Source organism: Prevotella sp. KH2C16, assembly GCF_900113305.1.
Lineage (GTDB): Bacteria > Bacteroidota > Bacteroidia > Bacteroidales > Bacteroidaceae > Prevotella.
Genome location: NZ_FOOW01000004.1, coordinates 115,343 through 173,013 on the forward strand (window position 1 = coordinate 115,343; position 57,671 = coordinate 173,013).

48 protein-coding genes and 2 tRNA genes (2 of these 50 running past the window's edge) are annotated in these 57,671 nt (G+C 52.4%); 27 read left to right on the top strand and 23 right to left on the bottom strand.

Annotated features, from left to right (window positions below; all coding sequences use genetic code 11):
• The 11 genes from murC to BM114_RS14065 form a co-directional block, all read right to left on the bottom strand.
• Positions 1 to 674, bottom strand: partial view of a UDP-N-acetylmuramate--L-alanine ligase gene (gene murC, locus BM114_RS04380; RefSeq protein WP_092110800.1) — the start only. It extends 703 nt beyond the left edge of the window; only the first 674 of its 1,377 coding nucleotides appear in the window; it begins with the start codon at positions 672 to 674; the stop codon falls past the left edge of the window.
• A 3-nt stretch (positions 675 to 677) separates the two neighbouring features.
• Positions 678 to 1,784, bottom strand: a complete 1,107-nt coding sequence (murG, locus tag BM114_RS04385) for an undecaprenyldiphospho-muramoylpentapeptide beta-N-acetylglucosaminyltransferase (protein WP_092110937.1) — start codon at positions 1,782 to 1,784, stop codon at positions 678 to 680.
• A 72-nt stretch (positions 1,785 to 1,856) separates the two neighbouring features.
• On the bottom strand, positions 1,857 to 3,134 hold the full coding sequence (locus tag BM114_RS04390; RefSeq protein ID WP_092110802.1) for an FtsW/RodA/SpoVE family cell cycle protein: 1,278 nt from the start codon (positions 3,132 to 3,134) through the stop codon (positions 1,857 to 1,859).
• Positions 3,135 to 3,137: 3 nt separating this feature from the next.
• Positions 3,138 to 4,469, bottom strand: a complete 1,332-nt coding sequence (murD, locus tag BM114_RS04395) for a UDP-N-acetylmuramoyl-L-alanine--D-glutamate ligase (protein ID WP_092110804.1) — start codon at positions 4,467 to 4,469, stop codon at positions 3,138 to 3,140.
• Between the two features lie 128 nt (positions 4,470 to 4,597).
• Entirely contained in the window at positions 4,598 to 5,866 is a 1,269-nt protein-coding gene (gene mraY / locus BM114_RS04400; RefSeq protein WP_092110806.1) for a phospho-N-acetylmuramoyl-pentapeptide-transferase, read from the bottom strand.
• Positions 5,867 to 5,885: 19 nt separating this feature from the next.
• A complete protein-coding gene (locus tag BM114_RS04405) occupies positions 5,886 to 7,337 on the bottom strand; it encodes a UDP-N-acetylmuramoyl-L-alanyl-D-glutamate--2,6-diaminopimelate ligase (RefSeq protein ID WP_092110808.1) in 1,452 nt (483 codons plus the stop codon).
• 16 nt (positions 7,338 to 7,353) lie between these two features.
• A complete protein-coding gene (locus BM114_RS04410; RefSeq protein WP_092110810.1) occupies positions 7,354 to 9,519 on the bottom strand; it encodes a penicillin-binding protein in 2,166 nt (721 codons plus the stop codon).
• Entirely contained in the window at positions 9,516 to 10,007 is a 492-nt protein-coding gene (locus tag BM114_RS04415; protein ID WP_177207044.1) for an FtsL-like putative cell division protein, read from the bottom strand. The genes BM114_RS04410 and BM114_RS04415 overlap by 4 nt, the downstream gene beginning before the upstream one ends.
• Positions 10,004 to 10,918, bottom strand: coding sequence for a 16S rRNA (cytosine(1402)-N(4))-methyltransferase RsmH (gene rsmH / locus BM114_RS04420; protein ID WP_092110812.1), 915 nt, complete (start codon positions 10,916 to 10,918; stop codon positions 10,004 to 10,006). The genes BM114_RS04415 and rsmH overlap by 4 nt, the downstream gene beginning before the upstream one ends.
• Before the next feature lie 21 nt (positions 10,919 to 10,939).
• Entirely contained in the window at positions 10,940 to 11,410 is a 471-nt protein-coding gene (mraZ, locus tag BM114_RS04425; RefSeq protein WP_092110814.1) for a division/cell wall cluster transcriptional repressor MraZ, read from the bottom strand.
• A 417-nt stretch (positions 11,411 to 11,827) separates the two neighbouring features.
• On the bottom strand, positions 11,828 to 12,109 hold the full coding sequence (locus tag BM114_RS14065; protein WP_143089249.1) for a hypothetical protein: 282 nt from the start codon (positions 12,107 to 12,109) through the stop codon (positions 11,828 to 11,830).
• Positions 12,110 to 12,160: 51 nt separating this feature from the next.
• Here BM114_RS14065 and BM114_RS04430 point away from each other — a divergent pair, with 51 nt between their 5' ends.
• The gene (locus BM114_RS04430) at positions 12,161 to 13,006 is read left to right on the top strand and encodes a glycerol acyltransferase (protein ID WP_092110816.1); all 846 of its coding nucleotides are present in this window, start codon (positions 12,161 to 12,163) and stop codon (positions 13,004 to 13,006) included.
• Between the two features lie 19 nt (positions 13,007 to 13,025).
• Positions 13,026 to 14,021: a GNAT family N-acetyltransferase gene (locus BM114_RS04435; RefSeq protein ID WP_092110818.1), complete on the top strand. Its 996-nt coding sequence runs from the start codon at positions 13,026 to 13,028 to the stop codon at positions 14,019 to 14,021.
• Positions 14,022 to 14,073: 52 nt separating this feature from the next.
• Here BM114_RS04435 and dgt read toward each other — a convergent pair whose 3' ends face one another.
• Positions 14,074 to 15,411 carry a dGTP triphosphohydrolase gene (gene dgt / locus BM114_RS04440; RefSeq protein WP_092110820.1) on the bottom strand — a complete coding sequence of 446 codons (1,338 nt, stop codon included), beginning with the start codon at positions 15,409 to 15,411 and terminating at the stop codon, positions 14,074 to 14,076.
• A gap of 103 nt (positions 15,412 to 15,514) precedes the next feature.
• On the opposite strand from dgt, the gene dut reads away from it, so the two are divergent.
• The 4 genes from dut to BM114_RS04460 are packed head-to-tail and all read left to right on the top strand — an operon-like array spanning position 15,515 to position 20,267.
• Complete coding sequence (dut, locus tag BM114_RS04445) at positions 15,515 to 15,952, top strand: dUTP diphosphatase (protein WP_092110822.1); 438 nt, start codon at positions 15,515 to 15,517, stop codon at positions 15,950 to 15,952.
• 24 nt (positions 15,953 to 15,976) lie between these two features.
• Positions 15,977 to 17,755 carry a tetratricopeptide repeat protein gene (locus BM114_RS04450; RefSeq protein WP_255406423.1) on the top strand — a complete coding sequence of 593 codons (1,779 nt, stop codon included), beginning with the start codon at positions 15,977 to 15,979 and terminating at the stop codon, positions 17,753 to 17,755.
• Positions 17,748 to 18,638, top strand: coding sequence for a lipoprotein insertase outer membrane protein LolB1 (locus tag BM114_RS04455; RefSeq protein WP_092110826.1), 891 nt, complete (start codon positions 17,748 to 17,750; stop codon positions 18,636 to 18,638). The genes BM114_RS04450 and BM114_RS04455 overlap by 8 nt, the downstream gene beginning before the upstream one ends.
• Positions 18,639 to 20,267, top strand: a complete 1,629-nt coding sequence (locus BM114_RS04460) for a murein hydrolase activator EnvC family protein (RefSeq protein ID WP_092110828.1) — start codon at positions 18,639 to 18,641, stop codon at positions 20,265 to 20,267. It abuts the gene before it with no gap.
• 183 nt (positions 20,268 to 20,450) lie between these two features.
• Here BM114_RS04460 and BM114_RS04465 read toward each other — a convergent pair whose 3' ends face one another.
• A complete protein-coding gene (locus BM114_RS04465) occupies positions 20,451 to 21,518 on the bottom strand; it encodes a M20 family metallo-hydrolase (protein WP_092110830.1) in 1,068 nt (355 codons plus the stop codon).
• 90 nt (positions 21,519 to 21,608) lie between these two features.
• On the opposite strand from BM114_RS04465, the gene BM114_RS04470 reads away from it, so the two are divergent.
• From BM114_RS04470 to BM114_RS04480, 4 genes are read left to right on the top strand one after another with little or no spacing between them, the layout of a single operon-like run.
• Positions 21,609 to 23,417 carry an AMP-dependent synthetase/ligase gene (locus tag BM114_RS04470; protein ID WP_092110832.1) on the top strand — a complete coding sequence of 603 codons (1,809 nt, stop codon included), beginning with the start codon at positions 21,609 to 21,611 and terminating at the stop codon, positions 23,415 to 23,417.
• Complete coding sequence (prfB, locus tag BM114_RS04475) at positions 23,417 to 24,541, top strand: peptide chain release factor 2 (protein ID WP_092110834.1); 1,125 nt, start codon at positions 23,417 to 23,419, stop codon at positions 24,539 to 24,541. Before BM114_RS04470 ends, prfB begins: the two co-directional genes overlap by 1 nt.
• 29 nt (positions 24,542 to 24,570) lie before the next feature.
• Positions 24,571 to 24,711 (top strand): hypothetical protein, encoded by a 141-nt coding sequence (locus BM114_RS14290; RefSeq protein WP_177207045.1) that lies wholly within the window; start codon positions 24,571 to 24,573, stop codon positions 24,709 to 24,711.
• The gene (locus tag BM114_RS04480; RefSeq protein WP_092110836.1) at positions 24,711 to 25,217 is read left to right on the top strand and encodes a CYTH domain-containing protein; all 507 of its coding nucleotides are present in this window, start codon (positions 24,711 to 24,713) and stop codon (positions 25,215 to 25,217) included. The genes BM114_RS14290 and BM114_RS04480 overlap by 1 nt, the downstream gene beginning before the upstream one ends.
• Here the strand turns inward: BM114_RS04480 and BM114_RS04485 are convergent.
• A complete protein-coding gene (locus BM114_RS04485) occupies positions 25,177 to 25,569 on the bottom strand; it encodes a VanZ family protein (protein ID WP_092110939.1) in 393 nt (130 codons plus the stop codon). The two genes, BM114_RS04480 and BM114_RS04485, sit on opposite strands and share 41 nt — an antisense overlap.
• Before the next feature lie 75 nt (positions 25,570 to 25,644).
• On the opposite strand from BM114_RS04485, the gene BM114_RS04490 reads away from it, so the two are divergent.
• The 11 genes from BM114_RS04490 to BM114_RS04535 all read left to right on the top strand — a co-directional run bounded on the left by BM114_RS04490 (position 25,645) and on the right by BM114_RS04535 (position 39,746).
• Entirely contained in the window at positions 25,645 to 27,003 is a 1,359-nt protein-coding gene (locus BM114_RS04490) for a sodium-dependent transporter (RefSeq protein ID WP_092110838.1), read from the top strand.
• Between the two features lie 11 nt (positions 27,004 to 27,014).
• Positions 27,015 to 27,143 carry a hypothetical protein gene (locus tag BM114_RS14590; RefSeq protein WP_255406425.1) on the top strand — a complete coding sequence of 43 codons (129 nt, stop codon included), beginning with the start codon at positions 27,015 to 27,017 and terminating at the stop codon, positions 27,141 to 27,143.
• Between the two features lie 12 nt (positions 27,144 to 27,155).
• Positions 27,156 to 28,067 carry a helix-hairpin-helix domain-containing protein gene (locus tag BM114_RS04495; RefSeq protein ID WP_092110840.1) on the top strand — a complete coding sequence of 304 codons (912 nt, stop codon included), beginning with the start codon at positions 27,156 to 27,158 and terminating at the stop codon, positions 28,065 to 28,067.
• Between the two features lie 366 nt (positions 28,068 to 28,433).
• Positions 28,434 to 29,006 carry an RNA polymerase sigma-70 factor gene (locus BM114_RS04500; RefSeq protein ID WP_092110842.1) on the top strand — a complete coding sequence of 191 codons (573 nt, stop codon included), beginning with the start codon at positions 28,434 to 28,436 and terminating at the stop codon, positions 29,004 to 29,006.
• A gap of 116 nt (positions 29,007 to 29,122) precedes the next feature.
• The gene (locus BM114_RS04505; RefSeq protein ID WP_092110844.1) at positions 29,123 to 30,127 is read left to right on the top strand and encodes a FecR family protein; all 1,005 of its coding nucleotides are present in this window, start codon (positions 29,123 to 29,125) and stop codon (positions 30,125 to 30,127) included.
• Between the two features lie 165 nt (positions 30,128 to 30,292).
• Entirely contained in the window at positions 30,293 to 33,559 is a 3,267-nt protein-coding gene (locus BM114_RS04510) for a SusC/RagA family TonB-linked outer membrane protein (RefSeq protein WP_369808395.1), read from the top strand.
• A gap of 11 nt (positions 33,560 to 33,570) precedes the next feature.
• Positions 33,571 to 35,145 (top strand): RagB/SusD family nutrient uptake outer membrane protein, encoded by a 1,575-nt coding sequence (locus BM114_RS04515; RefSeq protein WP_092110944.1) that lies wholly within the window; start codon positions 33,571 to 33,573, stop codon positions 35,143 to 35,145.
• Positions 35,146 to 35,178: 33 nt separating this feature from the next.
• Positions 35,179 to 36,222, top strand: coding sequence for a glycoside hydrolase family 18 (locus BM114_RS04520; RefSeq protein WP_092110846.1), 1,044 nt, complete (start codon positions 35,179 to 35,181; stop codon positions 36,220 to 36,222).
• A 6-nt stretch (positions 36,223 to 36,228) separates the two neighbouring features.
• A complete protein-coding gene (locus BM114_RS04525; RefSeq protein WP_092110848.1) occupies positions 36,229 to 37,374 on the top strand; it encodes a DUF1735 and LamG domain-containing protein in 1,146 nt (381 codons plus the stop codon).
• A 34-nt stretch (positions 37,375 to 37,408) separates the two neighbouring features.
• Positions 37,409 to 38,755: a BT_3987 domain-containing protein gene (locus BM114_RS04530; protein ID WP_092110946.1), complete on the top strand. Its 1,347-nt coding sequence runs from the start codon at positions 37,409 to 37,411 to the stop codon at positions 38,753 to 38,755.
• Positions 38,756 to 38,804: 49 nt separating this feature from the next.
• Positions 38,805 to 39,746, top strand: coding sequence for a pilus assembly protein N-terminal domain-containing protein (locus BM114_RS04535; RefSeq protein ID WP_255406427.1), 942 nt, complete (start codon positions 38,805 to 38,807; stop codon positions 39,744 to 39,746).
• A 459-nt stretch (positions 39,747 to 40,205) separates the two neighbouring features.
• On the opposite strand, the gene BM114_RS04540 is transcribed toward BM114_RS04535, so the two are convergent.
• The 4 genes from BM114_RS04540 to BM114_RS04555 form a co-directional block, all read right to left on the bottom strand.
• Complete coding sequence (locus BM114_RS04540; protein WP_092110852.1) at positions 40,206 to 41,222, bottom strand: hypothetical protein; 1,017 nt, start codon at positions 41,220 to 41,222, stop codon at positions 40,206 to 40,208.
• Between the two features lie 97 nt (positions 41,223 to 41,319).
• Complete coding sequence (locus BM114_RS04545) at positions 41,320 to 43,452, bottom strand: TonB-dependent receptor (RefSeq protein ID WP_255406428.1); 2,133 nt, start codon at positions 43,450 to 43,452, stop codon at positions 41,320 to 41,322.
• A 185-nt stretch (positions 43,453 to 43,637) separates the two neighbouring features.
• The gene (locus BM114_RS14070; protein WP_143089250.1) at positions 43,638 to 43,958 is read right to left on the bottom strand and encodes a hypothetical protein; all 321 of its coding nucleotides are present in this window, start codon (positions 43,956 to 43,958) and stop codon (positions 43,638 to 43,640) included.
• 357 nt (positions 43,959 to 44,315) lie between these two features.
• Positions 44,316 to 44,388: transfer RNA gene (locus BM114_RS04555), tRNA-Pro, on the bottom strand.
• 108 nt (positions 44,389 to 44,496) lie between these two features.
• On the opposite strand from BM114_RS04555, the gene BM114_RS04560 reads away from it, so the two are divergent.
• Positions 44,497 to 44,569 (top strand) — tRNA-Phe (locus tag BM114_RS04560).
• Positions 44,570 to 44,584: 15 nt separating this feature from the next.
• Positions 44,585 to 46,777, top strand: a complete 2,193-nt coding sequence (locus BM114_RS04565; protein WP_092110858.1) for a DUF4838 domain-containing protein — start codon at positions 44,585 to 44,587, stop codon at positions 46,775 to 46,777.
• Between the two features lie 91 nt (positions 46,778 to 46,868).
• Here BM114_RS04565 and BM114_RS04570 read toward each other — a convergent pair whose 3' ends face one another.
• Positions 46,869 to 47,954 carry a DUF362 domain-containing protein gene (locus BM114_RS04570; RefSeq protein ID WP_218151480.1) on the bottom strand — a complete coding sequence of 362 codons (1,086 nt, stop codon included), beginning with the start codon at positions 47,952 to 47,954 and terminating at the stop codon, positions 46,869 to 46,871.
• 202 nt (positions 47,955 to 48,156) lie between these two features.
• A complete protein-coding gene (gene murF, locus BM114_RS04575) occupies positions 48,157 to 49,464 on the bottom strand; it encodes a UDP-N-acetylmuramoyl-tripeptide--D-alanyl-D-alanine ligase (RefSeq protein WP_092110862.1) in 1,308 nt (435 codons plus the stop codon).
• A 693-nt stretch (positions 49,465 to 50,157) separates the two neighbouring features.
• Here murF and folP point away from each other — a divergent pair.
• From folP to BM114_RS04595, 4 genes are all read left to right on the top strand, one after another.
• Positions 50,158 to 50,949, top strand: coding sequence for a dihydropteroate synthase (gene folP / locus BM114_RS04580; RefSeq protein ID WP_092110865.1), 792 nt, complete (start codon positions 50,158 to 50,160; stop codon positions 50,947 to 50,949).
• 33 nt (positions 50,950 to 50,982) lie between these two features.
• Positions 50,983 to 51,759, top strand: a complete 777-nt coding sequence (gene cdaA, locus BM114_RS04585; protein WP_092110867.1) for a diadenylate cyclase CdaA — start codon at positions 50,983 to 50,985, stop codon at positions 51,757 to 51,759.
• A 128-nt stretch (positions 51,760 to 51,887) separates the two neighbouring features.
• Entirely contained in the window at positions 51,888 to 52,937 is a 1,050-nt protein-coding gene (pta, locus tag BM114_RS04590) for a phosphate acetyltransferase (RefSeq protein ID WP_092110869.1), read from the top strand.
• Between the two features lie 46 nt (positions 52,938 to 52,983).
• Positions 52,984 to 54,189, top strand: coding sequence for an acetate/propionate family kinase (locus tag BM114_RS04595; RefSeq protein ID WP_092110871.1), 1,206 nt, complete (start codon positions 52,984 to 52,986; stop codon positions 54,187 to 54,189).
• Positions 54,190 to 54,361: 172 nt separating this feature from the next.
• Here the strand turns inward: BM114_RS04595 and fucP are convergent, their stop codons facing one another.
• From fucP to BM114_RS04610, 3 genes are all read right to left on the bottom strand, one after another.
• Entirely contained in the window at positions 54,362 to 55,672 is a 1,311-nt protein-coding gene (gene fucP / locus BM114_RS04600) for an L-fucose:H+ symporter permease (RefSeq protein WP_092110873.1), read from the bottom strand.
• Between the two features lie 107 nt (positions 55,673 to 55,779).
• Positions 55,780 to 57,552 carry an L-fucose isomerase gene (fucI, locus tag BM114_RS04605; protein WP_092110875.1) on the bottom strand — a complete coding sequence of 591 codons (1,773 nt, stop codon included), beginning with the start codon at positions 57,550 to 57,552 and terminating at the stop codon, positions 55,780 to 55,782.
• Between the two features lie 94 nt (positions 57,553 to 57,646).
• Positions 57,647 to 57,671: the end of a GDSL-type esterase/lipase family protein gene (locus BM114_RS04610; protein ID WP_092110877.1), read on the bottom strand. It continues 671 nt past the right edge of the window; 25 of the gene's 696 nt are visible here — the last part of the coding sequence; its start codon lies off the right edge, out of view — the gene reads right to left on this strand; the stop codon is at positions 57,647 to 57,649.

Below are 57,671 nucleotides of genomic sequence, written 5' to 3' on the forward strand. Positions count from 1 at the left end.
CTCTTATGAAGGATGAGTGCACCTCCGGGTTGAATCAGCTCGGTATAGTGGCGGAAGCTCTCTAAATAGGCCTCTTTGGTGCCATAGATGTCCAGGTGGTCGGGATCGGTGGATGTGATGACACTCATCCAGGGGCGCAACCAATGGAAGCTGCGGTCGAATTCGTCGGCTTCGATGACTACATAGTCGCTCTTGTCGCTGAGGATATAGTTCGTTCCGTAGTTTTTGGAGATGCCTCCCAGAAAGGCGTTACAGTCCACATGGCTCTGGTGCATGATGTGTGCGCACATGGTGGAGGTGGTCGTCTTTCCGTGAGTCCCTGCTACGCAGAGCCCTTTGTGAGTGCGGGTGAGGGTTCCCAATACCTGTGCCCGCTTCTCAATCTCAAAGCCGTTTTCGCGGAAGTAGACCAGTTCCTTGTGCTCTGCAGGTACTGCGGGCGTATAGATAACCAAGCAGGATTTCGGATCCCTGCATGCATGGGGAATCTCATTGATGTTTTCCTCATAATGGATAAGCATCCCTTCCTTCTCCAAATGGCAGGTCAAGTCGGAGGGAGTCTTGTCGTATCCGGCTACCACGAGGCCTCTGTGCATGAAGTATCGTGCGATGGCACTCATTCCAATGCCGCCGGCACCCACGAAATATACAGCTTTAATATCTTTAAGTTCCATTATTCAACAAGCTAATTTAATCACTTCGTCAGCGATAATATCTGCCGAGTTCCTGAGGCCGAACTTGAGGATGTTCTCACTCAAAGAAGTCAGTTTCTCATCATTCCGTACGACTTCGACGGCCTGCTTGAGCAATACCTGCGGTGCGTCGGTATCCTTTACATAGATGGCGGCATTCTTGTCGACCAAAGTCATGGCATTCTTGGTCTGATGGTCTTCGGCGACATTCGGGCTTGGAACCAGGATTACGGGCTTGCCAATCAGGCAGAACTCGCTGATGGAACTTGCCCCTGCGCGGGAAATCACCAAGTCGGCAGCCTTATAGGCGGCTCCCATGTCGCTGATGAAGTCGGTCGCCTTGAGCATCTGGAGCCCTGTCTGGTCTTTCAACTGCTCGCTGATGACTGCGCTGTAGTATTTGCCGGTCTGCCAAATGAACTGCACCCCAGACTCTTTGACAAGGTCAAGATGCTGCAGAACGCTGTCGTTGATGGTTTTTGCGCCCAGGCTCCCTCCGACGAGGAGGATGGTCTTCTTGTCGGGTTCGAGGCCGAACTGTTTGCGAGCCTCCTCTTTTGTAAGTGCGGTTTCCAGCACATTCTGCCGGACGGGATTGCCCGTCATGATAATCTTGTCGGCTGGGAAGAATCGCTCCATGCCCTCATAGGCCACGCAGATTCTGTCGGCTTTCTTGGCAAGGAGCTTGTTGGTTACCCCGGCGTATGAGTTCTGCTCCTGAATCAGGCAGGGAATGCCCTTGCTTGCGCATACATTCAGGGTGGGTCCGCTGGCATATCCGCCGACACCGACGGCAGCCATAGGCTTGAAGTCGCTGATGATTCTCCTTGCCATGCGCTGACTTTTCCATATCTTGAAGAGAACGGAGATGTTTCTCAGCAGATGCTTTCGGTCGAATCCGCATATTGGAAGCCCCTTGATTTCATATCCTGCGGCAGGCACTCTCTGCATTTCCATCCTGCCGAGGGCGCCCACGAAAAGAATCTTTGCGTCAGGCCTTTTCGACTTGATGGCGTTTGCGATTGAGATGGCCGGGAAGATATGTCCTCCGGTTCCACCGCCGCTGATGATGATTCTCAGTTCTTCGTCCATTTTGTCCATTCTTTATTATCTATGCAAAAGTAATCAAAAATTTTCGTATTTGATAATATTTCGTATATTAATTTATGCATTGCTCGTGGCAAGTTTCATTTCATCGGCACCATCATTGGCGGTCTTCTTTTTCTTGGCAGACCTGCTGATACTCAGAATGACGCCGACATAGATACAGTTGATGATGGACGATGTGCCGCCTTTGCTGACTAAGGGCAGCGGCTGTCCGGTTACGGGAGCCAGCCCTACGGCCACCGCCATGTTGAACATAGCTTGCGAGACGAGCAACAAAGCCAGTCCCATTGCCAGGAAAGCGGGGAAGTTGTTTTCGCATCGGTTGGCTATTCTTCCCGTGCGGAAGAGCAGGGTGATGTAAAGGAAGGCCACGAATGCAGCTCCCATGATTCCCGTTTCTTCAATGATGATTGCATAGATGAAGTCGGAAAAGGCCTGTGAGAGGAAGTCTCTTTCCACGGAGTTCCCCGGTCCCTTGCCGATTCCGTTCGAGGAGGCGATGGCAATATTGGCATGGGCAACCTGCGCATCCTTGTCCAGGTCAATGTCTTCAGGAGCCACTTCCTTACTGTTCAAGAACTTGTTGATTCGCGATTTCCAAGTGTCGAAGCGGTGGAAAATCCTTGGTGGATTGTTTCCTTTTGTCTGCTCTGCCACAGCCGTCTCTGTCATTTGCAGGTTACTGTTCTTGGGTTGCTTGTCTTCCCCAAGCATCATGATGGCCGAAAAGAACAGGACAGCCATCAGCATGACGACCCCGAGGAGCTTCCCTATTTGCGAAGCGGGCACTCTTCCGATAATCATCATCATCAGGATGACGGCGCAGAGCAGCACCGCAGTCGAGAAATTCTCCAGCAGAATGGGGAAAATAAGGAACGCCCCCACTATCAGGATATACTGAATGGCATGTTTGTCGGCACCGTTGGGAGTCTGCATGGCACTCAGAATCTGTGCCGTAGCCAGCACCATTGCTCCCTTGGCAATCTCGGAGGGCTGGAACTGGATACCCAGGATGCTGATCCATCGGTTGGCATCGTTGGTAGACGAACCGAAGAGGAGCACCCATATGAGCATCCCGAACGATACAATCAGTAGTACCGGTGTAACGATCTTGAAGTAGCGGCATTTAATGTTGAGCGTTACCACCATGCAGAAAATCCCCACTACGAGAATGCCGAGGTGCTTGAGCATGGGGGCAAGATAGCTTCCACTCTTATAGGTCAGCGACGACGAAGCTGAGAAAACCTCGACCACGCTGATCAGGCAGAGGAAGAAGAATACCATCCATATCACCTTGTCGCCCTTGAATATGTTTCCTAAGGTCTTGTTAATCATTCTTTACAGGTTTCTAACGAGGTTCTTGAACTGTTCTCCGCGGTCCTCCATGTTCTTGAAGAGGTCGAAGCTTGCGCAGCACGGGCTCAGCAAGACGGTGTCGCCGGGCCGGGCTATCTCGTAGCAGGCGGCTACGCATTCCTTCATCCCGTGTGTGTCCCTGACGGGCAGACCGAGGCTGTCGAAATTGTCGTGTAGCTTCTGGTTGTCGGCTCCGAGGTATACCAGTCCCACGCATTTTTTCCTGACGAGGTCTTTGATGGCGGCATAGTCATTGCCTTTGTCCTTTCCGCCGATGATGAGGATGGTGGGAGTGGTCATGCTCTCAAGGGCATACCAGCAGGCATCCACATTGGTGGCTTTCGAGTCGTTGATGTATTGTACGCCGCCGACCTTGCACACCTTTTCAAGTCTATGCTCCACTCCGGGGAAGTCGCCGAGGCTCTTGCGGATGATGTCTTTCTTGATTCCGGCGATGTTCGACGCAATTCCGGCGGCCAGACTGTTGTATATGTTATGCTTTCCGGTGAGGCTCAGCTCCTCCTGCTCCATGTTGAAGGGGGTGGGCTTCTCTATTTTGTACTGTCCGTCTTCGATGTAGGCGATGGAACTCTTTTCCTTTATCTCGGAAAAGGGGCACCTCACGGCCTTGATATCGAAGTTTTCGAGTTCGCGCTTGATAACCGGGTCATCGTTCCAATAGATGAAATGGTCCTCGGGGGTCTGGTTCTGGGTGATGCGCATCTTGGCATCCGCATAGTTCTCGAACTTGAAGTCGTAGCGGTCGAGGTGGTCGGGAGTGATATTCAGGAGAATGGCTATGTTGGCGCGGAAATCATACATGTTGTCGAGCTGGAAGCTGCTCAGCTCGATGATGTAGTATTCGTGCGGGTCTTCAGCCACCTGCAACGCCAGCGAGTTGCCGATGTTTCCGGCCAGTCCGGCATCATATCCCGCAGCCTTGAAGATGTGATAGATGAGCGAAGTGGTCGTGGTTTTTCCGTTGCTGCCCGTGATGCAGATCATCTTGGAATGCGTGTAGCGCCCGGCAAACTCAATCTCGCTGATGATATGGACGCCTTTCTCCATCAGCTTCTGGATAATCGGGCTCTCCTTGGGGATGCCAGGGCTCTTGATGATTTCGTCGGCGTTCAGTATTTTCTCCTCCGTATGGTGTTCCTCCTCCCAGTCAATCTGACGGTCGTCGAGGAGCTTCTTGTATTTGTCCTTTATTTTCGACATGTCGGAAACGAACACATCGAACCCCTCTTTCTTTGCCAGTATAGCGGCTCCTGCACCACTCTCGCCGGCACCGAGAACAACGATTCTTTTCATATCTTTTGTCTTTATATATTCTTCTAATATTCCGCCGCTTTGTAAAAGGCGGCTAAAAGCTCTCCTTTTAACGGCTAAAAGCCTGCCTTCTAACGGCTAAAAGCTCGCCTTTTAGCGGCCTTTTACTTTTATCTTATCTTCAAGGTGATGATCGTGAGGGCTGCAAGGATGATAGTGATAATCCAAAACCGTATCGTAATCTTCGCCTCATGCTTGGCAGAATGGGGTCTTCGGATGAGGTAGGAGCAGTCCGGGTCGAGCTGCGAGTCCTGTGTGCGGAAGTTGTCATGGATAGGAGTGCGCTTGAAGATGCGTCTCTTGAGTCCCTTGCGCTTGCCCATCTTGTAGTACCACACCTGCACGATGACGCTTAGGCTCTCCACGAAGAAAATCCCGCAGAGTATCGGCAGGAGCAGTTCCTTGTGGATGATGACGGCCGTTACGCCGATGATTCCGCCGATGGTGAGCGACCCTGTGTCGCCCATGAATACCTGTGCCGGATAGGCGTTATACCACAGGAATCCGATGAGCGCGCCCACGAAGGCGCAGAGGAACACCACCAGCTCCTGAGAGCCAGGTATATACATTATATTAAGGTAGCTGGCAAACTCGATGTGGGAACTCACATAGGCGAGTATGCCCAGTGCCACGCCGATGATGGCGGAGTTGCCGGCGCACATGCCGTCCATGCCGTCGTTGAGGTTGGCTCCATTGCTCACGGCCGTTACGACGAGGATGGTCATGACGACGAAGAGTATCCATCCCGCCGCCGTCTTATACTTCCCGCACCACGACATGAGGCGCGAGTAGTCCAGATTGTGGCCTTTCACGAAGGGAATCGTGGTCTTGAGCGACTTCCGGGCTTCCGTGCGGTGCTTGACGACGACCTCCTGACCTTGTTTCTCGATGACGAGGTTCTCGTTGGTCTTCACATCGGGCGAGGCCCAGAGCACGAGTCCCACGATGAGTCCGATGCCGATTTGTCCGACGATTTTATATTTTCCCTTCAGCCCCTCCTTGTTGCGATGGAAGATTTTGATGAAGTCGTCCATGCCTCCGAGGAACCCTAACCACACCGTGGTGATGATCATCAGGATGAGGTAGATGTTCCTCAGTCGGCCGAGCAGTAGCACGGGGATGAGGATGGCGACGATGATGATGACGCCGCCCATTGACGGAACCCCGACTTTGTTTACCCCGAAGGGGTCGATGGAGGCGTCGCGCTGGGTCTCAGTGATTTGCTTTCCTTTCAGGTATTTGATGAAATACTCTCCAAACCAGGTGGAGATGACCAGTGAAAGTATCAGCGCGAGCAGCGCGCGGAACGAAATATAGCCCCACAGATGAGCGCCGCTGATGCCGAACTGCTCCAAGAATCGGAAAAGGTAATATAACATGTTGCTTACAGTTTATCCGTTAGTTTCCAAATATTTCACGCAGCACCTCATGGTCGTCGAAGTGGTGCTTCACGCCGTTTATCTCCTGATAGTCCTCGTGCCCCTTGCCGGCAACGAGCACCACATCGCCCTTCCCGGCCATCATACATGCCGTGCGGATGGCCTCCCTGCGATCTACGATGCAGATTACTTTTTTCTTCTGTTGGGCGTTCAGGCCGGCTGCCATGTCGTCGATGATGGCCTGCGGCTCCTCGTCGCGTGGATTGTCGCTGGTAAGGATCACCTTGTCGCTCTGCCTGACGGCCTCCTGTGCCATCAGCGGGCGCTTGCCTTTGTCGCGGTGGCCGCCGGCCCCGCAGACGGTGATGACATGTCCCTTGCCGTTCAGTACCTCATGGATGGCACTAAGCACATTCTCCAAGGCATCGGGGGTATGGGCGTAGTCGACCACGGCCGTATATCCCTCGGGGGAGTGGAGAGGCTCCAGCCGCCCGTTCACGCTGTGCAGCGTGCTCATGGCAACAAGGATTTCCTGCGGCTCCTTGCCCAGCATGCGGGCGGCGCCGTATACCGCGAGCAGGTTGCTCACATTGAATTTGCCGATAAACTGCACGCCCACCTCATGGGCGTCGATGTCGAGGTACATGCCTTCGAAATGGCATTCGAGGATGCGCGCCTTGAAGTCTGCCATGCGGGTGGTGGAGTAGGTCTTCACCGTAGCCTTGGTATTCTGCACCATGACCATGCCGTTCTTGTCGTCGGCATTGGTGATGGCGAAAGCTGTCCTTGGCAGTCCGTCGAAGAAAGACTTCTTTGCGTCTCGGTAGTTTTCGAATGTTTTATGGTAGTCGAGGTGGTCGCGAGTGAGGTTGGTGAAGATGCCTCCCGCGAATTTCAGCCCTCCGATACGCTTCTGGGCGATGGCGTGGGAGGAGCATTCCATGAAGGCATACTCGCACCCCGACTCCACCATGCGGGCCAGCAGCTGGTTGAGCTCAATAGGATCGGGGGTCGTGTGGGTAGTGGGCAGCGCCTCGTCTTCGATGTAGTTGCAGACTGTTGAGAGCAAGCCGCACCTGTGCCCCATCTTCCGGAACATATTATATAATAAGGTGGCGATGGTGGTCTTGCCGTTCGTGCCCGTTACCCCGACCAGCTTCAGCTTCTTGGAGGGGTCGCCGTAGAAGAGGGTTGCCACCCTGCCGGCGGCCTCCTCGGTAGAGGCTACCTGTACATAGGCAATCCCGTCGGTTCTCTCTGCAGGCATATCTTCGCACAGGACGGCCTTGGCACCCAGTTCTATGGCCTTGGGAATAAAGCGGTGGCCGTCTACCTGCGTGCCTTTCATGGCAATGAAAAGATGCCCGTCTTCAATGCGGCGAGAGTCAATATTTACCCCTTTGATGTCGACCTCGTCGCTTCCAACGAGTGCAATGGGCTTGATATTCTTGATTAAATCCTTTAAGATCATAATTGTATATTGTTATTTATATTTCCAAAATCAGTTTGCAGGCTTCTCCCTTCTTGATCTGATGACCGGCCGGGAGACTTTGCGAGACTACCTTGCCTCGTCCGGAGAGATGCACCCTGACGCCCCGGCTCTCAAGGAGATAGACGGCATCGCGTGCCCCCATGCCCGTAACATCGGGTATATAGCTCTTGCCGTACAGCTTCTCCCTGCGAAGGCCGATGGCCTGCCCTTTCCGTATCTCTGCCTTCCCCCAGATGGGGTTGCCGGTTGCATAGGACCCTGTCCAGTCGGCCTTGACCTGGAATCCTAAGTGGTTGAGCACATAGTCGGCGGCAAGGATGTTCCCGTCCTTGACATCCGGCGTGAAGACCGACAGGGAATCCCGGGCATCAGAGACATCGAGCTTGATGTCGCGGGCCATGATTCCCTCTGCGATGTTATGAAAAACAACACCGCTCATGCCGCCTCCGGAGGCGGGGAGGCCGGACTTCTGGATGCAGACGATGCAACTGTAGCGGGGATTGTCGGCCGGGAAATAGCCGGCGAAGCTAAGTAGATAGTTTACCCGTCCTGACTTGTAGCCGCCCGCACCTTGGGAAATCTGGGCGGTGCCGGTTTTCCCCGCCACCTGGAAGGAGGGCGAGCCAGCCTTCTTGCCGAGGCCTTGGCTGACCACATGGCGCAGGATTGTCTGCATGTATTTCAGCGTTTTCTCGCTGCAAATCTTCTCATGGCCGGGCACGACCTCGGGTGGAAAGTCCATGACGAGCTTCCCGTCCTTCTCCACCCGTTGGACGAAGCGGGGGCGCATCATCCTTCCTCCGTTGGCAATGGCATTGTAGAAGGTGAGTGTGGAGATAGGGGGAATCTGTGTCTCATACCCTATGCTCATCCAGGGAAGTGCCGTGTTGCTCCAGTTGAGCCATTGTCCGTTCTTGGCTTTCTTCGGCATTCGGATCTGTGCTCGAGAATAGCCGGGCAGCGGGAGATGAAAGTCTTCCTGGATGCCGGTGCGGTAGACGCCCCTTATGAACTTTTCCGGGTCGTTGTGGTAGTATTGGTCGATGATGCGGCTGACGCCGATATTCGAGCTGACCTCCAGGGTGCGGGGCAGCGTGATGGTGCCGTAACCGCCGCGGCGCCAGTTGTGATCCTTCATCTGCCGCCCGTACATGGGCCATACGCCACCGGCTGTCTCTACGATTTTGGTCGTGTCGCAATAGCCGTCTTCCAGCACCGTCATGATGGAAACGGGCTTGAAGACGGAGCCGGGCTCCAACAGGTCGCTCACAGCATGGTTCTTCAGCTCCCGGTATTCGCCGTCGGCACACTTGTCCATGTTCACGATGGCCTTGATGTCTCCTGTCTTCACTTCCATGACGATGGCTACTCCTACATTGCCATTGATAAGCTTGAGCTCGTCGACGACGGCCTTCTCGGCAATGTCCTGGATGCTCATGTCGAGCGTGGTAACGATGTCCGACCCGTCGATAGGGGGCGTGTCGGTGATGCTGAGCCACTTGTTCAAGACTTTCTGGCGGCGGATGATGCCGTCCTTGCCACGGAGAAGAGAGTCGTACTCCAGCTCCAGTCCTACGCGTCCCGTGTCTTTTTCGGCGAAGATGCCGCCTACGGTGCGGTTGGCGGAGGAGCCGAAGGGATTTACGCGGGCGTTGAACTCCTCGACATGGAAGCCTCCCTTGTAAGGAGCCAGCCGGAAAACGGGGAGAGTCTTAACCTCGCTATAGGTGTTGTAGTCGACGCGCCTTCTCCATACGGGCCAGTTGCGGCCTTGCTCTTTGCGTCCCTCTTCCAAGTCCTTGCGGAACTCCGCCATTGTCTTTTCCGGGAAAATCCGGTGCAGGCCGAGGCAGATGGAGTCGAGACTGGCCTCCCAGAGGGAGTCGTTCTTGGCCTCGCGAAGTGCCTTGAAGTCCATGTAGAGCTTGTATTTGGGCAGCGACCCCGCCAGGAGTTCCCCGTCGCAGGAGTAGATGTTGCCGCGATTCGGCTTTGTAGGAACGCTGTCTCGTTTCACCCGGTCGGCCACTTTCATCCAGTAGTCGCGCTTCACGGTCATCAAATAGCCTGTCTTTGCGAGCACGATTCCTGCAAACAGCGTTATCAGGATGGCGATGAGGCTGTAGCGGGGCATAATCTTTTTGTTGTCGAACTTGCTCATTGTTCCGGTACTTGGATTTTATAAGGCGGCTCACTTGCGATGTGCAGCGTGCTGTCCTTGTTGTTTTTTAACATATCCATCACATTGCTTTGGCGGCTCATTTCCGTGAGTTGGCTGCCGCTTGAGAGGGCTTTGTACTTTGCGCTTTGAAGCTCCTGTTGCAAGTTGTCTATCTTGATAAGGTCCTGCTGGCAGCTATAGCGGTTGGAGGTGTAGATGATGAGGAAGAATCCGATGAGCAGGAAGAGCCATATCTGGTGGCGGATGGTGCTCGTGGTGAGTATGTCTCCGCCGAGGATTTTCCGCAGGGAGACGCGGCCCGAGATGATGGCGGCGTCGTCTTCGGTGGCCTGCTCTTCTATCACTTCCTGCAAGGTGGGTCCCTCGGGGTTAGTCTCCTTGGCCTCGGCCTTCTTTGCTTCCTTCACGATTTCGGGGTCGACGGTGAGCACGGCCTCGGTCTTTTTGTCTTTATCTTGTTCGTTCATTTCTTTTCGGCTATTCTGAGTTTGGCACTGCGACTTCGTGGATTGCGCTCCTGTTCGTCGCTGTCCGGGACTATCACTTTGTTGTTTACGAGGGAGAACGGAGTCTCAAATCTCCCGAAAAAGTCTTGTCTGACCTTGCCTTCGCCGTTTCCCGTCTTCATGATGTTCTTTACGATTCGGTCTTCGAGCGAGTGGTAGGTGATGACGGAGAGGCGTCCGCCCGGGCTGAGGAGCCCCGTCGCGGCAAGCAGCATTTCCTTCAGGGCCTCCATTTCGTGGTTTACCTCAATGCGGAGCGCCTGAAAGAGCTTGGCCATGTCCTTCTTTTCGCGTTCCCGATGGAAGAGGCTTTCCACGGCGTTCATGAAGTCTTGCGTGGTCTCTATCTTCTTTTGCTGGCGGGTCTTGACAAGTGAGGCGGCGATTTTCCTGGAGTTTCTGAGTTCTCCATACAGATAGAAGATGCCGGCCAGCGACTCTTCGTCATATTCGTTCACAATGTCGGCCGCCGTTTTTCCGGCTCTCTTGTTCATCCGCATGTCGAGGGGAGCGTCGAAACGGAAGCTGAATCCGCGGGTCTCGTCATCAAAATGGTGGGACGATACGCCGAGGTCGGCGAGCAGCCCGTCTATTTTTTCCACTTCATAATACCGCATCCAGTTTTTCAGGTAACGGAAGTTGCTGCGCACGAAGGTAAAGTTCGGAGCCGGCATGATGTTCCTTTCGGCATCCCCGTCCTGGTCGAAGCCGTAGAGGTGCCCCGTGCCGTCAAGTCGGGAGAGTATCTCCCGGGAATGGCCGCCGCCGCCGAAGGTTACATCCACATAGACTCCTCCGGGCCTGATGTCCAGCCCGTCTATGCTCTCCTTGAGGAGCACTGGCACATGATATGTCTCTGCGGTCTTTGTCATTAGATGGATTTTGTTTTCTTGTTATTCTGCACTTCGGTCTTCCCCGTCGGCTTTGCTCATCACTTCCTCTATGGCCTCGCTGAAGCCGTCGGCGTCCATGAAGGCCTTGTCGGGCTCGTCATTCTGCCAGATTTCAATGGTGTCGTCCATCCCGACGAACTTTATTGCCTGGGCGATGGCCGCCATCTTCTGGTAGCGACGGGGTATCAGGAAGCGTCCGTTGCCGTCGAGGGTGAGGATTTCCACATCCGACACGAACTGGCGGAAAATCTGCTGCTGCCTGGAATTCCAGCGGGAAAGACGGCTGCGGAGGATGTCGAGCTGTTCGTTCCATACCGATTCGGGGTACAGGACGAGGCAAGGCTGGAAGATATCCTTCCTCAACACAAGCCGTTCCTCGCCCGCTGCCTGCAGCACCTTTCGAAAGACGGCCGGAAGAAATGCCCTTCCCTTGGAGTCGGTTTTGGCCTCGATGTTTCCTATAAATCGCATGCGTTCCTAATTATAAAAGTTGATATCGATGCCAAAGTTATACATTTTTCCCCACATTCCACCACTTTTCTCCACAATTTTTTATCGCAAGGGGATAAAAAAGTGATTTCCGGGAAAACAAGTATGGGTGAAGCGGAAAGCTGGATGCGAGTAATTCTGTCGGGATAATTGGTAAAAATTAAATTAGGAAATTAGCTTTTCTGGAGACGGAAATGACCGTTTTTGATGCGAAAGACTGGGCTGGTGAGGCTGAAAAGTTGCGGTTTTTGCCCCGATTTCCTTGTTTTTTAGCTTCAAAAGGCCTCTTTTTGTCTTGCAGGAGGCGGCTTTTTGGCGACTAAAAGGCGGCTAAAAGCAGAGTAAAAGGCCGCTAAAAGCAATGTCGGAAGCCGCCTTTTACAACTCAACTGCCTGTTTTCAGGCCTTTCGAGTGGTTTTTGCGTTTCTGCCCGTTTTTGCTTCCGGCGGGCTTGTTGCGGCCAAAAAGCCCATGGATTTGCCGTGTTGTAAAATAAATTGGCCTGAATATACCGATGAGCTATACTGTTGAAAACTTGGGTGGGGAAGATCTTCGTCCGCAACTTCTGTGCCGGATTTTTTAGTGTAGGAATGCAATTCGGGAAATGCCGAAATATAAGGCTGTCGCCGCAAAATGAAACTAAATGTGAGGCAAAGGGATTTTTTTAGGATTATTTGCATTGTTTTTCGGTAACTTTTGTTATTTTTGCATGTAGTTAGTATACTACACTTATGAGTGAAGAGATTGAGAAAGCCATCAACATCGAAAAGATTTTAGCGAATAAAATGGGCGGCAAGGCAAAATTTGTGCCGGGTTTTGTCGTTAACTGGCTTAAGAAAATCGCACATGAAGACGAGGTCAATCAGTTTCTTTGGGAAAGTCGCGATGCCCAGGGAACGGAGTGGCTGACTCGCTGCGTGGACTATCTTCAGATGAAACTGACGATAGAGGGCATGGACAATCTGCCTGACAAGAATGACGGGAAGCTCTACACCTTCGTCTCCAACCACCCTTTGGGCGGGCAGGACGGCGTTGCGCTGGGAGCCATCATCGGCAGGCATTATGACGGAAGGTTCCGCTATCTGGTCAACGACCTGCTTCTCTATCTCCCGGGCCTCAGGCCCGTGAGCATCGGAATCAACAAGACGGGCAAGCAGGGGCGTGATTTTCCCCGGATGGTGGAGACTGGTTTCCAGAGCGACAACCATATGCTCATGTTTCCTGCAGGCCTGAACAGCCGGAAGAAAGACGGCGTCATCCGCGACCTTCCCTGGAAGAAGACCTTCATCTCGAAGTCGGTGGAATACCGTCGGGATGTGGTGCCCATTCACTTCAGCGGCCGCAACAGCGACCGCTTCTACCGAATAGCCAACTTCAGCGACAGGTATGTGAGGAAAGTAAACATCGCCATGCTCTTCTTGGTGGACGAGATGTACCGGAATGTGGGCAAGAGCTTCACGGTTACCTTTGGCAAGCCCATCCCGTGGCAGACATTCGATAAGAGCAAGACGCCCGCCGAATGGGCGCAATGGGTTGAAAGCAAGGTCTACGAACTTGATAAAGAAGCCGAAGCTTAAAGTATAAAGATTTCTGAAAATGGAAGAGAAAATTATCCAACCGATTGACAGGGAGACCCTCAAGAGTGAGCTGACTCCCGACCGTCAGCTTCGTATGACGAATAAGAGTCATAACGAAATCTATGTCGTAACGGCCCGGCAGGCGCCCCATGTGATGGAGGAAATCGGGCGTCTCCGCGAAGAAGCCTTCCGCTCAGCGGGAGGAGGAACGGGAAAGTCGATGGATATCGACGAGTTCGATACCATGGAAAACGGTTGCAAGCAGTTGATAGTCTGGAATCCGGAGTGCGACGAAATCATCGGCGGCTACCGCTATCTGTTCGGCTCTGACTGGAGGATAGACGAGCAGGGACAGCCCATTCTGGCCACAAGCCACATGTTCCATTTCTCCGAAAAGTTCATGAAAGAGTATGCTCCCTATACTGTTGAGCTCGGGAGGAGTTTCGTCTCGCTGGAATATCAGAATGTAAGGAAGAACACGAAGAGCATTTTCGCCCTCGATAATCTTTGGGACGGACTTGGCGCACTGACCGTCTTGAACCCCAGCGTGAAGTATTTCTTCGGCAAGATGACCATGTATCCTTCGTATGTCCGTACGGGGCGGGACATGATTCTCTACTTCCTGAAGAAGCATTTCGACGACAAGGACCATCTCATCGTGCCTCTGAAGCCCCTGGAACTGGAGACTCCGGAGGAGGACCTGGCGAGAATTTTCTGCGAGGATGACTTCAAGAAAGACTATCGGATATTGAATTGTGAGATCCGGAAGCTTGGCTTCAACATCCCTCCGCTGGTGAATGCCTACATGGGACTGAGCCCCACGATGAAGCTCTTCGGCACGGCCATCAACTATGGATTCGGCGATGTGGAGGAGACGGGCATCCTGATTGCGGTCGACGAGATATTGGAAGAAAAGCGTGTCCGACATATCGACAGCTTCATCAAGTCGCATCCGGAAGCCCTGAAACTGACCAGCGGTGCCAACAATGTAATCTATCCCGACCCTAAACCATAAAGGAAGCCTCTTTTCCGGAAGGCTTTTCCTTTAAGACGCGGCGGTCGCATCTTTATACGACGGGGAGTGATATCCCGCAGATTTTCTGGTAGATGTCGAGCGAATAGACATCCGTCATTCCGCTGATATAGTCTATTACGGCCATGATGCGTGTCGGCAGGTTGTCGCTCTGGATGTCATACTGGCTGCTGAAACGCTTAATCAATTGCTGGGAATGGAACTTCTCCGGGTGTACGGCGGCCTCGACGAGGTTCTGCATCAAGGTTTCCATAATCTTATAACCTGACAGTTCCACATCCAGAACCAGTTTGCTCTGATAGATTTTCGTCTTCGAAACCTCCTGACAATGCTTGTAGGCCTGTCGCGGCAGGTCGCTGATGTTTTTGATGAGGCTGCCCTCGAAGGTGCCTTCCAGTATTTCTTCTTCGTGCTCGACGAAAGCCTTCACGCATTCGGATTCCAGTTCTCCGACGACGCAGGCCCGCAGGTAGACCACCTGTTCATTCTCGTCCGTAACTCCTTCTTCCTCGATTCGTTTTAGGATATGTGCCCGGGATTCTTCGTCGAAGAAGCCAAGCAACAGATCTTTGGTTTCCTCGTATGAAATAATTTTAAGCTTATGGGAGTCTTCGATGTCCATGATCTCATAGCAGATGTCGTCGGCAGCCTCCATCAGATAGACCAGTGGGTGGCGTGCATACTGCAAGGGCTCTCCTGGGGAAGATTTGCAAATAATGCCCAATTCATCGGCAATTCTCTGGTAATCGGCTTCCTCTGAAGAGAAAAACCCGAATTTGCCGTGCTCGCCGGCAAGGGAGGAGGCAAAGGGGTACTTGACGATGCTTGCCAGAGTTGAATAAGTCATGACAAAACCACCCTCTCTCCTGCCGTTGAAGCGGTGTGTCAGCAGACGGAAGGCGTTGGCGTTACCCTCGAAGTGCGTGATATCGTCCCAAAAGCGTGCGCTCACCTTTTCTTTCAGGGTCAGTCCCTCGCCCTCGGTAAAGAAGGTCTGGATGGCCTTCTCACCGCTATGCCCGAAGGGGGGATTGCCCAGATCGTGCGCAAGTCCTGCCGTCTGGACGATGGTTCCGATTTCTTCGAAGAGGGTTCCGCGGAGCTCCGGGTGCTTTTCAATTAGTCGTCTGGCCACATCATCGCCCAGTGATTTGCCGAGCGAGGACACCTCGAGGGAGTGCGTAAGCCGGTTATGCACGAATACGCTGCCGGGAAGAGGAAACACCTGGGTTTTGTTTTGTAGTCTCCGGAACGGTGCCGAATAGATGAGTCGGTCGCTGTCGCGCTTGAATTCAGAGCGGTCGTCATGTCTCAGGGCATGCTTCGTCTCCTGCCCGAACCGCTTGTTGGATATCAATTGTTGCCATTTCATATCGCAAAAGTAATGTAATTTTGCCTAAATAGTCTCTTTTTATGTTGAAAAATTCAATTATCTGCGTAGAATTCATTATTTTTGCACATTATTATATATGAGTATGATTCAGATAAAAGTTGTCAATAAGGGACATCAACAACTGCCTGCCTATGCTACGGAGCAAAGTGCCGGTATGGATATTCGTGCCAATCTTGACGAGCCGATAGTGCTCCGCCCGTTCGAGCGGAGGCTCATTCCGACGGGCTTGCATATTGCTCTGCCCGTAGGGTTTGAGGCTCAAGTCAGGCCTCGCAGCGGCTTGGCGCTGAAGCATGGGATAACCGTTCTTAATACACCGGGCACCATTGATGCCGACTATCGCGGCGAGATAGGGGTCTGCTTGATAAACTTGTCGCAGGAGGACTTTGTTGTCAACGATGGCGAGCGCATTGCCCAGATGGTGATTGCACGGCATGAGCAGGGTGAATTCACCGTGGTCGGCGAGCTTGAGGAAACCGAACGCGGGGAAGGCGGGTATGGTCATACGGGTGTAAAATAGAATTGTAAAATCAGCAAGAACATCTTGAAACTCAGAAATACACATATTGTCATTGCCTTGGCAGTCCTCATTCTGATGACGGCCGTGGCTCCTTCGTTTGCCAAGAAGAAGAGGACTGTCCCCCAAAAGGTGGTTGCGGGCAAGGCTCTCTCACGCGAGGAGCGGCGCCGTTATGACTATTTTTTCCTGGAAGCTGTCCGCCAGCAGAATGCCGGGAAATATTCCGCGGCCTTCGAGCTGTTGTCTCACTGCCTGAAGATAAACCCCAATGCGCCGGAGGCATATTACCTTCAGGCCATGTATTATTCGGTCTTGAAACAAGACAGCCTTGCCTTGAGGAACCTTGAGAGGGCCGCTTCCCTGAATCCGGACAATTCTACTTATCTGGAGCGGCTGGCTCAATATTATCTCAACGGGAAGGACTTTGACAAGGCTATCGCGGCGTATGAGCAGCTGGCCGGCCGCCATCGCGACCGTACGGATGTGCTGAATGTCCTTATAAACCTTTACCAACAGGCGAAGAACTACGACGGTATGCTCAACTGCATTAACCGGATAGAACAGCTTGAAGGCAGCAGCGAGGAAATAACTCTTTCCAAAATGCGTGTCTATGAGATGAAGGAAGACAACAAGTCGGCCTATAAAGTGCTGAAGTCTCTTTGCGACGAGCACCCTAACGACTTGACTTATAAGGTGATGATGGGCAACTGGCTCATGCAGCACGGCAAGCAGAAGGAGGCCTATAAGATGTTCGTGGCTGCCCGGAAGATAGATGCCGACAATGATTATGTCCAGAGTTCGCTCTACGATTACTATAATGCGGTGGGTGAGAAGGAGCGTGCCGCCGCCCTTCTGGAAAGCATCCTGATTAACCCGAACACGGAACCAAAGAGCAAGGTTACCCTGATGCGCGGAGTGATTCAGGACAACGAGGCTCACGGAGGCGACAGTACGCAGGTGCTGAACCTTTTCCGCCTCATCCTCGGAAAGAACCCCACGGACAGCACGATGTTAGAACTGGAAGTGGCATACAGGTCTCTGAAGAAGATGCCGGAGGACTCCATCAACGGCGGTCTCTATCGATTGCTGGCCATTCAGCCCGAGAACGCCCAGGCTCGCCTTCAGCTGATACAGTCATATTGGGTGAAGGAAAAGTGGGATTCAGTCATCGTCCTGAGCAAGCCGGGTACGGAATATAATACCGACGAACTGGTGTTCAGCTATTTTCTGGGAATAGCCTATTATCAGAAAAAGGACAACGACCATGCGCTCGAGGCGTTTCGGCAGGCCGTGAAGCGAACAACGAGCAAGAGCGATCCAGCCCTTGTGAGCGACTGCTACTCCATCATGGGCGAGATATACCATGAGAAAGGCATGATGGAGGAAACCTTTGCTGCCTATGACAGTTGTCTGCAGTGGAAGAGCGACCATGTGGGATGCCTGAACAACTATGCCTATTACTTGAGCGTGGAGAACCGCAACCTGCATAAGGCCGAGGAAATGAGCTATAAGACCATCAAGGCGGAACCGAAAAACTCCACCTTTTTGGATACCTACGCCTGGATTCTGTTCCAGCAGGAGCGGTATACTGAAGCGAAAATCTATATCGAGCAAGCGGTGAAGAACGATACCGACAGCGTCCAGAGTCCGGTTATCTTGGAGCACGCGGGTGATATCTATTATAAGGCCAGCGATACCGCAAAGGCTCTCGACTACTGGAACCAGGCCCTCAAGGCGGGTAGCGAGAGCGTGGTATTGCCCAAGAAGATAAAACTGAAACAATATATCAAGGAAAATGAATAAGTCTATTTTAAAGATAACAGTAGTCGGCCTCGCCTTGCTTGTTGCCTCGTGTGGCACCAAGAAGGCCGTAGTAGGCAGCTCCGTACCGAAGACTCCGGCCGTTGCCAGGGGAGAGGGCAGCACCGCTTTGCAGGAGTTGGCGTTTGTCCAGATGGTTTCCGACCGGCAGCTTTACCAGAAGAACATCGTGGCCGACATGTCTTTCAACATTCGGGCGGGGTCGAAGAATATCACGGTTCCCGGTTCCGTACACATGCGCAAGGACGAGGTGGTGCGCCTCCAGCTGTTCATCCCGTTGCTGGGCAGCGAGGTCGGCCGGCTGGAGTTCACGCCGGATTATGTGCTCGTGGTCGACCGCATGCACAAGGAATATATCAAGGCCGATTATACGCAGCTGGACTTCCTGAAGGAGAACGGGCTCAACTTCTACAGCCTTCAGGCCCTTTTCTGGAATCAGCTGTTGCTTCCGGGAAACCAGAAGGTGGGTGAAGCCGACCTTCAGCAGTTCGATGCCGACCTCGCGAAGCAGGGTCCCATCGTCCCGGTGAGCCTGAAAAACGGGAAGATGACTTTCTTGTGGAATGCCGATAAGAACGACGGCCGCATTCTTTCGACCGTCGTAGAATATCTGAGTACCGCCCACGGCAAGTCGAGCCTTACTTGGAAATATTCCAATTTCCAGCCGGTGGGTGTCAAGCTGTTCCCTGCCTCGCAGGAGTTTACCTTCACCACGAATGCCGGCGGGAAACCGCAGACAGGCAAGGTAACCATCGACATGGATGCCATCCGCACCAACGACGACTGGGATTCGCAGTCTTCCGTCTCTCCGAAGTACAAGCGAGTGGAGGCAAAGGATGTGTTCGACAAAATCTTGAAAATGTAAATGAAACGACTGATTCTATTGATTCTTGTCCTTGCGTGTACCGTAGCAGTGCCTGCCCAGAAGAAAAGCACCGTAAGGAAGACTGCGCCGACAACCAGGACCACCCGAAAGAAGACGACCAGGGCCACTCCCAAGAAGAAAGGGAGGACGACGAGAAAGAAAACCACGGCCAAGAAACGGGATGCTTCTTACGGCAACAAGGAAATCAAGGGGCTGCAGAGTCAGCGTGCCGCGGTGCGTAAGAAGATTCGCCAACAAGAGCAGGCGCTCAAGGCAAACAAGGCCGATGTGCAGCAGAGGCTGAAGAATCTGCTCGTCATCAACAGCGAGATCAGCGAGAAGCAGAAGTCCATCGACGGCATTCAGCAGGACATTTCGCATCTCGACAACAACATCGGCATCCTCCAAAGCCAGCTTAAAACCCTCGAGGAACAGCTTCAGGATCGCAAGGCCAAGTATATCAAGTCGATGCGCTATATGGCCCGCCATCGCACCGTTCAGGACAAGTTGATGTTCGTTTTCTCGGCAAAGAGCCTCACGCAGATGTATCGCCGTATGCGTTTTGTGCGCGAATACGCGGCCTATCAGAAAGCACAGGGCGAGCTCGTAAAGGCCAAGCAGGAGCAGGTTACTGAGAAGCACAAGCAGCTTCAGACAGTGAAAGGCCAGAAGCACACCCTTCTCGCCAAGGACCAGAAGGCTCGTGCCGAATTGGAGGGAAAGCAGACGGAGCAGCAGGAGATGGTCAAAGGCCTTCAGAAACAGCAGAAGACCATCCAGCAGGTAATTGCCCGGCAACGGCAGAAAGACAATGAGTTGAATGCGCAGATAGACCGTTTGATAGCCATCGAGGTGGCCAAGGCGAAGGCTCGGGCTGAGGCCGAGGCCAGGCGCAAGGCCGCTGAAGCTGCCGCGGCGGCAAAGAGGAAGGCCGAGGAGCTTGCCCGCAAGAAGGCCGAGGCGGAGGCTGCCGCAAGGGAGAATGCCCGCAGGATTGCCGCCGCCAAGGAGCGCGAGGCGCGCCTGAAGTCGGAGGCCGAGGCAGCTGCCAAGACGAATAATGCCGCTGCCAAGGCTCGGGCGGAGCAGGAGGCTCTGGAAGCCAGGGCCGACCGCGAGGCTGCCGAGCGTAAGGCAAAGGCCGATGCGGAGCGCAGCAAGAAAGAGATTGCCTCGGCCAAGAAGAAAGCCGACGAGGCTTCCGGCTACAGTTCTGCCGACCGCATGCTGAGCGGAGGCTTTGCGGCGAACAAGGGCAGGCTGCCCATGCCTATCTCCGGGCGTTATAAAATAGTGAGCCACTTCGGGCAATACAGCGTGGAAGGCCTCAAGGGCATCACCCTCGACAACAAGGGTATCAACCTTCTCGGCAGTCCGGGAGCCGTGGCCCGCTCCATCTACGACGGCGAGGTGAGTGCCGTCATCCAATGGTCGGGCACCTATGTGGTGATGGTGCGCCACGGGGCTTACATCTCCGTATACTGCAACCTGAGCTCCGTAGCCGTGTCGAGAGGCATGAGGGTCTCCGCACGGCAGGCTCTGGGCAATGTGGGAAGCGACAATATCTTGCAGTTCCAGTTGCGCCGGGGCACGGCGAAGCTTAATCCCGAAGCGTGGCTGGGCCGATAGCCGGTGGGGGATTTCCCGTTCTCGGTGAGTCGTAAGTCGGCCTTTTGAGAGTGGAGTGATAGTTTTTCATTCTCCAAAAGGCCGTTAATTACACAGTAAAATCTGAGAATTTACTTACTGAAATCTCAGATTTTACCTACTAAAGTCTTAGATTTTACATCTCTGGTTGCCGTCGCCGATCTTTCAGAAAGCCAGTTCCTTGCAACCGAGCAGCTGCATATAGATGTCGAAGGCATGGTTGATTTCGCTCAGGCAGATGAACTCGTCGGCGGAGTGAGACCGCGCCGACTCGCCTGGCCCGAGCTTGAGCGACGGGAACGGCATGAGCGCCTGGTCGCTGAGCGTGGGCGAGCCGAAGGGTTTCAGGCCCATTTCCACGCATCTCCGCACCAGGGGGTGGCTTTCGGGAATGTGCGAGGAGCGGAGGTGGAAGGAGCGGGCCTTTACCTCCGACTTCAGGTGCCGGCGGATAAACTCGAACACCTCCTGGTTGTCATAGTATTCATTGGTGCGGATGTCGGCCACCATGCGGCATTCGTCGGGTATCACATTATGCTGCGTGCCGGCGCTGATCATGGTTACATTCATCAGCGTGGGGCCGAGCAGGGGGCTCACTCGCTCGAACCGGTAGCCGCGCATCCAGTTCAGGTCGTCGAGGGCTTCGTAGATGGCATTCCGCCCCTCGTTGCGGGCGGCATGGCCGCTCCTGCCCCTCGCCGTGATGTCGAGCACCATCAATCCCTTTTCCGCAATGGCCGGCTGCATGCCCGTGGGCTCGCCCACGATGGCCGCGTCAATCTTTGGCAGCAGGGGTAGGGCACGGCGGATGCCGTCGGTGCCCGACACTTCCTCCTCTGCTGATGCCAGATATACTAAGTTGTAGTTTCGTTCGAGGGGAAGAAGAGTCCTGAAAACCTGGAGGAGAGTTACGAGTCCTCCTCCGCAGTCGTTGCTCCCGAGGCCGTAGAGCCTGTCGCCTTCGATGGATGGCGTGAAGGGTGGCCGCTGCCAGCTGTCTACGGGCTTGACGGTGTCGATGTGCGCATTGAGCAGAAGGGTGGGACGCGAGGCCGTGAACCCGGGGTCGAGAGCCCACACATTGTTGGCCTCTCGGCGGGGAGTCAGCCCGTAGCTCTCCATCTGCCGTTGCATGATGTCTACCGCCTCGGCTTCCTGCCGGCTGACCGACGGCGTCGCAATGAGCTTTTTGAGGAGGCAGACAGCGTCTTTCTGGAATTCTTCTTTCGTCATGTTAGGGGCAAATTTAAGAAAAATTTCCAAATAATTTCTTATTTTACAAAGATTTCTTTATCTTTGCAATAAACTAAAACAACAGAACTTATGCAGACGAACAGTCATCTCTCGGTACTGATTCATGAGCAGGCCAAGAAGTACGGAAGCCGTTCAGCCCTTACCTTTCGCAGTTTCGGGAGTCTCAAGTGGAAGGATGTTTCATGGAAGCAGTTCTCCCTGAGGGTCATGCAGGTGAGCAACGCCATGCTCAATCTGGGCATCAAGCCGCAGGAAAACATAGCCGTGTTCTCGCAGAACTGCATCCACTATCTCTATACGGACTTCGGGGCTTATGGTGTCCGTGCCGTCTCCGTCCCCTTCTATGCCACCTGCAGCGAGCAGCAGATACAGTATATGATTAACGACGCGAAAGTCAGGTTTCTCTTCGTGGGCGAGCAGGAGCAGTATAACAAGGCGCACCGCATCTTCCCGTTGTGCCACACGCTGGAGCGTATCATCATCTTCGACAGCAGCGTGCGCATAAGCAGCCACGACCCTAATGCCCTTTATTTCGAAGACTTTATCCGTCTCGGCGAGGGGCTCCCGCGGCAGACGGAGGTGGAGAGGCGCTGGAAAGAGGCTTCCATGGACGATCTCTGCAACATTATCTATACGAGCGGAACGACGGGGGAGAGCAAGGGCGTCATGCTCACCTACGGCCAGTATTACGCCGCAATGGAGGCAAACCACAAGTGCGTGCCCGTTACGGAAAAGGATAAAGTCATCAATTTCCTGCCGTTCGCGCACATCTTTGAGCGGGGATGGACTTATCTGGCGCTGACCGTGGGCAGCCAGCTCATCATCAACACCTATCCGAAGGAGATTCAGCAGAGCATGCGGGAGACCCATCCCACGAGCATGTCGTCGGTTCCCCGGTTCTGGGAAAAGGTGTATGTGGCCGTGAAGGATAGGATCGACCGTTCCAGCGGTTTCCAGCAGAGGATGTTCAAGCACGCCCTCGAAGTGGGTCGGAAGCATAACATCGAGTATCTTGCCAACGGCAAGCGGCCTCCTCTGGGACTGGCATTGGAATACAAGGTCGTCAACAAGTCAATCCTCAGCCTGGTGCGCAAGCAGCTGGGACTTGACAATCCGAATATCTTTCCCACGGCCGGAGCGGCCGTCTCGCCGGAGGTGGAGCAGTTCGTCCATTCTATCGGCATCAATATGATCGTGGGCTATGGTCTCACCGAGAGCCTCGCGACGGTGTCGTGCGACCATCGGGACGAGCCTTACACCATCGGCTCCGTCGGCCGTCCGATAGAAGGAATACAGATTAAAATCGGTGAGAACGACGAGGTCTTGCTCAAAGGACCTACTATTACGCAGGGCTACTATCAGCGCGATGATATCAATAAGACGGCTTTTGATGCCGACGGATTCTTCCATACGGGCGACGCAGGCTATATCAGGGACGGCGAACTGTTCCTCACGGAGCGCATCAAGGATCTCTTCAAGACCTCTAACGGCAAGTATATCGCTCCGCAGATGGTGGAGTCGATGTTGCTCGTAGACAAGTATATCGACCAGGTGGCAGTCATTGCCGACGAGCATAAGTTTGTTTCTGCCCTCATCGTGCCGGAATTCCGCCTGCTTGAGGAGTATGCCAAGAATGAGGGCGTCGAGTTCAATAATCGTGAAGATCTTTGTGCAAGCAAGAAGATTCAGGACATGCTGATGGACCGGATACAGACTCTGCAGCAGTCGTTGGCTCCTTATGAGCAGGTCAAGTGTATCAGTCTGTTGCCGCATCACTTTGCCATGGAGACAGGAGAACTGACGAATACGCTGAAATTGAAACGCGCGGTCATCTACAAGAACTATAAGGAGGTGATCGACAAGATGTATGAAGAATAATGATAACAAGTGATCAGTTGAAGGATGTGCTGGAGCGGGCCGAGGCGTTGAACCGCTATCTGAACATCGACCAGAAGAAAGTGGAATTCGAGGAAGAGCAGCTGCGCACCCAGGCACCCGACTTTTGGGAGGATCCCGTTCGGGCCCAGGAGCAGATGAAGAAAGTAAAGGGAATCGAGAAGTGGCTCGTCGGGTATAAGAATGTCCGTCAGTATGCTGACGAACTGCAGTTGGCATTCGACTTCTACAAGGAAGATATGGTCTCGGAAGAGGAGGTGGATGCCGACTACGGAAAAGCTATCGAGGCCATCGAGGAGCTGGAATTGAAGAACATGCTGCGTCAGCAGGAAGACCCGATGGACGCTGTATTGAAGATAAACTCAGGTGCCGGCGGCACGGAGAGCCAGGACTGGGCCCAGATGTTGATGCGCATGTATCAGCGTTGGGGGGAGAGCCACGGCTATTCCGTAAAGATTACGGACATCCAGGAGGGTGATGAAGCCGGCATCAAGAGCGTTACCATGACCTTTGAGGGCGGCGAATATGCCTACGGATACCTGAAGAGCGAGAACGGGGTGCACCGTCTGGTGCGCGTTTCTCCCTATAATGCGCAGGGCAAGCGGATGACCTCCTTTGCGAGCGTGTTCGTTTCCCCTCTCGTCGACGAGACCATCGAGGTGTATGTAGACCCGGCAAGAGTCAGCTGGGACACCTTCCGCTCCAGCGGTGCGGGCGGCCAGAATGTGAACAAGGTGGAGTCGGGTGTTCGCCTCCGCTACATGTATCAGGATCCGGATACCGGCGAGGAGGAGGAAATCCTGATAGAGAATACCGAGACGCGCGACCAGCCTAAGAACAAGGCCAAGGCCATGCTGCTCCTGAAAAGTCAGCTGTATGACCGGGCAATGCAGAAGCGCTTGGCTGAAAAAGCCAAGATAGAAGCCGGTAAGAAGAAGATAGAATGGGGCAGCCAGATACGCAGCTATGTCTTCGACGACCGCCGGGTGAAGGACCATCGCACGAATTTCCAGACCTCGGATGTGGACGGAGTCATGGACGGCAAGATTGACGATTTCATCAAAGCCTACCTGATGGAGTTCCCGACGAATGATGACGAAGGATAAACAACTGAAAACCTAAAAATAATAAGACTATGAGTGAAAGAAGTAAAGTCCGTCGCGCCCAGCGTGAGGCAAAGCAGGAGAAGCAGGCCAGGAAAGTGATTATGTGGATAGCAGGCTTCTTGGTTGTGTTTGCACTCTGCCTCTTGGTTTATGCAATTGCATTTATGTAATGAGCGGGATGGAGACGGAACGCAAGTTCCTTGTTAAGAAAGGCGATGCCTTTAAGTGCTCCGCCTTTTCAAGCAGTCATATCCAGCAGGGGTATATCCCCGCCGACGGGGCTACGGTAAGGGTTCGCATCCGCGACGGCAAGGCCTATCTCACCATCAAGGAACATGCCTGTGAGGGCGGTTTGAGCCGCTATGAGTTTGAGAAGGAAATATCTCTTGACGAGGCGGAGCATCTCATGAAGCTGTGTAAGGGTGGCAGGATAGACAAGCGTCGCTATCTCGTGAAGAGCGAAGACGGCATTCACACTTTTGAGGTAGATGAGTTCTATGGCGACAACGAGGGCCTTGTGATGGCCGAAGTGGAACTGGAAGACGCGGCGGAAGCGTTTAAAAAGCCCGATTTCATCGGTCCGGAGGTTACAGGCGATCGCCGGTTCTACAATTCCTCGCTGCTTCGTTATCCTTTCATCCTTTGGAAAAATACCTTGCCAGAAGAATACCGATAGCCTGTCCTATGGCTACCCCGATTACATCAGCCAGAAAATCGAGCCATTCACCGCTTCTGGTGCCGTTCGTGCAAGTGGCCTGAACGATTTCAATGAGGCCTCCCATGAGGACGGGCGCAAGCAAAGTGAGCGGCCATATCCTCTTTCGGTCGATATGATCGTGGGCTTTGAGATATTCTGCCCATATGACAACGCAGAGCAGGCAGTACATTGCGATATGTGTCCATTTGTCTATCAGGCTGATGCGGCTTAGCGGATTTTCAGGCACAGGGACAAGGCAAAGTATCCAGATGACCACGACAATCAGGCATGAAAGAGGATATTTGATAACTAAATGGTATAGATGAGACATTTTTACTTTCAGTTTTAATGCAAAGATAAATATTTTTTTATACTTTTGCAACATACAAGATTGAATATTGTTAGTATGTCAGAGAAACGAAGTACTTTTGGAAGTCAGATAGGGATGATACTTGCCACTGCCGGTGGTGCTGTCGGACTGGGAAATGTCTGGCGGTTTCCTTATTTGGCGGGGGAGAATGGCGGCGCGGCTTTCATGGTGATCTATCTGGGCTGCGTGCTGCTGTTAGGCGTCCCGTGCATGCTGTCGGAGTTCATCATCGGGCGTCATGGGGCATCCAATACATTCCGGGCTTATTCGGAGGTGGGCAACGGAAGCGCATGGAAATATGTCGGGTTTCTCGGTGTTCTCACGGGTTTTCTGATTACGGGATATTATGCCGTGGTATCAGGATGGTGCATTCAGTATGTCTATGCATCGCTTTTGGGCGAATTGCATGGCAATGCCACCTATGTAGCCGGTTATTTTCAGGAGTTCTCGCAGAATCCCATTCGTCCGGTATTCTGGACGGTTTTCATCCTGCTGACAGCTCATTTCATCATTGTTCACGGCGTCCGTAGGGGCATAGAACGCTTCTCCAAGGTTATGATGCCTACTTTGGCGGTCTTGCTGGTAATCATCGTGGTGGCGTCTTGCCTGCTTCCGGACGGCAGGAAGGGGGTGGAATTTCTTCTTTTGCCCGACTTCTCGAAAGTAGACGGCAGCGTCTTCCTCAGTGCTCTGGGACAGTCATTCTATTCCCTGAGCATTGCAATGGGGTGTATCTGCACCTATGCATCCTACTTCAGCCGGCAGACCAATCTGCTGAAGTCGGCCGTCCAAGTGTCGTTAATCGACACCTTGATTGCCATAATGGCAGGTTTGATTATCTTTCCGGCGGCCTTTTCCGTAGGTGTGAACCCCGACAGCGGCCCTTCTCTGGTGTTCATTACCCTGCCGAATGTGTTTAATCAGGCCTTTTCGGGCATACCTTTCGCAGGGTGGCTCGTGGCCCTGATGTTCTATGCGTTGCTTTCGCTGGCGGCCTTGACCTCACTAATGTCGCTCCACGAGGTGAGTACGGCATTCTTCTATGAGGAGTTGCATATATCCCGTGAGAAAGGAGCCGTTATCGTTACGACTGCCACCTGTATCATCGGCGCACTCTGTTCGTTGTCGCTTGGGGCGGTAAAGGGGCTGTCGGTAGCCGGACTTCCATTGTTCGATCTTTTCGATTTTGTAACCGGGCAGATATTCCTTCCATTGGGAGGGTTCCTCACCTGTATCTTCGTAGGCTGGTATGTGCCGAAGAAATTGCTGCATGACGAGTTTACGAACTGGAACACCTTGTCGGGAAAGCTCTTTGGCGCGTATCTCTTTCTGGTACGCTATGTCTGCCCCTTGGCGATTCTGGCGATTTTCCTTCATCAGCTCGAGGTAATCTAAATGTATGGGCGATGGCAGGCACGCGAGGCAGTTTTCAGACCGAGATGGGCGTAATCCTTGCCACGGCAGGTTCTGCCGTGAGGTATGGCAGCCCTATTTGCATTGGCGCGGTGTTCCTGCACCAGTTTGGGCTCATCTAAGATAGTGTAGCCATGAAGTTCAAGGAATTCTTCTATTTCTCAAAGTCAGACCGGGCGGCATTGCTTGTGTTGCTGGCCGTGGGCATTCTCGCCTTTCTTTTAATCTATGGCATCGGACGGCTGAACGACAAGACCGACCCGGTATCAACCGACAGCCAGAACCTTCGAAAAATGCCGGTTTCATCGAGAAAACCCACCCGAAGCCGGGAGGCGCAGTATTATTATGCCGCTCCGGAGCGGAAAGAGGAACGATTCTCCTTCGACCCGAACACCGCAGACAGCACCCAGCTTCTTCGCTTGGGGCTGCAGCCTTGGCAGGTGCGTGCCATTTACCATTATCGGGCTAAAGGCGGCATCTTCCGCAAGAAAACTGATTTCGCCCGTCTCTACGGGCTTACGGTGAAGCAATATCGGGAGTTGGAGCCTTACATCAAGATTTCTTCCGACTATCTTCCTGCGGCGGAAGTCTATGCGGAAAAGAACAAAAAAGTGCCATTTCATCGGGATTCTATCCGATTTCACGAGAAGTTCGGTCCTACCGAGCGCATCCTCTTGAACCGGGCCGACACCTCGCAACTGAAGAAAGTGCCGGGCATCGGAAGCTATTTTGCCCGCCAGGTGGTGAACTACAGGAATCGTCTGGGCGGCTTCTACAGCCTTGACCAGCTTGCCGAAATCGACGATTTCCCGATGGAATCGGTAAAATATATGATCCTCGACGCCGAAAGCATAAGGAAGATAAACCTCAACAAGCTCACCCTGAACCAGCTGAAGCGACATCCTTACATTAATTTCTATCAGGCTCGGGAAATCTGCGACTACCGCCGGCTGAAAGGCCCTTTGCGTAGTCTGGACGACTTGCGGCTACTGAAAGACTTTCCGCGGGAGGCCATCGAGAGGCTTCGTCCCTATGCGGAGTTCTGAATTCTGCCGGCTTCTTGCCGCCTGGACAGATGCTGTCAGCGGCTTCCTATGGAATAAAACAGGCTGTTTTGCAGTATAAAATAACCCATTTTATATTATAAAATAACTTATTTTACAATATAAAATAACTTATTTTAGTGAGTGAAATAACTTATTTTACTTTAGTGATGGCTGTAGGAAGTATCAGGATAGGCCGTGCGGAGCCTGGTGTGTGAGGGTCGCCAGATGCGGAATGTGCTGTGGCAGTTTTTGCAATCCTGTAAAAATTTGATGTCAAAAATTTGGCGGAATCAATAAAATTACTACTTTTGCATATGCTTGTAATGTAGAACTTAAGATAAAACCGGATATAGTACAAAATTCTTTATGTCCATAGGTGTCTCCGATAAAATCATTTTGTCGGCCTTAAGTCAGGGAAACGAGGAGGCCTTCGACATGATCTTCGAGCAGTTGTACCCGAAGATGAAGGACTTTGCGACCCGCCTTTGCGGCAATGAGTACGATGCGGAAAACATCGTGCAGGATATCTTCATGCAGCTCTGGATTTATCGCGAGGGTCTCAGGAATGTGGAGAATCTCGACGGCTATGTGTTCATGATGGTGCGAAATGCCGGCCTGAACTTTCTCCGGAAGTCGCTCCGGCGTGAGTCGGTGCGGTTAGACGGCACCTTGCAGATTGCCGAAGAAGAGTCTGCGGGCGACACCTTATACTATAAAGAACTGGAGGCCATCATCGAGCAGGAAATCGGCAAGATGCCGCCTCAACGGCGCATGGTTTTCTCCATGAGCCGTATCGAGGGACTCTCGAATGCCGAGATTGCCGAGAAACTCGGCATCAGCAAGCGCACGGTGGAATCGCATATTTCTCTTGCACTACGCGATCTCAGACAAGTAATGCCTCTTATGTCGCTGCTGGCATTACTTGCCATGGTGAAATGAAATGCCCCGTGGGCTGTCGCCGAAACCAGGAAACTGTTTTTTAACTTATATTAACCCGACATGCTTGCGTGTGGTTGCCCGCAATCATGTCTTTATAGTGTATTCTTAAACAGTTTATGAACCTAACGGACCTTAGCCATATTATCAGGGATTACTTTGACGGAATAACGCCAAAGAGCTATTCCGAGCGCATCAAGCGCTGGCTTCTGAGCGAGTCGCAGGAGGATGAGAAAAACGCGGTAATGAAGCAAATATGGGATGGCCTGGAGCCCGAAGAGGTTGATACGGCAGGAGCCTTGCGCACATTCCGCGAGAATCGTCATGAGTATGAATGGAACCTGCACCGCAGAAGCCGCCTTGCCAAGACCCTTCGCTGGGCTGCCGTGTTGGCGCTTCCGATAATAGGAGCCGCGGCGGCATGGGTGTATTCCGGGAAGTATTATGAGCGCAAGCAGCTGGTGGAATTCTATGTTCCGGAGGGAAAGGTGGACTCGCTGATGCTTTCCGACGGCACGAAGGTAATCGTGAACTCAAAAACTACGATCCTGTATCCTTCGGCATTCAATATCCACGGCGGTCAGCGTGATGTGTTCCTGCTGGGCGAGGCTCACTTCAAGGTAGCTAAAGACGCATCCCGTCCCTTTGTAGTGCACTCGGGAAAGTTGAATATCCAGGTGCTCGGGACGCAGTTCAATGTCAAGGCTTATTCCGACGAAGACCTTATCACGACGACTCTTGAGGAGGGACGCGTGAAGTTGTATGACGACAACTACAGCGAGACGATGAAGCCTAATGAGCAGATAGTCTACAGCCGTAATGACGGCCGTATGGCAAAGCATGTCGTAAAGGTCAGGGATTTCAACTGCTGGATGCTCGGAACCATGGTATTCAGGGAGCAGACCTTAGGCAGTATACTCAACGAACTGGGTAGCCGCTATGAAGTGGACTTCGTGGTTGACTCCTCCATAGACCTTTCCCAGAAGTATACGATGAACTTTACCAATAAGGAAACGATCAACGATGTGCTTCGCGTGCTTAGTCAATTGGCAAATAACTTACATTATTATAAACAAGGTCAAACAATAAAACTCTTCAAGAGTAGAAAGGAGGACTCCCTATAAAAACACTACTGGATTCTTAACTACCAAACCTGAACTATTAGTGAACTCAACTAACTTTATTCTCATACAATTGTTATGAAAACAAACATTATTAATTACCTTAAAGCAATAAAAGTGAAAAGAATTACCCTTCTTTTAGTTTTATTTCTTTCGATGTCTGTCAGCATGATGGGACAGAACCAGGTGGTGAAACTGGATAAGACAACTACCACCGTGCGCCAGCTTATCAGCGCCATCGAGAAACAAACTAACATGTCCGTAGACTACGGGCAGAACACCCTGAACCTTGCGAAGCAGGTGAAGGTAAACTCAAAATCAGAGAGGCTCGGCACGCTGCTCGGCATGATGCTGAATGGTACGGGCTTGGAGTATTCCATCTCCGGGCGTCATATCATTATTACCAAGGCTGAGTCTCAGCAGACCCGTAAGCCGGGGCAGAAACAGATGGTGAAAGGTCGTGTGCTCGACGCTAATGGCGACCCTTTGATCGGTGTAACCGTAAAGGTGAAAGGTACGAACAACGCAACGGTAACCGACATTGATGGTAACTATAGCATTAATACAGAACGCGGAGATATACTTGAGTACTCCTATGTCGGGTTTACAACCAAGGAAGCTCGTGCGAATGGCACGCAAATCGACCAGACTCTGCTGGAGGATTCCAAGGAATTGAATGAGGTGGTCGTTACCGCCCTGGGCATCAAGCGTGAGCAGAAAGCATTGTCTTACAATGTACAGCAGGTTGCGGGTGATGATCTCTCAATAAACAAAGATGCCAACTTCATCAATTCTCTGAATGGTAAAGTGGCCGGTGTGAACATCAATGCTTCATCCTCTGGTGCCGGCGGCGCCTCCAAGGTGGTGATGCGTGGAACCCGTTCCATCATGCAGTCAAGCAATGTATTGTATGTCATCGACGGTATTCCAATGTTGAATACAGGCGGCGAAGGTTCTACGGAGTTCGGATCTTCCGGCACATCAGAGGGTATTGCCGACCTTAATTCCGAGGACATTGAGTCGATGTCGGTCTTGACAGGTGCTGCCGCGGCCGCTCTCTATGGCGAGAAGGCATCTAATGGTGCCATTGTAATCACCACCAAGAAAGGTAGTGCAGGCCATACGCAGTTCACCGTGTCCCAGAATACGGAGTTCTCCACGGCTTTCCGCACGCCTAAGTTCCAGAATAAGTATGGCACGGGCTCAAGCCTTCGCGACAGCGGCACCGAGTCTTACAGCTGGGGAAGGCTGCTCAACGAGAGCAACTATATGGGATATGACCCGACAGACGACTACTTTAAGACAGGCATCATGACGACGGAAGCGTTCACCATGTCTACGGGTACGGAGAAAAACCAGACCTTTTTCTCGGCAAGTGCCTTGAATTCAACTGGAATTGTTCCCAACAACAAATATAACCGTTATAACTTCACGGTGCGTAACACCACAAGTCTGCTGAACGATCGCATGACCCTTGATGTCGGCGCAAGCTATATCATACAGAACGACCGCAATATGACTAACCAGGGTGTATACAACAATCCGTTGGTAACAGCCTATCTTTATCCTCGTGGCAATGACTATCAGGACATGGCTATGTTCGAGCACTACGACACCACACGCAAGATCTATACCCAGAACTGGAACGGGCTGATTAGCGAGCTGGTAGGGCAGAACCCTTATTGGATTAACTATCGTACGCCTCGTACGAACAGGAAGTATCGCTATATGCTGAACGCGGGTCTGTCGTATAAGTTCACCGACTGGCTGAGCCTCTCTGCCCGCATCCGTATCGACAACTCCACCAACACCTATGAGGAGAAGTTCTATGCCACCACCAATATGACTCTTACGGGCAGTAGCAATGGTATGTATAACATTCAGAAGTCTGACAACAAGCAGACCTATGGCGATGTGATGGCCAATATCAATAAGCGCTTCTTCGAGGACAAGCTTTCGCTGGTTGCCAATGTCGGTGTGTCTCTCTCTGATATGAAGCAGAATCTGCTGGGCAATAGAGGTCCGTTGGACGAAAACCTTATTCCGAATGTATTCACCGTGGCACAGATAAACCGTGCCCGCCTCACGCCGGAGCAGTCGGGATTCCACGATCAGACCAAGTCTCTCTTTGCCAGTGTCGAACTGGGTTGGGCAAGTCAGTTCTATCTCACATTGACGGGTCGCAACGACTGGCCTTCCATGTTGGCGGGTCCCCATTCCAACAAATCCTCGTTCTTCTACCCTTCTGTCGGTGGTTCCTGGATTATTTCCGAAACTTTTGCCCTTCCGAAGGAGATTAATTATCTGAAGGCTCGTGCTTCGTTTGCATCAGTAGGTCTCTCATTCCCCCGTTGGTATGCGAATCCAAAGTACACTTGGGATGAGAACAAGAAGCAGTGGAGCAGCCAGACGACTTATCCTATGTATAACCTCAAACCGGAGCGCACGGACTCTTGGGAGTTTGGACTTCAGGCTCGTTTGTTCAAGCACTTCAACATCGACTTCACCTATTACACTACCAAGACCTATAACCAGACCTTCGATCCGAAGATCTCGGCGTCTTCCGGCTATAGCAAGATGTATATCCAGACAGGTGATGTAAGTAACCGCGGTGTAGAACTGGCAGTAGGCTACAGCAATACATGGGGCGACTTCTCATGGTCTACCAACTATACGCTCAGCATGAACCGCAACAAGATCAACGAACTTGTTACGGGCTATGTACATCCAGAGACAGGTACTTTGATTACGGTGGACAAGCTCGATGAGGGTGGTCTGGGTTCAGCCCATTTCATCTTGAAGAAAGGCGGCACCCTGGGCGACCTCTATTCGCTGGCTGATATCCAGCGCGACAGCAACGGCAAGGTGTATGTAGATGCCGACGGCAAGGTCTACAAGAATTCTAATGTGGAAGATGTCAAGCTGGGTTCTATCTTCCCGAAGAGCAACATGGCATGGCGCAACGACTTCTCTTGGAAAGGATTGAATCTTGGCTTCATGATTTCTGCTCGTTTCGGCGGTATCGTCTATTCTGCTACCCAGGCCAATCTTGACTATTACGGCGTGTCGGAAGCTACGGCCGATGCCCGCGACAAGGGATGGGTTTCCGTGAACGGGGAGCGAAACTATGTGAACCCGGAAACATGGTATACGACAATTGGCGGCAGCGACGGAATTCCTCAGTATTATACATATAGTGCTACCAATGTGCGTTTACAGGAAGCAAGCTTGGGCTACACCTTCAAGAAAAACACCTTCTTCGGACTTGGAGATCTCACGGTGTCTCTCGTTGGCCGTAACCTGCTGTTGTTCTACTGTAAGGCTCCTTTCGATCCAGAGTCCACAGCTACTACCGGTAACTACTATCAGGGCATAGACAAGTTCATGACGCCAAGCACCAGAAACCTTGGTTTCAATATCAAACTCAAATTCTAATGTGTGAAGCAATGAAACAGATTAAAAATATTTTATTGGCAAGCCTGTCAGCAGTACTTTTGTCTACTTCTACAGGTTGTACTAACAGCTATGAGGAATATAACCAGGATCCTTATGCTGTTACCAAGGAAGAGATGCAGCGTGATGCTTATAGCTTGAGTTCCGCTCTTATCAATCTTGAAAGTTGGGTGATACCTACTGATGTAAATGCAAATCAGTTTACGGAGTGTCTTTGCGGCGGTTCCTACGGAGGCTATATCTCTGATTCCAACCCAGGATTCTCCGGCAAGAACTTTGCCCAGTATAGTCCGGAAAACGGTTGGGATCGTGTTCTCTTCGAAGATTTCGTTCCTAAGCTCTTCATCTATAGCAATGAAGTGAACAATGTAACAGAGGATATTGTTCCTCGTTCCGTCGCTCAGATTATAAAGGTTGCTGGTATCCATCGTGTAACTGATGCCTATGGCCCTATTCCTTATTCCAAGGTAGGTGCCGACGGCAAGATTACGGCTCCTTATGATTCACAGGAAGCAGTGTATGACTTGATGTTCGCACAGCTTGATAGCGCGATTACAAACCTGACAGCCAATCGCACCAACGACTTCAGCCCCAAGGCCGACCATGTATATGGAGGCAAGGTGGAGAAGTGGATAAAGTTTGCCAATTCGCTGAAGCTCCGCCTGGCCATCCATATTGCCAAGGCAGCTCCTGCCAAGGCCAAGCAGAAGGCTGAAGAGGCCGTAAACCACGAGGTGGGCGTCATGACCGGCAACGAAGACAATGCGGAACTGACAGTATCCAGCACCAATCCTTTTTATGTTGTCATGCATGAGTATAATGGAGTAGAAAATAATCATGGAGACTCTCGTGTCGGGGCTGATATCATAAGCTATATGAATGGTTACAAAGATCCTCGCCGCTCAGAAATGTTCACAGTATCCACTTTTGCAAATGCTACCAATGGTTTCCATGGTTTGCGTTCTGGTATTAATATTCCCGGCCAGGAAACTTCCAACATGTATTCCAACTACAAGGTGGCTACCGATTCCAAGCTTCTTTGGATGAATGCAGCCGAAGTGGCCTTCCTCCGTGCAGAGGGTGCTTTACGGGGCTGGAGCATGGGTAGTACCCCCAAGGAACTTTATGAGCAGGGCATTCGCCTCTCGTTCGGACAATGGGGTGTAAATGGCGTAGAGAACTATTTGGCAGACCACACAAGCACTCCGGCTGTCTATACCGACCCGACTGGATCTAATTCCTATAATGGGACAGTTTCATCCATTACCATTGCATGGGACGACAATGCCTCCACCGACAAGAACTTGGAGCGTATCATCACCCAGAAGTGGCTGGCCAACTTCCCATTGGGCCAAGAGGCATGGACAGAATATCGCCGTACGGGCTATCCCAGGTTGATGCCGGTCGTGGTGAACAATAGCGGTGGTATTGTCAGCACGGAGCGTGGTGCCCGTCGCCTGTATTATCCACAGGAGGAGCGCATCAATAACTATGATAATTATCTTCAGGGTGTGAGCCTGCTCGGCGGTTCAGACAATATGGCAACTGATGTGTGGCTGGCAAAGTAGAGATTATGGATTTAAGATTAAAGACTATATAAGATGAAACATATAATTAAGAATATAGCATATTCAATGGCCTGCCTTGCTGTTGCTTTCTTCATGGCAAGTTGTGATACGGATATTGAATCTGTTGAGATCAATGAGCCGGGCATCAATACTCAGAATGCCGAGCTCTATGCCTCTTATCTGACCAGTCTGAAGGCCTATAAGGCCGGCGCGCACAAGGCGGTGTTCGGTTGGTTCGACAACAGCGTAAGGAATCCGGCCTCGCAAGGACAGAGCATAGTTGCCGTTCCTGACAGTCTGGACTTTCTTGTGCTGGGCAGCCCGATGAACCTGAATGACCGGGAGATGCAAGAACTCGCCCTGCTTAAAGAGCAGAAAGGTACTAAGGCTCTCTGTGAAATCAGTTATACCGCTATCAAGAATGCCTATGATGCAGAGAAGCAGGCATTCGAGGAAAACAAGGAAAACGCTGGGATTGCTTTTCCAAAGAACTTCCAGACATACCTTGTTGATACGGTTGCTGACCGCCTTTCCCTCTGTGAGCGGTATGGTTACGACGGTGTGGTGATGGGCTTTACCGCTAAGGTCAAGATTTATATGACTGAGGAAGAGAAGGCTGAAGCCCTGGCACTTGAGAACGATATTCTTGGAATTGCCAAGGACTGGAAGGAGCGTCATGCTGACAAGATGCTCGTGCTCTCCGGTAAGCCACAGAATGTAGAGGACAAGAGCGTATTCGACCTCGCAAGCTATATCATCATCCCATGTGAGGAAGCGGCCAATCAGGGTGGAGTGGTCTACAACTTTAACAAGGCTGCCGTAGACGGCGTACCTACTGAAAAGTTCGTCCCGCTTGTCTCCCTCTATTCTCTCGATAGCTCTGACACCAAGACGGGTTTCTGGGGCGACCAGTATGCCGCTATAGGCGCAGCCCGATTCTGTGCTGCTGACCATAATTCGTTTGATGTGGCAGGTTTGGCTCTTAATAACATACAGAATGATTACTATCATGCCAACTTCGTCTATCCGGTAGTGCGTCAGGCCATCTCGATCGTTAATCCAACTGTTAAAAACTAAACTGAAATGAAGAAGATATTTAAATATTTGCCTCTTTTGGCTGCTGCATTCCTGATGACGGCTTGCCAAAGTGATAAGGAAGAGGATTTCGGTAACAAAGCGTTTATCGATGCCCCCTCCATGTCTTCCGAGACAATTGTAAAGGGCGGAACAGATGATATCGTTAAAACACTTACGATTGCGACTTCTCGCCCTGCAGAGAAGGACATCAAGGCACAAGCCGTGGTTGACAAGTCTCTCGTAGAAACCTATAATAAGGCTTACTATGCTAATGCAATCCTGCTCCCGGAGGAGTATTATGAGATTACTGAGTCGAACATGGCAATCGACGCAGGCAGCGTGAAGAGTACAGAAGCATCTATCACTTTCAAGGGTGTCGGTGCGCTCGATCGTAGTCTTGTGTATGTCCTTCCTGTAAAGGTTCAGACATCAGACATAGAACTGCTTTCTTCCGCGAAGAATTACTATTATGTATTTAGGGCTGGTGCCCTCATCAATGTCGTTGCGGATATTCAGGATAATTATCTCGAGATCTTCCCGTGGAAGAACACAGGCAGGGTAAGTGGTATGCGACAGATTACGATGGAGGCTCTTATCTATCCCCGTGAATTCGGCCAGCTGATTTCTACGGTAATGGGTATCGAGGGCGCCTTCCTGATGCGTATCGGCGATGCTGGTGTCCCCGACAACCAGATTCAGATAGCTACATCCAGTGGTAACTTTACCGATGCCAAGCTGCAGTTGCAGACAAATAAGTGGCAGCATGTGGCACTCACTTACGACAGGGACAACGGTGAGATGAAGGTGTACATCGACGGCCATTTGATGGCAGAGGGTACATCCCGCGCTTCCATCAATATCATCGGTAATGGAACCGACCGTAACTTCCTCGTGGGCAAGTCTTATGAGGACGGCCGCGACTTGAATGGCTGTATTTCGGAGGCTCGTGTATGGGATGTAGTCCGTACGGCTGATGAGATTGCCAATAGCATCTATACCGTCGATCCTACAAGTCCAGGGCTTATTGCTTACTGGAAGTTCGATGATTTGTCTACCTATACTGTGAAGGACTACTCTGGGAATGGCAATGATCTTACTGCTAAGCGTGCCCAGCTCACTTGGAAGAATGTTTCATTGCCGGCAGCAAATTAATTTTTGAATGCACAAAAAGAAAATAAAAGAAACTATGAACTTAAATAATATTAAGACATTGGCGTTTGCCCTGCTGGCATCCGGCTTTATGGCCTCTTGCTCAGAGTCTATTGATGTTGCGGGAGTGAGCGAAGGCCAATATCAGAAGCCAGCCAACAGGCTTGCCTTCCTTACGGATAAATATGGTCTTAGTAACCAAGACTCGTTGATATTCAATGAGGAAGGGTCTACAGATTTCTATGTGAATGTTACCGATGCATCTGCAAATGCACAGACCTATACCATCGTCTACGATGCTACGGCACTGAATAACTATAACATGGCCCATGGCACAAGTTTCGAGGCTCTCCCGGAGGCTCTCGTAACCATTGAAGGCACGGCTACCGTAGCTGCCGGAGCCCAGCAGAGTGATGCTGTGAAGGTTAGCTATAAAAGTGCTGACAACCTCGAGAAGAACGGCGTCTATGCGATTCCCTTGAAGGTTACGGGTGCCGATGCACAGACCTCTCAAGACAAGGGCGAGTTCGTGCTCTTCGTACGCGACATTACCAAGATGCCCAATTGCCACAAGGACAACGGCCTGCAGGTGATTTCCTGTATGGAGGTAAACGATGACAATCCGTTGTACAACCTCTGCTTCACCCTCGAGAACAGCGGCAAGTACTTCTTCGACCAGGTAATCCTCTTCTCGGGTAACATCAACTATAACTCCGAGACCCAGGAAGTCTATAATTACAACAACGAGAATGTTTCTCATCTGTTGGAATACAAGGAGAAGTATCTCGAGCCCCTGCAGCAGAAAGGCATGAAGGTTATCCTTGGTATCCTGGGTAACCATGACCGTTCGGCCGTGACCAACCTGAACGACGAGGCTTGCAAGCACTTTGCTGCCGATCTGAAGGCTGTCTGCGAGGCTTACGATCTCGATGGAATTTTCTTCGATGATGAGTATTCTTCGCCGGGCAACTATCCGGGTTTCGTGTCTTACAACAACTTCGCCCGGTTGGCCTATGAGTGCAAGATGGCGATGCCGGACAAGCTCATGGAAGCTTATGTCTATAGCGGAACAAGTAGTTGTGCCCAGGTAAATGGTATACAGCCTATCGACTATGCTGTCCATGACTACGGCGGCTCTTACGATGTGAGTTCCAACTATCCAGGTCTTGACAAGAAGGGGATGATTCTCAACTCCATGGAGTTTGCTCGTGGGCGTTACTCAAACAAGAGTTCCTTCGAGAAAATCAAGAACAACGGCTACGGTGGCACCATGATTTTCTCGCTTGGACCGTCGAAGACCCGCATGACTTACATGAACTATGTTGCTCAGGCTTTCTATGGCGAGAATGTGATTCAGACCGGAACTTATGCGAAAGATTGGTAAACTGATTGAAAAAAGACGAGAAATGAAAGCAAAATATTTATTTTCAGCAATGATGTCGATCGCTCTTACATTCGCTTTCACCGCATGTAGCGATGACGACAATAACGAGGTGATTCCCGCCCCCAATCCGGTAGAGAAGAGTGAATTGGCCTTTGATGTAGACACGCTCGAGGTCGGTGTGCACGAGACAGCAACCTTCACCATCACCAGCGGTGCCGGCGACTATAAGATCATCAACGAGAATCCGGCCATTGCCTCCGGTACCGTGGAGGGCAATGTGGTTACCGTAACTTCCGAGGCCAAGGGCATTACGGGGCTGGTGGTCTCTGATGCCAAGGGTGGTTACAAGCGCGTTTTAATCAAGTCTATGTATATGAGGCTGGTTACGGATAAGGAAGAGGTTGCCGTCGGCATGAAGCTCGGCCACTCTGACGGTGTGGCGTCTTTCGATGTAACGGAGGGCAATGGCTCCTATACGGCGATGTCGGCTGATGAGAGCATCGCCAAGATCAAGTCTATCGACGACAAGACCATCACGGTGCAGGGCGTTGCAGAAGGCTCCACCACCATCACCATTACCGATATGATGGGTCTCCAGAAGACCGTTAAGGTAACCGTTGAGACAACTACCATCCCTTACACCGACGAGGAGAAGGCTAAAATCATGGAGGGAACCGTCAATACGGCTGTCTTTGATGGTAACACCTCTTACTCTTGGGGTACTTGGAAGGCGAATGAGACTGCAAGTCCGAAGATTGTCTGGGACTACTATGGCTACTACAGTCTCAAGGTAGACTGGCAGGGAGACTTCACCGTTGGCAAAAAGACTGGCGGTAAGGTTTACTACAAGTTCTCCTGGGGCGGACAGGAAACCGTGCTTGATGTAGATGTAGAAGTGCTTAAGAACGACGGTTCCCGCATCTGGGGCATCATGTCGACCATCAAGGATGGCAACTACCTTGCCTACGGATACTTCTCGGTAGGTCTGTAATCCCTCATGAAAGCATATCCTGAAGGCGATTGCTTTTAGGTTTGTTTGTTAGTATCAGGGGGCGGTCTCGTTGAAAGGCTGCCCCCTTCCTCGTGTTCGTCTGCCGATGGGAAATGGGCGGATGAGGTCTTTGCGGGGGCTGTTGGCGGGGCTGTCTGCCGCCGCCGGCAATGTAGTCTGCTGCCCATAATGGCATTACTCGCAGCTTGTAAGGGTATTACACGCCGTGTGTAATCCTGTTACACGCTGCTTGTAATGATGTTACAAGCCGTTTGTAATTTCCGTATATATGCCCCTCGTGAATCAGGGAGACAGCTGCCAGGAGGGTTGCTTGTGAGCGGGGCTGGTCTTGGCGTCTGCTTTTTCTTGTCCGGAAAGCATGAAGCATGGATATAAAAAATCCTCCTCGCCTTGCGGGGAGGAGGATTGTGAGTGTAAGCCTGACGGCATTTCCGGCTTTTACAGCCAGTAGCCTTCTTCGGAATGTCCCTTTTTCTTGTAAACAAAGTTCACATATTCCTCCAAGGCCTCCTGCCATTTAAGATTGAAGGCATCCATCAGATTATAGATGAGATTATTGCTCGCGTCGTCGAGTTTGCCCTCAGAGATGGTGCTTAAGTCGGTGTCTTCGTCTATTGTCGGATCCATATTGCTGGTATCGTCGCGGTCCATATAGATTACGAAAGGTATCGTGTAGTCGATGTCGAAGGTGCCGTTCTGATACAGGCGGTTGTCGGGTGCATAGTAAGGACTGGTCTTGTCTCCGTCAAGGAACTTCGACTTGTAGCCGTGGTAGAGCTTGATGCGCATGTCAAACTCCTTGCGGGTCTTGAGGAATCGCAGCACGCCCTTGAATCCCGTGGGACTTTTCTTGCCGATGAGCTTGGCTCCTTCCTTGGTGGTCTTATTCCATGGGTCGGTGTCGCAGTATAGGTAGTCGAAGAGTTTCTGGGTCTGCTGGTCGTCTACTTCTTCCTTACCGCGTGGCAGGGTCTTGACATTCTCCGCCATGAAGAAGTGCTGGTGAATCTTGCGCTGGTCTTCCGTCTGGAACTGGTCGGTAATTTCCTTGCCTGCCGCATTGTAGTATTTGATGAAGAGCAGGTAGATGGGAGCGGGCCTACCGTCGTACCAGGGTGCTTTCTGAACATAGAATTTCTTTTGTCCCTCGTTGCCGAACTCCCATTTCTTGGTGGCCGGGTTCAGTTGCCAGATAATCTTCTGCACGCTCTTGATGTGCTTGGCCTCGGTGTCGGGGTTCTGATGAGGGCCTCCGTGTTCCTGTATATCACCCCATTGTGCATGCAGGTGGCAGTCCACGAGGATAAGCTCCACCTTGGCAGGATCTTCGTGCAGCTTGTTCTTGGTTTCATCTACCGGCTTCTGGGGATCGTCGCTACATGCTGTAAAACCGAATGTGAGCAATGCTCCGCAAAGAAGCATGAGTGCTTTGGTCTTGATTGTCTTTGTTTTCATCTTTGATAATTTTAAAGGGTTGTTTTGTTCTCTTTTTGTTTTGATTACTGTTGCTTTTGAAATGTTTTGAGTTGATTGTCGTTTCTTGCAAGGGGCGTCAGAATGTCCAGTTGAGGTTGAGGCGTATGTCGCGCCCCATGTCGTGGGCATAGTATCGTGCCCGGTTGGTATATTCCTTGTATTCCTTGTTCAGCAAGTTGTCGGCTGCCAGCATGGCAGAGAGTTTCTGCCGCCCTTTGAGGGGAAAGCTGATGCCGGCTTCCATGCCGAAGAGATGATAGGCCGGGGGCGTGTAGCTGATAAGGTCGGTGGCAGGGTTGAACCTGTTCTGCTTGGCTGTGAATCGGTGCTTGAGCGTAATCCAGGGCTCGTGGTTGCCGGGGCATTCGGGTTTCCAGGTGAGTTCGCTGCTCACCCGTGCCGACGGGATGTAGGGCAGATAGTTGCCCGAGGGGCGCTCGTTGGCCCAGATGAGGGCGGCCAGGCAGTGGTATTCAATCCAGTCGACGGGCTTTATATGCAGGTCGGCGTCGATGCCTCGGAAGAAGGCTCTGGTCTGCTTGTAGCGGAAGGTGGGGTAAGCGCCTGATATGACGACCGTGGTTTCGTGGGTGGGCTCATCGTAGATGTAGTTGTCTATCCATTGCAGGAATGCGTCGATGGTAGCTTCGAATCGCTGCGACCTGTATCTCAGGGAGGTTATCCACTTGTAGCTGCGCTCGGAGTTCATGGTGGAGTCGCCTATGGTGAACATGCCCGAGCCCAGCTCGTTGCCGTTGCTGTAAAGCTCGTATACATGAGGAGCTCGCCAGGCCAGACCGAAATTGGAAACCACGGACAGGTGGCGGGTGGCCTGATAGCGGCCTCCGAGGCTGTAGGTGAAGTTGCCGAATGAGCGGCTTCCCCCGTAGAAGTTGCCCGTCCAGTCGTATCCTGCGGCCTTGGTGTGCTGTCCGTCAAACCTGATGCCCAGCTCCGCTCCCCATCGGTCGCGGCTGTACTTCTGTATGGCATATGCCCCGAGAGTGGTCTCCGTGTAGTTTGGAATCACGGGCACCACGCCCGTGCCCGCTTGACTGTGGTTTTCCGTGTAGGCAAAGTCGGCTCCCGCCTCCGTGCCCCATGCCCCGTAGGCAGTCTTCCACTTCAGACTGTTCTGCAGGGAGTTGAGATGCAGGCTTACGGCGGGGATATTAGAGTGGTTCATGCGGCGGATTCGGTTCTCGGTGCGCTTGTCGTTTTGGTAGGTCAGCTGGTAGGTCAGCCGTCCCGTTTTGCCAAAGTCATATGCCGCCTTTGCGATGGCCGTGTGGTGCGTGATGTGCTGGTGCGGGTGGTCGATGTGCCGGCTGAAAGGGTCGGTTTCTATGGGCTGTCCCAGTTCAATGCGCTTTTTCAGCACATCCTCGCTGCCCATCTGCGCACTTGGCATGATGCCCAGTTTCTGATCGAATAGGCTGTAGTAGGTCTCCAGGCTGAGGCGTCCGTGGCGATAGCCGGTGTTCAGGGAGAAATCGCCTTCCTTCATGCCCGTATTATTGAGCAGGTAACGGGCCGTCTTGCGGTCGCCGCCGTTGCTGTAGGTGCCCTGCAGTCTCCATGCAATGTCCCTGCAGAAGGACAGGGTGCCTTCGATGTTGCCCGAGAGGGAGTAGCGCTTGCCGTTGGTTCCATAGAGCGAGGTAAGCGAACCGCTGATGTATTCTTGCCCGAAAGGAAGTTCCCGTCGTTCCATCACGATGATTCCGCCCAGGGCCTCGGCACCGTATTTCACGGACTCTGCGCCTTTCACCACCTCAATGGTCGACGAGCTGTTCTGGTCTACCTCGGGGGCATGGTCGGCTCCCCATTGTTGTCCGGTGAGCCGTGCGCCCTGGTTGATAGTCAGGATACGGTTGCCGTACATGCCTTGAATCACGGGCTTGGCGATAACGGTGCCTGTCTGTATGGAACTTACTCCGCTCACATTCTCGAGCATCGAGGCCAGCGACTTTCCCAGACAGCGGTGGATGGTTGCGTTGTCGATCTGCGCACTCACGCTATTGGCACTAACTGTGGTGCGTCGTGTCTGCACGACCACTTCGTCGAGACTGACGGAGTCTTTGATGATGGTATTTTTCTTTCTTGCCTTCTGTCGTGTCTGACTTTGTGCAAAGGCCGGCACAGGAACTGACAACAGCACGGATGCCAGTGCCAGAAGCATGATCATGCAATGTTTCTGTAGATTCATGTCTCAATGAATAATAATGGTATGGCAGACTGCGGACGGTTTCCGTCTTGGTCGGTCATAATATAATAAGATGTGTGATTGTGCTGTCGTCGCTATCTTTTACGGCAGTCTACGGCATAATTTCCTTTCCGGAAAGTAAGCGTGGACATGCCGGAAACATAGAGTCGGCAGATAGGGATGCGGGCTTAGCCCATTGTTGGCGGTGCATGAGCGTTTATCGAGCCAACATGTCGATAGACGATTTGCGGTGAGAATGTCAGGAAATGCACCAGCGTAACGGTTATCACGGGGATGAAAGCCGCTACCTTTATGGCTGCCGACTCGTACATGACGAAGTTGCAGATGTAGCAGTTTTCTCCGATGGAAGCGTGGTGGCTGGTGTTAGCCTGTTCTGTTTCTACTATAGAATATGTGTGGAAATGAAAATCCTTGGCGACAAGAACCATGGTGAATGTCAGTAGTAACATCCATGCGTAGAATATCCTTATGGTCTTTCTTGTCTTCACTCGAGTTATATTCCTGCCTTTTTTCGTAGTATATGGCCTGCTATGATAGGCCAGTCTTGCATTTTATTGTGCATGCGAAGGTAAGAAGAAAAACTGTAAGAAGCGTGAGGGTGTAGGCTTCAGGACCGTTTTTTTAATGTTTTTTAGGAGCCCGTAACGCTTATTTCCATTTTCGGCCTTGTCCGAAGAATGTTTCCGGGTTAGGAGCGAAAGTAGCAAAAAAACGCTTCTTTGGGGTGCAGGAAGAAAACTTTGTGCCCATTAGAGGGAAGCGAGAGGGCGTCTTTTCTTAGAATGGACCGTTGTCGCCATGAACGAAAAAAGGGAATGCCGAACATTCCCTTTGCTTGCTATCAGTCGGGATGACCAGACTCGAACTGGCGACCCCTTCGTCCCGAACGAAGTACGCTACCAACTGCGCTACATCCCGATTGCGGGTGCAAAGATACGGTAAAAATATGAAACGAGGGAATTTTTACAGGGAAAAATTTGCAGATTCGGCTTTAAAAGCGTATCTTTGCATTGCTTTTTCGCATTTGGTACCTTAGCTCAGGTGGTAGAGCAATGGACTGAAAATCCATGTGTCCTTGGTTCAACTCCAAGAGGTACCACACATATTAGCCTTTATGAGAAAGTTTACAAGATTCTTCCTGATTATTCTTATTGCCCTTTTTCCTATGCTGTCGAGAGGGCAGATGGTGCTGGTGAAAGACGGCAAGGCCAAGGCGTGCATCGTCTTGGCTGATCAGACTGCCGAAACCCGGCAGGCTGCCGAGTTGCTGAACAAGTTTGTCGGGCGCATTTCGGGTGTGCAGCTGCCTTTGGTGCCGTCGTCTAAAGTACGGCGAAACGGGGTATTCATTGGCGGCAAGAGTGCAGGGTTGCCTTCTGATGGTTACCAGATAGCGTGCCATGGCGGCTCACTGCTCATTACTTCGGGCGGCGGCCGGGGTGCTGTCTATGGCGTAGTGGCCTTGCTGGAGCAGTATATGGGCGTGAACTATTGGGCTTATGAAGCCTACGACTGTCCTCGCTGCCCGACCATCAGCTTGCCTGCGATACAGCTGCAAGACGCTCCGGCCTTCCGTTTCCGCCAGACCTTCAGCTATGGGAACGACGACCCCGACTACATATTATGGTATAGGTTGAACAACCAGAGCGAGGTGTTTGCCTCTAATCTCTGGGTGCACACCTTCAACCAGATACTTCCGGCCTCGGTATATGGTGCGAGCCACCCGGAATATTACTCTTTCCTCAACGGTCAGCGGCGGCCGGGAGCACATAGCCAGTGGTGCCTTACGAATCCGGAGGTCTTCGAGCTGGCTTGTCAGAAGATAGACTCCATCTTCAAGGCGAATCCGGGAAAAACGATGATCAGCGTGAGCCAGAACGATGGCAACAACACCTATTGCCAGTGCGAGGCATGCCGTGCGGTGGACGAATACGAGGGTTCGCCCTCAGGTAACCTCATCCGCTTCCTCAACAAGCTGGCGAAACGCTTCCCCGACAAACAGTTCTCCACGCTTGCTTATCTCTACAGCATGCACCCGCCGAAGCATGTGAAGCCCCTGCCCAATGTCAACATCATGCTCTGCGACATCGACTGCAAGCGCGAGGTGCCGCTCACGGACAATGCATCAGGCCGCGACTTCATGCGTGCCCTTGAGGGTTGGGGACGCATCTCGGACAATATCTTCGTGTGGGACTATGGGATTAACTTTGATAACATGATTGCTCCTTTCCCCAACTTCCATATCCTGCAGAAGAATCTGCAGCTTTTCAAGAAAAACCATGCTACGATGATCTTCGAGCAGGTCAACGGGCAGCGGGGCACCGACTTTTCGGAAATGCGTGCCTATATGCTCGGCAAGCTGATGTGGAATCCCAGTCTCAACGCCGATTCGCTGATGCAGGTTTTCCTCAACGGCTATTATGGCCGGGCGGGCAAGTATCTCTATGAGTATCAGAAAATACTACAGGGGGCTCTGCTGGCCTCGAATACAGACCTCTGGATTTATGATTCGCCCGTCTCCCACAAGGCTGGTATGCTCAACGAGCATTGCATGGCGGTGTATCAGGAACTTTTCGACAAGGCCGAGGCTTCCGTGCGCGACGACAGCGTGCACCTCGCAAGGGTGCAGATAGCCCGTCTGCCCATACAGTATAGCGAACTCGAGATAGCCCGCACGCAGACCGGACTCGACAAGGCTGCCGTGGAGCGTAAGCTCGAGACCTTCCGCGAGCGCTGTGCGAGGTATCATATCACCCGCCTCAACGAGCGCAATAATCTCGTGGACGATTACTGTCGGCTTTACAAGGAACGCTTTCTGCCTCATGCCAACAGCAACAAGGCGGCGGGTGCCAAGGTACTGTGGAATCATGCGCCGGCCGCCCGCTACCGGCCTATTGCCGATAAGGCTCTCACCGACGGACTGTATGGTGGGGCGTCGTATGTGGAGAGCTGGGTAGGATGGGAAGGTGAGGATGCCGACTTCGTGCTGGACATGGGCGAGAAGAAGACCTTCAGCAGCGTTACGACCGATTTCCTGATGCAGTCGGGGGCATGGGTGCTGCTTCCCAAGAGCGTAAGCTACAGCTATTCTCAGGACGGCAAGACCTTCACCAATCTGGGCTCTTGTGAGTTTGCGGAAGACCGAGATCTCAGCATCAGGTTCGTCCCAGGAGAGGTGAGAGTGTCGTCTCCCGTTACGGCTCGGTATATCCGCGTGGTGGTAAAGACCATCGGCCTATGTCCCTCGTGGCATTACGGGGTGGGTCATCCGGCATGGTTTTTCCTCGACGAAGTGAAGGTGGAATGATTCGGTATAAGCTCGAAAGTAAAAGAAACGGGGAATCCCATATGCAATATTGATTGCATGTGAGATTCCCCGCTTTAAGTATTGGCTCTGGTTATTTCCCCGTTGTTACGAAAGGTTTGAGGTTTTTCACAGCCTCCGCGACGGTGATTTCCTTGCCTCCGTTGTCAAGATCGATGAGCTTGTAACGGTTGTTGCCCATGCCGAGCTCCTTCATATAAGAGAGTTGGCGCAGTCCGTGGCGGGTCTCGATGCGCTCCACCATGGCCTTGTGCTCATCTGCCGTCATAGCATAAATCAGGTCTACGCACGCCTGGTCGATGGCGAGGATGTCGGTGGAGGAGAGGATTCCCACATTCGGAGTTACCACGGGCTCGGCAGCGACGCCCTCGCAGTCGCAGGAAACCGACATGTTGCGCATCACATTCACATAGGTTACATGCTTGCCGAAGAAGTCGATGACCGACTTGGTAGACTCTGTCATGCGCTCCATGAACTCCTCTTCCTTGATGTCCCACTGGTCGTCTTGTCCGGGCGTGGTATGTATCCATGCCTTTCCGATGCGCCCGTCGGCACATCCGATGCCTATATTCTTGTTGGAACCACCGAATCCTCCCTGTGTATGACCTTTGAAATGAGTGAGCGCAACCATAGAGTTATAGTTCTTTAAGTGGCTTCCCACCGACATCTTCTTAAACCATTTGCCGCCTTTTACGGGAAGGGTTACTGTGTCTTCCTCGTCCATGATGTCTACGGGACAGAATGTCCAGCCGTTCACCTTCAGGGTTTCACGATGCTTGTCGGTGGTATAGCGGTCGCCTTCATAGTAGGTGTTGGTCTCGATGATGTTGCCGCCCTTGATGTCTTTCTCCATGAGTGCCTTCACCCATTCACGCGGAATGATGTTGGGGCCGTGCGGTTCGCCGGTGTGAAGCTTTACTCCCACTTTCCCGGTAATATTTCCGTTCACCTTCTCATAGGCCGCGATGAGGCCCTCGGCAGAGAGTTTACGAGTGAAATAAACCACCGATTCACCACCGGTGCGCTCCTCGTAGGGTACATACTTGTTGCCGTCAGTACCGGCAACGGGCTTTTCTTCCGCGGTTTTCTTAGATCCGCAGCTTATCAGCATACTGTTACACATGGCAAGTAGGATTAAGCATTTGATGATAGTTTTCATAATTTGTTCGTTTGATAGTTGGCATTTCGTTTTCCTGACACAAATATAAGTATTTTTCTTGAAATATATAAGTCTGTGTAATAAGAAAAAGTAATTTTGGTAATTATTGAGAGAATACGGGTAAATAAGCCATGTGGGAATTATTCCACCCCGCCTTCGGAATTTACTGAAGACAGGGAGGGCAATCTGTTTTCCGGGCCTCTTAGAGAATTTCCGGCAGCTGGAACAGTTTGATGCCGTTACTTCCTTTCAGGAGGATGTAATGGTCGCTGACGGGATTGGCCGCAATGGCAGCCTTCACCTCTTCCACATCCTTGAACTTGCGGAAGTCGCACTGGGTCTTCATGAACTCTTCGCCCACCAGCCATACCTGTTTCAGGGAGGTGGACTTCAGGTAGTCCACTATTCTCTGATGCTCTTCCTGCGAGGCTTCTCCCAGCTCACGCATGTCGCCGAGGATGGCCATCTTGTGGTTCACCTGCATCAATGCGAAGTTTTTCAGTGCGGCCAGCATGCTCGTGGGGTTGGCGTTGTATGCGTCTACGATGAGTTTGTTGTGAGCTGTCCGGGTGAGTTGGCTGCGGTTGTTGCTGGGAACATAGTTCTCCAGGGCGTGCTTGATCTGGTCCGGCGTTACTCCGAAGTGCAGCCCTACGGTGATGGCAGCGAGCATGTTGTTGAGGTTGTAGGCTCCGATGAGATGTGTCTGGATTTCCTGCGGAGCGATGCCGCTTGCCTGCCAGGTGAATCTCAGGAAGGGATTGCACCCCGTAACTTCTCCTTTCACCTCAGCCTCTGTGGTCTTGTCGGCCGAATATCTCTCGATGGCAGCAAACCTTCTCTTGGCCGCCATGTCAGCTAAATGCGGATTGCCGGCATCGAGGAAGAGCAGGCATTGGTGGAATTCGAGGTAGTCGTAGAGCTCGCCCTTGGTCTTTTTCACGCCGTCAAACGAGCCGAAACCCTCCAGATGAGCCATCCCCACATTCGTAATCAGTCCGCAGGTGGGCTCCACATAGTCCACGAGCACCTTGATGTCGCCGGGGTGGGAGGCACCCATCTCGATGACGGCGATGTCGTGCTCTTTCCGGATTTGCAGCAAAGTCCTGGGCACACCCACATCGTTGTTGAAGTTTCCCTCGGTGTGGAGCACGCTGAATTTCTCTGCCAGCACGGCGGAGAGCAGTTCCTTGGTCGTGGTCTTGCCGTTCGTGCCGGTGATGCCGATGACGGGGATGCGGAACTGGCGGCGGTGTTCTCGGGCAAGCTCCTTGTAGGTGGTGAGGCAGTCGGCCGTGAGAATATATCGAGGGTCGTCGTCTTTGTAGTATTCGGGCTCGTCCACGACGGCATAGGCACATCCCTTGTCGAGTGCCGACTGTGCGAATTTGTTGCCGTCGAAAGAAGCACCCTTCAGGGCGATGAATATACTCCCCTCGGGACACTCGCGGCTGTCAGTCGTTACCACGGGGTGTTTCTCATAAAGCTGATACAGCTGTTCGATTTCCATTTTGTCTGTTTGAATTTGCTGCAAACTTACTAAAAATATTCTGAACGGCGGGCGGAAGAAGCGGAAAAGTGAATCTAAATCTTTCATATCGGCGGCAAGGGGAAGGAGTTGCTGCCGGAGGACGGGGAGGAACAATTGGTGAAGGAAAAAAGGATTCGTTTGTTGAATTCATTTTACAAAACACTATTCGTTGTGTCAAGAATCGCTTGCATAACGCCTTGCGGGATGCGGCAACTCCGATGGACGGGGCAAAACAGCCCTATTTTTGCGGAGTTCTAAACATGTGGGAATCAGAGGCTTGTGGATTCGTTGCCGTTTCGGGAGGATTGAAAAGCCATTAAAAGCCGTATAAAAGGCGGTTTTTTAGGGCGGCAGAAAGCGGCAAGAAGACAGGTAAAAGGCCGCTGGAAGGGAGACAGATAGCCGTTAACAGCCGTGTAAAAGGTGGCCTTTTGCGATTCCGGGAGTTGTTTTCCATGATTTCGGAGAGCATTTCCTTGCTGAAAGCCAAAAACATTTTGTAATGGTTTTGGAAAGAATATATTTTACATAGAACAATGTTTTCTTCTTCTCCGGCTCTTTTTTAAGAAATGCGTCTGTGAGGAATCATTGCGTGAAGTGTGGGTGCAAAAATGAAAAAAATGTGTCAGGAGTGCCGGAAGCGAGATATTTTTAGTATATTTGCGAGTGATTATGGAATATACGATAAATGTGAACGGCAGATTGCTGTCGTTGTCGAAGCCTGTGGTAATGGGTATCCTGAATGCCACACCTGACTCTTTTTATGCGGCTAGTCGCGTGCAGACCGAGGAGGCTGTCATGGCACGGGCGAGACAGATTCTCGACGAGGGTGCGGAGATAATAGATGTAGGAGCGTGCTCCACGAGGCCTGGCGGCGAGGTGGCCACAGAGCAGGAGGAAATGCGGCGGATGCGCACGGCGCTCGCGGCAATCCGAAAGGTTGCGCCGGAGGCGGTCGTTTCGGTAGACACCTTCCGCCCCGAGGTGGCTCGCATGGCCATCGACGAGTTTGGAGCAGGCATCATCAACGATGTCTCCGAGGGTGAGGATCCCGCCATGTTCCCGCTGGTGGCCGGGAAAGGCGTGGCCTACATCCTGATGTCCCTTAAGCCCAACCTGCACGATATGCTCATCGCGATGGCACGGGAGGTGCAGCAATTGCGCGACCTCGGCCAGAAAGACATCATCCTCGACCCGGGTTTCGGGTTCGGAAAGACGATGGAAGAGAACTTCGCCCTGCTCCGCGAGATGGACAAGATGCAGGTGATGGACCTGCCGCTGCTGGTGGGCATCTCCCGCAAACGCATGATTCACCAGACGCTCGGCATAACTCCCGACGAGGCGCTCAACGGCACCACCGTTCTCAACACCATCTCCCTGATGAAGGGAGCGTCGATTCTGCGGGTGCATGATGTGAAGGAAGCCGTTCAGGCTGTTAAGCTATTCAATCACTTAAATCCATAAAAAGGACCTCCCTCCGAGGGAGAAGAGACGCTTATGTTTTTCGACTTTGGCATAAAAGACATTATCGACATCATCCTTGTCGCCCTGTTGCTCTACTACATCTATCGCCTGATGAAGGAGAGCCGGTCGCTGAATGTGTTCATCGGCATCATGGTCTTCGTCGTGGTATGGCTCTTCGTGAGCTATGTACTGGAGATGAAGCTGCTGGGTTCCATCCTCGACAAGCTGGTGAGTGTGGGTGTTATTGCCCTCATCGTACTGTTTCAGGAGGAGATACGCAAGTTCCTTTACAACCTCGGAGCTCATCGCCGCTTCAAGAGTGTGTTCAAGTTCTTCGCCTCGAAAGGCGGGAAGCCGGAGAGGGAGGACAAGGAGACCATCATGCCCATTGTGCTGGCGTGCATGAGCATGTCGAAGAGCAAGGTGGGCGCCCTTGTCGTCATCGAGCGCGTTACGCCCCTTGATGACATCGTGGAGACGGGCGACATCATCGACGCGAGCATCAACCAGCGGCTCATCGAGAACATCTTCTTCAAGAACTCGCCACTGCACGACGGGGCGATGATCATCTCGAAGAAGCGCATCAAGGCTGCCGGATGCATCCTGCCGGTGTCTCACAGTCTTGACATTCCTAAGGAGTTGGGACTCCGCCACCGTGCGGCGATGGGCATCTCGCAGACTTCCGATGCCATAGCCGTGGTGGTCTCCGAAGAGACGGGCCGCATCAGCGTGGCCGTGAAGGGGGAGTTCCGCCTGCGTCTTTCCGCCGAGGAACTGGAAAGCATCCTTGCCAAGGAAATGCAGGGGTGATCGTCGGATTTATGAAAAATTAAACTTCATACCACGGACAAAGTCGATTTAAATTCGTAATTTTGCAAACTGAAAATAGCAATTCTGGTATTTTATACCTTTAAACATATCACTTTTTTATTATAGCTATGAATTTATTAGAGCAAGTTGTAGCGCGCGCGAAGACAGACAAGCAGCGCATCGTACTCCCGGAAGCAGAAGAGGAGCGCACATTAAGGGCGGCCGACAAGGTGTTGGCTGATGACATTGCCGACTTGATTCTTATTGGCAACCCTGCCAATATCGACAAGAAAGCCGGAGAATGGGGACTGAAGAACATCGGAAAGGCGACCATCGTGGATCCCCTGAACTGTGCGAAGTCCGAGGAATATGCGGCTCTCCTGGCGGAACTGCGCAAGAATAAGGGCATGACATTGGAGCAGGCTCGTGAGCTCGTTACGAAGAACAACCTCTATCTGGGCTGTATGATCATTAAGACGGGGGATGCCGACGGGCAGATTTCCGGTGCCCTGAGCACCACGGGCGACACGCTCCGTCCGGCCTTGCAGATTATCAAGTGCGCTCCGGGCATCACCTGCGTGAGCGGTGCAATGTTGCTCATCACCGATCGCAAGGAGTATGGCGAGGATGGAATCGTCGTCATGGGCGACGTGGCCGTAACTCCCAATCCTACCGCCGAGCAACTTGCGCAGATAGCCTATACGACGGCTCAGACGGCAAAGAGCGTTGCAGGCTTCAAGGATGTTCGTGTGGCCATGTTAAGTTTCTCGACGAAAGGAAGTGCCAAGGATGCCATCGACAAGGCTACGGGCAAGAGCGTGTACATCATAGACAAGGTGCTGGAGGGCACCAGGCTGGCGCAGGAGCAGTATCCTGACCTGCAGGTGGACGGCGAGTTGCAGGCCGACGCAGCACTCGTGCCCTCCGTGGGAGCGACGAAAGCTCCCGGAAGCCACATCGCCGGGAAGGCAAATGTCCTCATCGTACCCAACCTCGAGGTGGGCAACATCGGCTATAAGCTGGTACAGCGACTGGGAGGCGTAACGGCCATAGGCCCCATTCTACAGGGCATTGCCCGCCCGGTGAACGACTTGAGCCGTGGATGCTCGGTAGAAGACATCTATTACATGGTGGCCATCACCGCCTGTCAGGCACAGGATGCCAAGGCGCAAGGATGAAAGATTATAGATTAAAGATTAAGGAATAAATAAGATTTAAGAAGAAATGAAGATACTTGTACTGAACTGTGGAAGTTCATCCATCAAATATAAGTTGTATGACATGGCCGACGAGAGCGTGCTCGCACAGGGCGGCGTGGAGCGTATCGGCCTCGACGAGGCCTTTATCAAGGTGAACCTTGACAACGGGGAGAAACGCCGTATCATGGCAGATCTGCCCACGCACAAGGAGGGCGTGGCCTTGGTCTTCAAGGTGTTGCTCGACCCGGAGATAGGAGCCATCAAGAGTCTCGACGAGATTGACGCCGTAGGCCACCGCATCGTGCAGGGCGGCGACTTGTTCGAGAAGAGCTGCATCGTAACGCCCGAGGTGGAGAAGGGCATCGAGAGCCTGATCGACCTTGCGCCCGTCCACAATGCCGGACACCTTCGCGGCATCCGCGCCGTGAACGCCCTGATGCCCGAGGTGCCGCAGGTAACGGTGTTCGACAACGCCTTCCACAGCACCATGCCCGACTATGCATATCTCTATGCCGTGCCTTACGAGCTCTACGAGAAGTATCATGTGCGCCGCTACGGCTTCCACGGCACCTCTCATCGCTATGTGTCGCAGCGCGTGTGCGACTTCCTCGGCGTGGACATCAAGACCCAGAAGATCATCACCTGCCATATCGGTAACGGGGCTTCGGTGGCTGCCGTGAAATATGGCAAGGTCATCGACACCTCCATGGGGCTCACCCCGCTGGCCGGCCTGATGATGGGCAGCCGTTCCGGCGACATCGACCCCTCAGCCGTAACCTATCTGATGGGTAAGCTCGGCAAGGCTCCGCAGGAAATGGCCGAATTCCTCAACAAGGAGAGCGGCGTGCTCGGCATCACGGGTATATCAAGTGATATGCGCGAGATTGAGAATGCCGACCGAGAGGGAAACAAGCGTGCCCATCTGGCCCTGCAGATGTATAGCTATAGAATCAAGAAGTATATCGGTGCCTATGCGGCAGCCATGAACGGTGTAGACATCATCGTCTTCACCGCCGGCGTGGGCGAGAATCAGGAAGGCATGCGTTGGGATTCCTGCTCGGGACTCGACTATCTGGGCGTGAAGATGGACCGCGAGCGCAACCATGTGCGCGGAAAGGAGCAGGTTCTGTCGACCGACGACTCCAAGGTGAAGGTCGTGCTGATACCCACGGACGAGGAAATCGTCATTGCACGAGACACCGTCGAGCTCGTGAAAGGCCTGAAAAACTAAGCGTGAGGGCCGTCGTCCCGACATAGGGATGTCGCAGACCCTATATGAAAGAGGGCAAGCCAGAAGATGAATCCTGGCTTGCCCTCTTGCTTTTTGCCGTCTTCCGTCCGACAATCTCGGCGATTTTGTGCGACGAAATCGCCGAATTTGTCCTACGATTTCGGCGAGATTGTCATTCTGGAAGCGGTTTCCTTTCCCTCCTCAGCTGCCTTACGGCATAGGTAAACACCACGCAGAAGCAGACGAGGGGCAACACATAGGAGACATTCACGGCAGGATGGCCGAGGATAACCCCTTGGTCTATGATGGTTCCTTGTAGCGGCGGCATGACGGCTCCGCCGACAATTGCCATGACGAGGAACGCCGCCCCGAGGCTCGCGTCCTGGTTGTCTACATGCTCGAGGGCGATTCCATAGATGGTGGGGAACATCAGCGACATGAAGATGCTGATGCCTACGAGGCTGTAGAGTCCTGCCATTCCTACGATGCAGATGGCTCCTATGGTACATATTCCTGCGCCCACAGCGAAGATGGCGAGCAGCTTCCGCGTGTTCACATACTTCATCAAGGCCGTAGCGAGGAATCTTCCGCAGAGGAAGAACACCATCGCCACGATGTTGTACATCTGTGCCGTGGCCTTGTTGATGCCGAGGTTGTCGGCATACTGGATGATGAAAGTCCACACCATGATCTGCGCTGCGACATAGAACATCTGTGTGAATACTCCCTCGCGATACGCCGGGTTGTGCCATAGATTCCGCAGGGTGGTTTTGGTGCTGTTGGTGTGAGTTTCCTTGGAATAGTCAGTCTTTGGGACCTTTATGAATATGAAGACAACCAATACCAGCAAGACCACCAGCCCGATGACTACATACGGATTGCGTATTACCGCCAGGTCGTGGAGGCGGATGCCGGCTTTCTCGGCCGCGGAGAGCGTCGGGAAGATGATTTCTCCCGCCGCGTCGCGCTTATCGGAGATAAGGTTAGGAAGCACGATGAGTGAGGCTACGCTCATGCCCATCAGCGACCCCATGGGATTGAAGGCCTGTGCGAAGTTGAGGCGGCGCGTGGATGTCTCCTTGGAACCCAGCGAGAGCACGAAGGGATTGGCCGTGGTCTCGAGGAAGGCGAGCCCGAATGTCAGGATATAGAGGGAAATGCAGAAGAACGAGAACTGCTGATAGATGGCCGCGGGGATGAACATGAATGCCCCGAAGGCATAGAGGCTGAGCCCCAGGATGATGCCGCTCTTGTAGCTATACTTGCGGATGAACAGGGCTGCCGGTATGGCCATGGTGAAATAGCCGCCGTAGAAGGCAAACTGGACGAGCGATGCCTTGGCCGCGGAAATCTCCATTACGGTCTGGAATGCGGCAACCATGGGGTTGGTAATATCGTTTGCGAAGCCCCAAAGGGCAAACAACGAGGTCAGCAGGATGAAAATGAAAAGGTATCTCTTCTCTACGACTTTCTTCTTTTCCATAAATCAGGATGGTTCTCTTTGTAGTTTTTTATAAACTCAATCCCCATCCCTCTTCCTCGTAGGAGAGGAAGAGGCTGCGGGGTTGAAATGGTTATCAGGTCTGTCGGTTATTTGTAGATAGGCCCGAAGTTCTGGCATGCCCTGTAGTCGGCGCCTTCCTTGTCCATGCCGAATGCGTTCCATGCCGAAGGGCGGAAGATGGCTTTGTCTTCCACATTGTGCATGCAGACAGGGATGCGGAGCATCGAGGCGAGTGTGATGAGGTCGGCTCCGATATGCCCGTAGGTAATGGCTCCGTGGTTGGCACCCCAGTTGTTCATCACCGAGTAGACATCCTTGAAGGCATCCTTCGTGGCATCCGTGCGCGGTGTAAACCATGTGGTAGGCCATGTCGGGTCGGTGCGCTTGTCCAGGATGTCGTGGATTTCCGGGTCGATATTGACCACCCAGCCCTCGGCGAGCTGCAGCACGGGGCCGAGGCCGTCGACGATGTTCACACGGATCATGGTTGCGGGGAACTCTCCCTTAGACAGGAAGTGGACGCTGAAGCCGCCTCCGCGGAAGTAGTCGCGGTCGGCCGGCATCCACTGGGTATGCTCCAGACAGCGTTTCTCGTCTTCCTCGGTAACCTCCCAGAAGGGTTTCATGACGGGATTACCTGCTGAATCCTGACATTGACCTGATCCGTCCATGGTCGTTGCGCCGGAGTTAATAAGGTGAATGATGCCGTTGCGGGCTGTGCCGGTCAGTTCTTTACCCGTAACTCTCTTCACGGCTTCGGGACTCCAGTAGGTTCTTACATCGGAGAAAATCATCGGCTGGTTGGTGAGCAGATATCCGAGCAGCATGGCGGTGCCGTTGAGCGTGTCGTTCTCAGTAGCGAGGATGGAAGGCTCACGCCGCCCGTTCCAGTCGAAAGTGGTGTTGAGGAGGGTCTCGGTAAAGTCGCCGTTGGGCATCCAGTCCGTCCATTGGCGCTGTCCCTGGAATCCTCCGGCAATGGCATGGTGGCCGAGTGCCTCCTCCTTGAATCCCATCTCGCGGAGCTTCGGGTTGCCATGGTAGAGGTCGTTGACAATGAGCGTCATCTTGACAACGAACTCCCAGTCCTTCTCTTTCTCCTCGCGGGTCTTCTGTTTCTCGGCCCGGTTCTTGTCCCATCCCTCGTTGGGTTTGATGTATTTATTTACCCAGGCCATGGCTTTCTCGTACTCTTCGTGGTCGTAGATGCCGAGATCCATGCGGCGGAGAATCTCTACCTCGTCGACGCTTTCCGTCCTCATGCCGAGATATTTCTGGAAGAAATCGGTGTTGATGATACTTCCGGCAATGCCCATCGTTACGCTGCCGATCGACAGGTAGGACTGGCCGCGCATCTCGCCGACAGCCACGGCGGCACGGGCGAAGCGCAGCAGCTTCTCCTCTACATCGGCTGGAATCGTGTTGTCCTCTATGTCCTGTACATCATGTCCGTAGATGCCGTAGGCGGGAAGGCCCTTCTGGGAATAGCCAGCCAATACCGCTGCGAGGTAGACAGCTCCCGGGCGCTCGGTCCCGTTGAAGCCCCAGACGGCCTTAGGCCAGTGCGGATTCATGTCCATTGTTTCCGCTCCGTAGCACCAGCAGGAAGTTACGGAGATGGTGGCGCATACTCCTGCCGCCTCAAACTTCTCCGCACAGGCGGCCGATTCGGCGACGCGGCCGATGGTACCGTCGGCAATTACACATTGAACGGGTGTCCCGTCGCGATATTTCAATCTACTTGAAATCAGGTCAGCAACGGCATGAGCCAGATTCATGGTCTTGTCTTCAAGACTTTCACGAACGCCTCCTTGACGACCGTCAATGATGGGGCGTATTCCAATCTTTGGATAATTCATATTCTATGGTATATTTAAAGTTTAATAAATTGTCAGCGCAAATATAGCAAAAATATCGGGAGAACGATACAGATTAATCTTTTTTAAGCCAAGCCTATCTGTATTTTTCTATGATGGGG

Bases quoted from the DNA above. Each gene is read 5' to 3' on its own strand.
- murD (WP_092110804.1), bottom strand. From the start codon at position 4,469: ATGAAAAGAATCGTTGTTCTCGGTGCCGGCGAGAGTGGTGCAGGAGCC.
- BM114_RS14290 (WP_177207045.1), top strand. From the start codon at position 24,571: ATGAGTGAAAGAAGTAAAGTCCGTCGCGCCCAGCGTGAGGCAAAGCAG.
- BM114_RS14590 (WP_255406425.1), top strand. From the start codon at position 27,015: ATGGCAGGCACGCGAGGCAGTTTTCAGACCGAGATGGGCGTAATCCTT.
- BM114_RS04525 (WP_092110848.1), top strand. From the start codon at position 36,229: ATGAAGAAGATATTTAAATATTTGCCTCTTTTGGCTGCTGCATTCCTG.
- BM114_RS04565 (WP_092110858.1), top strand. From the start codon at position 44,585: ATGAGAAAGTTTACAAGATTCTTCCTGATTATTCTTATTGCCCTTTTT.
- BM114_RS04535 (WP_255406427.1), top strand. From the start codon at position 38,805: ATGATGTCGATCGCTCTTACATTCGCTTTCACCGCATGTAGCGATGAC.
- dgt (WP_092110820.1), bottom strand. From the start codon at position 15,411: ATGAAATGGCAACAATTGATATCCAACAAGCGGTTCGGGCAGGAGACG.
- BM114_RS04480 (WP_092110836.1), top strand. From the start codon at position 24,711: ATGAGCGGGATGGAGACGGAACGCAAGTTCCTTGTTAAGAAAGGCGAT.
- BM114_RS04410 (WP_092110810.1), bottom strand. From the start codon at position 9,519: ATGAGCAAGTTCGACAACAAAAAGATTATGCCCCGCTACAGCCTCATC.
- prfB (WP_092110834.1), top strand. From the start codon at position 23,417: ATGATAACAAGTGATCAGTTGAAGGATGTGCTGGAGCGGGCCGAGGCG.
- mraY (WP_092110806.1), bottom strand. From the start codon at position 5,866: ATGTTATATTACCTTTTCCGATTCTTGGAGCAGTTCGGCATCAGCGGC.
- murG (WP_092110937.1), bottom strand. From the start codon at position 1,784: ATGGACGAAGAACTGAGAATCATCATCAGCGGCGGTGGAACCGGAGGA.
- BM114_RS04485 (WP_092110939.1), bottom strand. From the start codon at position 25,569: ATGTCTCATCTATACCATTTAGTTATCAAATATCCTCTTTCATGCCTG.
- BM114_RS04570 (WP_218151480.1), bottom strand. From the start codon at position 47,954: ATGAAAACTATCATCAAATGCTTAATCCTACTTGCCATGTGTAACAGT.
- fucP (WP_092110873.1), bottom strand. From the start codon at position 55,672: ATGGAAAAGAAGAAAGTCGTAGAGAAGAGATACCTTTTCATTTTCATC.
- BM114_RS14065 (WP_143089249.1), bottom strand. From the start codon at position 12,109: ATGCAAATAATCCTAAAAAAATCCCTTTGCCTCACATTTAGTTTCATT.
- BM114_RS04405 (WP_092110808.1), bottom strand. From the start codon at position 7,337: ATGATCTTAAAGGATTTAATCAAGAATATCAAGCCCATTGCACTCGTT.
- BM114_RS04595 (WP_092110871.1), top strand. From the start codon at position 52,984: ATGAAGATACTTGTACTGAACTGTGGAAGTTCATCCATCAAATATAAG.
- folP (WP_092110865.1), top strand. From the start codon at position 50,158: ATGGAATATACGATAAATGTGAACGGCAGATTGCTGTCGTTGTCGAAG.
- BM114_RS04500 (WP_092110842.1), top strand. From the start codon at position 28,434: ATGTCCATAGGTGTCTCCGATAAAATCATTTTGTCGGCCTTAAGTCAG.
- BM114_RS04530 (WP_092110946.1), top strand. From the start codon at position 37,409: ATGAACTTAAATAATATTAAGACATTGGCGTTTGCCCTGCTGGCATCC.
- fucI (WP_092110875.1), bottom strand. From the start codon at position 57,552: ATGAATTATCCAAAGATTGGAATACGCCCCATCATTGACGGTCGTCAA.
- BM114_RS04490 (WP_092110838.1), top strand. From the start codon at position 25,645: ATGTCAGAGAAACGAAGTACTTTTGGAAGTCAGATAGGGATGATACTT.
- BM114_RS04430 (WP_092110816.1), top strand. From the start codon at position 12,161: ATGAGTGAAGAGATTGAGAAAGCCATCAACATCGAAAAGATTTTAGCG.
- BM114_RS04495 (WP_092110840.1), top strand. From the start codon at position 27,156: ATGAAGTTCAAGGAATTCTTCTATTTCTCAAAGTCAGACCGGGCGGCA.
- dut (WP_092110822.1), top strand. From the start codon at position 15,515: ATGATTCAGATAAAAGTTGTCAATAAGGGACATCAACAACTGCCTGCC.
- BM114_RS04460 (WP_092110828.1), top strand. From the start codon at position 18,639: ATGAAACGACTGATTCTATTGATTCTTGTCCTTGCGTGTACCGTAGCA.
- cdaA (WP_092110867.1), top strand. From the start codon at position 50,983: ATGTTTTTCGACTTTGGCATAAAAGACATTATCGACATCATCCTTGTC.
- BM114_RS04515 (WP_092110944.1), top strand. From the start codon at position 33,571: ATGAAACAGATTAAAAATATTTTATTGGCAAGCCTGTCAGCAGTACTT.
- BM114_RS04455 (WP_092110826.1), top strand. From the start codon at position 17,748: ATGAATAAGTCTATTTTAAAGATAACAGTAGTCGGCCTCGCCTTGCTT.
- BM114_RS04510 (WP_369808395.1), top strand. From the start codon at position 30,293: ATGATGGGACAGAACCAGGTGGTGAAACTGGATAAGACAACTACCACC.
- BM114_RS04470 (WP_092110832.1), top strand. From the start codon at position 21,609: ATGCAGACGAACAGTCATCTCTCGGTACTGATTCATGAGCAGGCCAAG.
- BM114_RS04465 (WP_092110830.1), bottom strand. From the start codon at position 21,518: ATGACGAAAGAAGAATTCCAGAAAGACGCTGTCTGCCTCCTCAAAAAG.
- pta (WP_092110869.1), top strand. From the start codon at position 51,888: ATGAATTTATTAGAGCAAGTTGTAGCGCGCGCGAAGACAGACAAGCAG.
- murF (WP_092110862.1), bottom strand. From the start codon at position 49,464: ATGGAAATCGAACAGCTGTATCAGCTTTATGAGAAACACCCCGTGGTA.
- BM114_RS04520 (WP_092110846.1), top strand. From the start codon at position 35,179: ATGAAACATATAATTAAGAATATAGCATATTCAATGGCCTGCCTTGCT.
- rsmH (WP_092110812.1), bottom strand. From the start codon at position 10,918: ATGACAAAGACCGCAGAGACATATCATGTGCCAGTGCTCCTCAAGGAG.
- BM114_RS04545 (WP_255406428.1), bottom strand. From the start codon at position 43,452: ATGAATCTACAGAAACATTGCATGATCATGCTTCTGGCACTGGCATCC.
- BM114_RS04540 (WP_092110852.1), bottom strand. From the start codon at position 41,222: ATGAAAACAAAGACAATCAAGACCAAAGCACTCATGCTTCTTTGCGGA.
- BM114_RS04505 (WP_092110844.1), top strand. From the start codon at position 29,123: ATGAACCTAACGGACCTTAGCCATATTATCAGGGATTACTTTGACGGA.
- mraZ (WP_092110814.1), bottom strand. From the start codon at position 11,410: ATGCGATTTATAGGAAACATCGAGGCCAAAACCGACTCCAAGGGAAGG.
- BM114_RS04415 (WP_177207044.1), bottom strand. From the start codon at position 10,007: ATGAACGAACAAGATAAAGACAAAAAGACCGAGGCCGTGCTCACCGTC.
- BM114_RS04390 (WP_092110802.1), bottom strand. From the start codon at position 3,134: ATGATTAACAAGACCTTAGGAAACATATTCAAGGGCGACAAGGTGATA.
- BM114_RS04435 (WP_092110818.1), top strand. From the start codon at position 13,026: ATGGAAGAGAAAATTATCCAACCGATTGACAGGGAGACCCTCAAGAGT.